The following is a 56,873-nucleotide window of genomic DNA, read 5'->3' on the forward strand; positions in this document are numbered from 1 at the left end:
CCGACAACGGCCTCTGCAACTTGAATCTTGTAGAGCTGTGTCACATAAACAACAGTTTGAGGGCAATCGCGCCCTCCTACAACAACAAAAGGCCTGGTCAGAGGAGGTATCCATCCTTCTAAAGTGAGCTACACTGCACTTCAGTAAGATGCTCTTCCCGTGACCAGGCCTCTGTGATCCTCGAACTTATTGAACCTCGATCAGAGCCATATTCTTCTTACCGCGACGGATCAGCGCGTACTTGTCATGGAGCAGATCTCCGGGATCTACCGTTGCGTCTTCGCCTTGAACCTTCACGTTGTTGACAGCTGCTCCGCCCTCCTTCAAAGTACGGCGGGCAGCTGATTTCGATTCGGACAATCCGGTCTCGGTCAGCACGGTGATCATGTCCAGCTGATCCGCACCGAGAATAGCGTGGGGCAATTCTGCGGTTGCGGCCTTGAGAGTCGCCTCATCGAGATCGGTCAACGTGCCCTTCCCGAAGATGGCCTGCGATGCGGCAATCACCTTCTCGGTGGCGTCCACCCCGTGAACCAAGGCCGTCACCTCGTAGGCCAATTCCTTCTGGGCCAAGCGCTTGAACGGCTCCTCTTCGACAGACTTCTGGAGCTCCTCGATCTCAGCGCGGGTCTTAAAGGTAAAGACCTTCAAACGATCGGCTACGTCTGCGTCTGCGGTGTTCAGCCAGAACTGATAGAAGGCGTACGGAGTGCACATCTCTGGATCCAGCCAAATAGCGTTACCCTCCGACTTGCCGAACTTCGTGCCGTCAGAGTTAGTGATCAGCGGGGTGCCCAGCGCGTGTACTTGTTTGCCCTCCGCCTTGCGCACCAACTCGGTGCCGGAGGTTAGGTTGCCCCATTGATCGGATCCCCCGCACTGCAAGGTCACCCCGTGGCGACGGTACAGCTCGAGGAAGTCATTCCCCTGCAGAATTTGGTAGGAGAACTCGGTGTACGAGATACCCTCTTCGGAGTTCAAGCGTTTAGCGACGATCTCTTTCTTGACCATCGTCCCCACGCGGAAATTCTTACCGATCTCGCGGAGAAAATCGATCGCCGACAGTTGCGCCGTCCAGTCCAGGTTGTTCACCATCGTGGCAGCGTGTTCACCGTCGAAGTCGAGGAAGCGTTCGATCTGGGAACGGAGACGATCCACCCACCCCTCGACCACCTCACGAGAGTTCAACACACGCTCGGAGGTCTGGCGCGGGTCACCGATGAGCCCCGTTGCGCCACCGACGAGACCGAAAGGATTGTGCCCAGCCAACTGCAGGCGACGCATCGTCAACAACTGCACCAGGTGACCCAAGTGAAGCGAGGCAGCCGTCGGGTCGTACCCGATATAGAAATTCACCGTCTCCTCGGCGAGCGCCTTTTCCAGGGCCTGGGCATCCGTGCTCACGTGGACGAGCCCGCGCCAGTTAAGTTCCTGCCAGATGTTCTCGAAAGAATCATCATTATGCTGCTGTGCCAGAGTGCTGACGGACACTATTTCTCCATTCACGTCGTACAAGGGCGGCGTCGGACATGCCGACGACGATGCTTTAAAGGTATCAGGTGGCAGTTCGGTCAAGCCGGAGCACATCCCGGGCCCCAAGCCCGGTTACTGATCGCCTAACCCGGCGGGGAACTCATCGGCACCGATGAGATGCAAGCGCTGAGTGGGTCGCGTCATCGAAACGTAGAGGTCCCCCACCGCGCCTGCGGCGGCGGTGATCAGAGACTTCGGTTCCACGATGATAACCACGTCGAACTCCAGACCCTTGGCCTCCCAGGGAGTCAGCACCAGAATCTGATGCTCCAGAGCACTCTGTGAGGTTCCCGTCTGTCCGCGGTGCGCCGTGCCCACCGCCTTGGCGGTCGCCGCGTAGTGCTCGGGGGTGGCGATGACGCCGATCAAGCCGCCGGCTGAGGCACGTACCTCTTCGCTGACAACCTCGACCACGGTGTCGAGCACTTTCTCTGCGGACACTCGATGTAGCTGCGGTGGCCAGTTGCCCTCCCGCACCGCGCGGGGTGCCGCGACGTCCTGCCCCGCAGCGCGGGCAACCGCGACCGCGGCGTCCGAGATCTGGGCGGGGGTGCGGTAGTTGACGGTGAGCGTATCGATGCTGAAGCGGTCCCCCACGAAGGGTTCCAACGCCTCTGCCCACGAGGTGGACGCCGCCGCCGACGACGCCTGGGCGATGTCACCCACGATGGTGAACGACTTCATGGGGCACCGGCGGAAGAGCAGACGCCACTGCATGGGAGACAGTTCCTGGGCCTCGTCAACCACCACGTGACCATAGGCCCACGTGCGGTCTGACTTCGCGGCCTGCGCTGCGGTCATTCGGATGGCGCCGGTCTGGTTATACTGCGCGATCTGCTCGGCGGTGATCACCCCGTCGACCCCGTGGTCCTCGAGGTCATAGTGCATGTTCTCGAGCGCTTTTCGAGCGTTTTCAACGTTCGCCTGGTACTCGGCCTGGGCGCGGGCTGCCGCGGCGGCACCGGTAATCTTCGAGAAGTCACCGAGCAGTTCGGCGGCCTCGTCCAGTAGCGGAACGTCGGCCTCGGTGAACGGTGCGTCTGCCGGACGCTGCAAGGCGTCTCGCTCGGCCGGAGTGAACTCGCGAAGCGCCGAGTCTAGGTAATGCCGCTTGGAGAACAGCGAACGGACGAGTGTTTCGGCAGATAGCGGCATCCAAGCCAGGTTGATCGCGCGGCGGACGTCGAGCGAATCGCGCACGTCGTCTTCGATATGGGGGCGATCCACCTGACGACCGGCGGCCTCGTCTAATTTCTCATTGAGCTGCTGGCCCAGCTCGCGCACCAGGATCTTAACAAAGGTCTCGCGCGCCTCGTTGTGCGGCTTGCCGGTGCCGCGTGCCTTTTCGCGGGCGTAGCGCACCATCTCTGGGGTGAGCTGAATGTCGGTGGAATCGACCGTGAGCTGCTTGGGTTCCGAGAGCTTCTTCTGACGGTCTTTCACCGCACGCTTGATCGCTTTGACCATGCGCACATCACCCTTGAGACGGGCCACAGTGGGATCGGTTTCGGGTACGGCGTGCAGCCCCGGGTACAGAGTCGCCAGGGAGGCCATGACCACGCCGGTCTCACCCAGGGAGGGAAGCACCCGCTCGATGTACCACATGAACGATGAGCTGGGGCCCACCACCAAAACGCCGGCGTTATTGAGACGTTCCCGGAAGGTGTACAGCAGGTAGGCGGCGCGGTGTAGAGCCACGGCAGTCTTGCCAGTGCCAGGCCCACCCTGGACCACGCGCACCCCGGCCAAATCGGCGCGGATGATCTTGTCTTGCTCAGCCTGAATGGTCGCGACGATGTCTCCCATACGGCCGGTCCGCTTGCGGTTCAGGGCCGCCAAGAGGGCGCCTTCACCGTGCACTACCCCATCGCCTTCCAACATCGAGCCGTCGAGGACGTCGTCTTCGATCCCGGCCACGGTGCGGCCCTCCAGCATGAGGTGACGGCGGCGGCGAACGCCCTGGCGGTCGAAGGCGGTGGCTTGGTAAAAAGTCCCGGCCTCGGGCGCGCGCCAGTCGATGAGCAACCGCTCATGGTTAGCGTCCGCCAGGCCAATGCGGCCCACATAGCGGGTGGTGGAATCGTCGAGATCGAGCCGACCAAAAGCGAGGCGGTGATCCACGTTTTCCAGCTGCGCCAGCCGGTCTTCGTAGTGGGTGGCGTAGGCGTCTCGTTCCGAGCGGTTCTGATGCGATCCGGCGCTCTTGGTCTTACGCACCTTCTTCAGCTTCTCCGCGGTTTCCTCGCGGGCCTCGTCCAATCGGGCGTAGAGTTTGCCGACGTAGGCGCGCTCTTCAACCAAGGCCGCCGCGTAGGCTTCCTCCGCTGCCTGATGTTCTTCGCTGTGGTTCTGATCTAAATGGTTAGCCACGCAGGCCCGCCTTCTTACTCGGAGCGAAAATGCAGATGATCAATTGTACTGTGGTTGTCCCACAGTGAGAAAAGGTCTAGTGGTGCGCCTCGGAGACCACCGCAAGAGACTCCACGCGGTGATCTGCCCCGATGGCCTCTCGGCCGCCGAGACCGTCGAGCTCGAGGAACGCTCCCACGCCGGCGACCGTCAGGGAAGCCTGGTGCATGAGGTTGACCGCCGCGGCCAGCGTCCCGCCGGTGGCCAACAGGTCGTCGACAATTAATACCCGCGTTCCGGCGGGGATATCGTCTTTATGAATCTCGATGGCCGCTGAGCCGTATTCCAGCTCGTAGTCTTTGGTGTAGGTATCGCGGGGCAACTTGCCGGCCTTACGCACGGTCATGACGCCGGTTCCCGCCTTGTAGGCAATCGCCGCAGCGATCAGGAAACCGCGTGCCTCTACCCCGGCGACGATATCGAACTGACCGGCGAAGCGATCTGCCAATTCATCGACGCAGCGCCGGAAGGCCTGCGGGTCGGCGAACAACGTGGTGACGTCGTAGAAGAGGATTCCCGGTTTCGGGAAATCGGGGATCTTTGCACAGGCGGCGGGTACGAGCTCGGCAATGGGCAGATCGGTCACAGCAGACATCGATAACTTTCGAAAAGACACGGTCAGAAACAGACGATAAGTATACGCCCTCAACCGTGGAGGACCCTGAAGACAGGAAAGCGCCAGTCCCCACGCTGAAGTGGGGACTGGCGCTGTGCGGGGGACATCCGGGGTTACCCGGGTCGTCCCCGCGCATGGGCAGGTGTCACATTAGCTGATGACCTGCGGGCGGGAGGCGAACTCTCGTGCCGACTCCAACTCGCTCTGCAATGCCCGCATCTGTTGGGACACAGCCGAGGGGGCGGTGCCGCCCTGAGCCGAGCGGGAGTTCAACGAGCCCTCCACCGAGAGCACCTCGCGGACCTCCGGGGTCAGCGACGGGTGGATCGCGGCGAAGTCTTCGTCGGTGAGATCCCACAGTTCGCAGTCCTTCTCCTCGCACACGCGCACCGCGTCTCCGGCGACTTCGTGAGCCACACGGAACGGCACACCCTGGCGGACGAGCCACTCGGCAACGTCGGTGGCCAAGGCGAATCCCTGCGGGGCCAGTTCTGCCATGCGGTCGGTGTTGAAGGTGAGGGTTGCGATCATGCCCGAGACCGCGGGCAGAAGCACCTCGAGCTGGTCGATGGCGTCGAAGACGGGTTCTTTGTCTTCCTGCAGGTCACGGTTATAGGCCAGCGGAAGGGCCTTCAACGTAGCCAACAGACCGGTGAGGTCGCCGATCAAACGCCCGGCTTTACCGCGCGCCAGTTCGGCAATATCGGGGTTCTTCTTCTGCGGCATGATCGATGAGCCGGTCGAGAAGGAATCGTGCAACTTCACGAAGGAGAACTCCTTCGTGGCCCAGAGGATGACCTCTTCGCTGACCCGCGAGAGATCCACCGCGATCATCGCGGCGATCCACGCAAACTCCGCGTAGACGTCACGAGCCGCGGTGCCATCGATCGAGTTGTGGCAGGCGGAGTGGAACCCGAGATCTGCCGCCACGGCTTCGGGATCCAAGCCTAGGGACGATCCGGCGAGCGCACCCGAACCGTACGGGGAAACGGCGGCGCGGGCGTCCCAATCACGCAGACGTTGCAGGTCACGGCTTAGGGCCCATGCGTGAGCCAACAACTGATGCGACAGGAGCACCGGCTGGGCGTGTTGCAGGTGGGTGCGACCCGGCATCGGCGCGTTCGGATGCGCTTCTGCCTGCTCCACGAGGGCGTCGATGACGGCCAGCACCTCGGTGGCGATGATGCTCGCGTGGTCGCGCAGGTACATGCGTCCTAGGGTGGCGATCTGGTCGTTACGCGAGCGTCCTGCGCGTAGCTTGCCGCCCAGCTCGAGGCCGGCGCGTTCGATCAGGCCACGTTCGAGCGACCCGTGAACGTCTTCATCGCTTTCTGCCGGGGTGTACGCTCCGCTACGGACGTCCGCCTCGAGCTGATCGAGCGAGGCTAGCATGCCGGCGAGCTCTTCGTCCGTCAGGAGGCCCGCCTTCGACAGGACGCGGGCGTGGGCTCGCGATCCGGCGATGTCGTAGGGTGCCAGGCGCCAGTCGAACTGGGTGGACTTAGAGAGGGCCGCCAGTGCCTGTGAGGGGCCGCCTGCGAAGCGGCCGCCCCACAGCGCGCCGGAGTTAGTGCCGTGTTTTTCGTGTGCTGTCATCGCTACCTAACGTGTTGTGGGCGGAGGGTCGCTCTTAGATGTCAGATTTACCCAGGCGCTGGTCGCGGGTCGAGGCAACCTTCGAGGACATGCCGAAGAGTTCGATGAAACCTTTGGCCTGGGACTGGTCGAAGGAGTCACCTTCATCATAGGTCGCCAGGTTGAAGTCGTAGAGCGAGGTGTCGGAGCGGCGTCCGGTCACCACGGCGCGGCCGCCGGTCAGGTCCATGCGAATCTCGCCGTTGACCATCTTCTGGGTGTCGGCGATGAAAGCGTCGAGCGACTTCTTCAGCGGGGAGAACCACTGGCCGTCGTAGACGAGTTCGGTCCAGCGCTGGCCGACGATCTTCTTGAAGCGTGCCTGTTCGCGTTCGATGGTGACGTTCTCAAGTTCCTTGTGGGCGGCGATGAGCGCCATGGCTCCGGGAGCTTCGTAGATTTCGCGGGACTTGATGCCCACCAGTCGGTCTTCAACCAGGTCGATGCGGCCCACGCCCTGGGCGCCGGCGCGCTGGTTCATGATCTGGATGGCCTGCAGCGGGGTGACATCCTGACCATCGATGGCTACCGGGATGCCTTCCTTGAAGGTGATGGTCACGGTGTCCGGTGCCGGAGCGAAGGTCGGGTCGTCGGTGTAGTCGTAGACGTCCTTGGTCGGCCCGTTCCAGATGTCTTCGAGGAAGCCGGTCTCGATCGCGCGACCCCACACGTTCTGGTCGATGGAGAACGGGTTCTTCTTGGTAGTAGCGATCGGCAGATTGTTCTTTTCTGCGTAGTCGATCGCCTTTTCGCGGGTCAGCGCGAGGTCGCGCACCGGTGCGATGCACTTGAGGTCGGGGCCCAGGGTCTGAATGGCAACCTCGAAGCGAACCTGGTCGTTGCCCTTACCGGTGCAACCGTGGGCAACGGTGGTGGCGCCGAATTGCTTGGCGGCCTTGACCAAATGCTTGGAGATCACCGGGCGGGAGACTGCGGAGACCAGCGGGTAGGCGTCCATGTAGAGGGCGTTGGCTTGCAGCGCAGGCATGCAGTATTCGCTGGCGAATTCATCGCGTGCGTCTGCCACATATGCTTCGACGGCGCCGCAGTCCAGTGCTCGTTGGCGGATCGTTTCAAGGTCTTCTCCACCCTGCCCCACGTCTACAGCCATAGCCACGACTTCGGCGCCGGTTGCTTCACCGATCCAGCCGATGGCGACCGACGTGTCGAGCCCGCCAGAATATGCGAGTACTACGCGATCTTTCATGGATTTCCTTTCATCGATCCCACCTGTGAGAAGCGAGATGTTGACTTGTCGATATACATAATTATTTACACCTATTGATATTTATGCAAATCGACCGCGCGTGAGATGAATATGAAAAAATATTAATCCCAGCCTCATACGATTCTCACAGACGCTTGGAAGACTATTCGCATGTTCCAAAAAGCGCTCCTGATTCTGCTCGGTACCACCGTGGTGGCATGTCTTGGCCTACTGGCGTTCTCGTTGAGCCCGGCGAACCAAGCCCCTCAGGTAGACTCCGAACCCGTGACCGTTCGTCCCTCCAGCACGCAACCCAGCGAGCGCACCACCGCGTCCCCCACTACCACCTCATCCCCCAGTCCGAAAACCACGGCATCCCCCACTGCCGGCACCACAACCTCCCAGGCCCCCACTGCAGCCTCCCCCGAGCCCACTCCCCCGGCACCGGCGGCCCCGGCGGCACCGCAGGCCCCTGCGCAACCGGCTCAGCCGCCGCAGCAGGTGGTCATCCAACCCACGCCCGAGGTTCGTTACTACAACAACGCACCACCGGTCGGTGATGACGACCTGGACGACGCCCCCGATGCAGACGACGACATCGACGACGACTAACACCGCACCCCATGCACAACCATTGAGGTAGAAGATGCCGCAATCAACAACACCAACCTCGCGCCAGGGTTCAGCCCGTTGGCGCGTGATCGGGTGGGTCATGCTGACGACCGCCATCGCCGTGGTCTCGATCATCGTCGCCGTACGGCAGGTCTTACTCAAGGAAGTTAATACGGAAGCTAACGCTCAGATTGTCCAGGAGCTGGCGGAGTTTCGCACCTTCGCCGACAATGGGGTGAACCCCAAAACCACTCGTCCTTTCGACTCGGCGGAAGACCTCTTGACCACCTACATCGCCCGCCAATACTCGGGATACTCCGAGCAGTTGATCGGTGTGACCGATAACCGCATCATCTTCTTCAAAGAACAGGCCGACCACGCCACCGGGCAGGGATACCGGCTCTACCAGGACGAACAGTTCATCACCGACATCACTCAGGGGGATAAGGTCTCTGGCGTGGAACATACCCCGGCCGGCACCATCCATTGGGGACGCGTCGATATCAACCCCACGGGCACGGGAAAAGAGTCGGGGTATCTCATTGTGGTCGAATACACCCAACCCGATGTTGACCACGTCAACCACACCGTCAACCTCATGGCGGGAATCGGGGCAGCGGCCCTGGCCTTAGCCTTCGCCATGAGCTGGCTGGTGGCCGGACAGATCACGAAACCGATGCGGGAACTACGCAAAGTAGCCGCCGACATCACCGAAAAAGACATCACCGCCCGAGTACCGGTACGCGGAAACGACGACATCGCCGCCATGAGTAGAACCTTCAACCAGATGCTGGATCGACTCGAAGAATCCTCCGCAACCCAGCGACAATTCCTCGACGATGTCTCCCACGAGCTGCGGACCCCGATCACCATCGTCCGCGGGCACCTGGAACTGATGGAGCGCTCCAGTAGCGAGCAGGAGGCCACGCTCGCTTTAGTCGACGACGAGTTGGAACGCATGGGTCGCATCGTGGCCGACCTGTTGCTGCTGGCGAAGTCGGAACGACCCGACTTCGTGCGCCCCACCCCCACCGATGTTGCCGACCTGATGATTGTGTTGGATTCCAAGGTGCAGGTGTTCACCCGCAACCGGTGGGTGATCAACGAGATCGCCGACGGAACGGTGGCACTCGACGGCCAGCGCGTCACCCAGGCCATGGTGCAGCTCTGCGCCAACGCCAGCCAGTACTCCCCGGCCGGTTCGCTGATCACGTTGGGATCCGCCTACCGGGACATCGACGGTGAACGGCACATCGACTTCTGGGTCAGGGACGCCGGCCCCGGGGTGAAGCCCGAAGACGCCGAGCATCTTTTCGATCGCTTCCATCGCAACAACGCCAAGAACCCCGCGACAGCGCAGGAGCACAGCGTGGGTGTGGGGTTGGGGTTGTCGATCGTGCGCGCTATTGCCGAATCCCACCGCGGGACCGCCTGGGTGCGTCAGCCCGACTCTGGCCCCGGGGCCATCTTTGGGATCTCTATCCCCTCACCGGTTCCCCTACCCGTTCAGAACAATCAGACCCCCGAGAGGACACCATGAGTCACATCTTGCTCGTCGAAGACGATCCACGGATCTCCGCCTTCATCATCAAAGGCCTGAAGTCCTCCGGATACGCCGCAACCCATGAAGAAAACGGCAAGGTTGCCTACGCGGTGGCCAAAGCCGTCGAATTTGACCTGATCATCCTCGACATTGGGTTACCAGGTATCGACGGTTTTACCCTCATGCAAAAGCTTCGCGCGGAGGGTATTACCACCCCGATCATCATGCTGACTGCTCGCGATTCGGTCAGCGACACCGTCCAGGGCCTGGAGAGCGGCGCCAACGATTACATGACCAAGCCATTCCAGTTCGCTGAGCTGTTGGCCCGCATCCGCCTACGCCTGGCCGATCGCTCCCCGGGTTCGGACGCCGCCGCCTACGTCCTGCAGGCCGGCGACCTCTCGCTGGACCTCCGCACGCGCGAGGTGCAGACCGCCGGCGCCCCGGTGGAGCTGACCAGCCGAGAATTCGCGTTACTCGAGACGTTCCTGCGACACCACAACCAGGTGCTATCACGCGAACAATTGCTAGGAATGGTGTGGGGTATGGATTTCGATCCCAACTCCAACATCGTCGATGTCTACATCCGTGCTCTGCGAAAGAAAATCGGCGAGGGCCGCATCGTGACCGTACGCGGGACGGGGTATAAGTTCCAATGACCTCGACAAAAAACCTGGTGGCCGCGACTATCGCCACCGCCCTCATCGTCGCCATCAGCGCGTTCAGTTTGACCGGTTCAGAGCTTCCCCGCGAAGCGGGCCTGACCTTGGTCATCTTCGTGCTCGCGGTCTGGGCCTGGATCTTTACCCCACTGGCCGACGTCTACGTCGCACTGGCGGCAGCCTGCTCCTTGGTAGTCTTCAGCGTGATCGACTCCGAAGATCTCGCCGAATCTCTGGGCAACGAGACCATCTGGTTGCTCTTTGCCGCGGTAGTCATGGCCGAGGGGATCTCCCGCTCAGGGCTCTCCTCGCGTATCGTGGCGACCCTGATCACCCGCGCTCGCACCTTTACCGGTCTGTTCTGGATGATCACCCTCGCCCTGATGTGCACTGCCTTCTTGGTACCCTCCACCTCGGGTCGTGCCGCACTGGCCCTGCCATTGCTCGCTTCCCTCCATGAGGCATTGGGACGCCGGGAGCGGCTCACCCGCGCGCTGTCTCTGCTCATACCCTCGGTGATTCTGATATCGGCGGTCAGCTCGTATATCGGCGCCGGCGCCCACTTGATTACCGATCAGATCCTCGACGCCAATGACCTAGAAACCATCGGTTTCCTCCGGTGGATGATCTTGGGCTCGGGCTTGGGTTTGGTGGCCTCGGCGCTTACCTGTGCGTTGGTCATGGGGATCTTTCTAGACCGCGAGGAACGCAAGGAAAGCTTGCAACTGACGGCAGCCGATATCGACGCCCCCACCGGGGAATTCTCCGCGGCCGAACAACGTGTGTTGACCATCGTGATCGCGGCCGTGGTGGGTTGGTGTACCGAATCCATTCACGGGGTGGAACCGGCGATCATCGCCGTGCTCGGTGCCCTGGCGATAACCGCCCCCGGTGTCGCCGGTCTCACGCTCACTGACGGATTGAAGAAGGCTCCCTGGCCCTTGCTGGTCTTTATGGCCGCAACCCTGGCGCTGGGTAAAGCCCTGGTGGAATCCGGTGCCGCTGAATGGCTGGGTGAGGCGCTCTTCGCGCCCCTGCAGGGCTGGGGTGACATCGCCCAGTGGGGTTTCCTCCTTGTCCTGATCGCAGTCTCCACCTATGCACACCTGATGATCCAATCCCGTAGCGCCCGCTCGGCGGTGCTCATCCCGCTCGTGCTCACGGCGGCGACCTCCCTGGGTGTGAATCCCGTGGCCGCGGCCTTCGCGTCCACGGCTGCGGCCGGTTTCTGTCATACCCTCACCAGCTCAGCCAAACCGGTCGCGCTCTTCAGCCAGGTCGAGGACCTCCCCGGGTATTCCGCAGCCGACCTGCTCAAGCTCTCCCTCTGGCTGGGACCCGCCCACGGCGTCCTCGTGGCAATCTTCACCGTAAGTGTCTGGCCGCTACTGGGAATGCCCTTCTTCGCATCTGCTTAACCCACTAAACACCATCAATCGCTGTAACAGAAAGAGAATCAACATGGCAATGGTAGTACCCCACCGTATTCTGGTCGCCCCCTCAGGCTTCAAGGGAAGCATGGGCGCAGACGAGGTCGCTGAGGCAATCGCCTCCGGCATCCGCCGCGTGATCCCCGGCGTCTCGATCTCCGCCGTGCCCATCCCCGACGGCGGTGAAGGCACCGCTCGCTTGCTGGCCCAGGCCACCGGTGGTTCGATCCGCACCAAGAAGGTTACCGGACCGGTCGGTGAAAAAATCTATTCGCACTACGCCCTATTGGGCGGGGACCAAAAGGGCGTGGCGGTCGTCGAAATGGCGGCGGCCGCCGGGTTGTCGCTGGTCCCCAAAAACCTGCGCAACCCCGCCGCAACCACCACCTACGGAGTGGGCGAGCTCATCAACGCGGCGTTGGAACAGGACGACGTTCATACCATCCTCATCGGATGCGGTGACTCCGGCACCTGCGACGGTGGGGCCGGTGCCCTGGCCGCTCTCGGTGCTAAGGTGCTCGACGCCGACGGTAACGAACTGCCCCTAGGCGGTGAACATCTCGAAAACGTGAACTCTCTGGATCTGAGCGAGGTCAACCCCCGCATCCACGAGGTGCGGCTCGTGATGGCCCTGAACCAGCACAACGTGCTCACCGGCAAGGACGGCGTAGCCCGCGTGTTCGGCCCGCAGAAGGGCGCCACCAAGAAACAGGTCAAGCAGTTGGACGCCGCTCTCACCCGCTGGGCCGACGTCCTCTCCGACGCCGCCGCCGATCACTCCCGCGCGGCCGACGTGGACTTCTTCCAGGGTCCGGGCACCGGAGCATCGGGCGGCCTGGGTGCGGGTCTTGCCGTGCTTGGCGCAGAACTCACCCCGCGCTTCGAGGCTCTCATCGACTCGGGGTTGGCCGGGTTGAACCTCACCCGAGAAATTGAACGGGCCGACCTCGTGGTCACCGCCGAGGGCGCCATCGACTTTCAGACGCCCAAGGGGAAGGTGCCCGCCGAGATCGCCACCCGCGCCCAGCAGGTGGGAGTTCCGGTGTTGGCCCTGGCCGGCACCCTCGGTAAGAACGCCAACATGGTGCACGACTCGGGCATCGGCGCGATCGCCTCGATCATTCCGCTGCCCATGGAACTGAGCAACGCCCTCGAAAACGGTGCCGAATTGCTGACCGACTCCACCGAACGCTGCATCCGTTTGCTGTTGATGGGTTCGGCAATGAACAGCTCCATCATCAAGCGCCATCGCGAGTTGACCGCCGGTAGCGTGCCTCAAAGCGTGGGGTTCTAACCAGTCGCCGGTGAGGTTTAACTGTCTGGTCGTGGGGTGCTTCGGCACTCCGCGGCCAGTTCGCGTTTGAGGATCTTTCCGGTGGGCCCCAGCGGCAGGGACTGCACGATATGGAAGTGCCGAGGGTACTTAAAGGCGGCCAGGTTGGCCCGGCACAATGCGTCGAGTTCTGCGACCAACGACGCGGGGTCGTCCTGCAGTGTGCGGGGCACCACGAAGGCGTGCACCTCTTCACCGACGCGATCATCCGGGCTGCCCAGCACCGCGCACTGACGCACCTGCTCGTGGGTGTAGAGCACGTCTTCGATCTCTCGGGGGTACACGGAATACCCGTTGCGTAGCACCATGTCTTTGAGCCGGTCAATGATGAAGATGTTGCCGTCGTCGTCCAAGCGGGCAACGTCGCCAGTGGCAAACCACGGGCCGTCGAAGACCTCGGCGGTAGCCTCGGGCAGGTTCCAGTACCCGGCCATGACGGACGGCCCCGCCACCCACAGTTGGCCGGGCTCACCTGCGGCCACCGGCTGGCCCGCCTCGTTGCGGACTTCCACGCTCACGCCATCGATGGCGCGTCCGACCGAACCCATCACGGGGGTGAAGCGCGGTTGGTTGAAGGAGACGACCGGCGCGGTCTCTGAGAGTCCATAGCCTTCGAGGATGGGGCACTCAAGCAGACGATCAAAATCGGCGTGGGTGGAGGCCGGCAACGGCGCTCCCCCGGAGATCCCATAGCGCAGGCGTCCCTTGAGGTCGTCATACTGGCCGGATTCCAGCTCGGCGGCCAGGGCCACATACATGGAAGGGACTGCGGCGATGACGGTCACTGCCGCCGCTCGGATCAGCTCCAGGGCAGATTGCGGCGCGAAGCGGGGCAACAACGCCACCGAGGCCCCGGCCGCGAAGACCGCGTTCATCGACACCGTCTGCCCGAAGGAGTGGAAGAGGGGCAGGCCGCCGAAGAACACATCGTTCAAGGTGTATTCGAAGACGCGCGCTACGGTGGTGGCGTTGGCGGTGAGGTTCCCGTGCGTGAGAGTGGCGCCCTTGGGGGTGCCGGTCGTGCCGGAGGTGTAGAGGATAACCGCCGCATCGTGCGGGCTGACCGGGCTGATCGTCGGTGCGGGGCCTTGTCGATCCCAGGCGGTCGCCGGGTCGAGAAAGACCAGCTTGGCCTCGGTTTCGATCTCATCGGCTTCCGACTCTGCGCGGGTTCCAGGCCAGGCCACCATGAGCGCGGCTTCGGAGTCGCGCAGGTGAAAGGTAATTTCGCGGGCGCTGAGCAACGGGTTGAGCGGTACCACGATGGCGCCGAGGGACAGCACCGCGTAATACAGCACCGGCATGTGCACCACGTTCGGTAGTGACAACGCCACGCGGGTCGACTCTGTGACCCCGCGTGCCTCAAGCCACCGCGCCGCTGCCGCGACCATGGAACTCAGTTGCGCGTAGGTGACGGGATCACCGTCAAGTACCAGCGCCGCGGCGTCCGGGTCTCCGCGCTTGATCAGTGCCGCCACGTTGTTCTCTGAGACGAGTGGGGGCAGTTGCGTTACTTCGCTCAAGGCACACCTTCGTAGCTCGTGATGAGTGTTGCGCATTTTTCCGTGCGCTAAACCGAGCCTACAACAGCGGCGACGGGAACTACCATAAGAACCGTACGACCCCGGTTTAGCAGGAGGAGACCCATGACCGAAGAACTCACTGCCGAAGAGATAGAATTCCTCAACTCGATATTCGACCTCGCACGGGATAACAAACCGCAGGCCTTAAGCTCTCTGATCGAACAGGGCATTCCCGTGAATCTCACGAACTCCAAGGGCGATACGTTGCTGATCTTGGCCGCGTACCACCAAAACGCCGAGGTGGTGGCCACCCTCATCGCTGCCGGTGCAGATCTCGACCGCGTCAACGACCGCGGCCAGTCGGCCCTGGCCTGCGCTGTTTTTCGAGGCAACCAGCAGATTGCCTCGCAGTTGCTGGACGCCGGCGCCGACGTAAATGCCGGGCACCAGACTCCGCTAGAGATCGCCCAGTTTTTCGGTATCGATCACCTGGTTCCTCTCTTGAAAGAACACGGCGCGGCAACACAGGGATAGTATTCGTTGCCCTAGGCCGCCCATTCGAGGAACTGCGCCGTCAACCCGGGGCCTCCCTCCATATCGCGGGCGATGACCAGGACGGTGTCGTCTCCTGCAATCGTGCCCAAAATAGGGTCGAAACCGGATTGGTCTATGGCCGAAGCAAGGAACTGGGCGGCACCCGGCGGGGTGCGAAGGATCACTAAATTCCCCGAGCATTCCGCGGTAATCAGGAGTTCCTTGAAGAGCGACACCATCCGTGCGTCGGCTCCGTCTACAGAAGCGCGGCGCACCGGATGATTAGGCACTGCGTAGATCAGACCCGACTGCTCATCGCGAATGCGCTCGGCTCCGATTTCTACCAGGTCACGGGAAAGGGTGGCCTGGGTGACTTTCACGCCATCGTCCGACAATAATTGTGCAAGCTCCGACTGCGAACGCACCCGATGCAACGAGAGCAACTCGACGATGCGTGCCTGCCGTGCAGTCTTCGTGGAGGGAATAGCCATTGTTGTGAACTTTCTGGAGTGGGTACTCCCGCGCTGTGGGGAGATTCCTTCGGATTTATACGCCGCTGTATGCACTCGTTGGGCGGAATAGTGCGAAGCCACTTCATATTATATGTAAAATCGGTCGGTTTTATGCACCGATGGAGGGGCTATTCAGAGCAGTCGTCACGATCTTTGGGAGGGCTGCGACGAAGGTTTCAAGCTCCTCTTCGCCGATGGTCAGCGCCGGTGCTAAACGCAGCGTCTGCGCGTCGGGTGCATTGATGATGAACCCGGCGTCCCGAGCGGCGGTGACGACTGCCGGGGCTAGGGGTGCCCCCTGGTTGGTCTGATCGGCGTGGAGCACGATGCCGATCAGCAGGCCGGCGCCGCGGGTTTCACGTACGCACTCGACTTCCTCAAGGGCCGCGCGCAACTTTTCCCCTAGGCCCGCCGCGCGGTCAAGGAGATGTTCCGCCTCAATCGTTGTGAGGGTGGCCAGGGCCGCCCTGGCGGCTAAGGGGTTTCCGCCAAAGGTCGTTCCGTGCATCCCGGCTTCGAGTAGGCCGATGTTTTCTTGACCGTTGACAATGGTCGCTCCCACGGGAAAACCACCACCCAGCCCTTTGGCGAGCGTGACCACGTCGGGGGCGTCCGGCCCCTGCAACTCGCGGGTGTGGGCGAACCAGGCCCCGGTGCGTCCGACACCGGTTTGCACCTCGTCGACGATCAGCAGGGCCCCCGCTTCGCGGGTCAGTTGGCGTGCGGCGGAAAGGTACCCTTCCGGAAGCGGCACAACGCCGGCCTCGCCCTGGATGGGTTCGACGATGATCGCCGCGACGTCTTCATTCATGTTCTCCTCAAGCTCCTGCAACGTGGCGGGGATGTGCCGGACGCCGGTGGGCATCGGTTCAAAGGGCGTCTTATAGGCCGGCTTGTGGGTGAGCGCCAGGGCACCCAAGCTACGGCCGTGGAATCCGTGCTCGAGCGCCAGGATGGAGGATTTAGCATGCAGATTTCCGTAGCGGCGAGCCAGTTTATAGGCAGCCTCGTTGGCCTCGGTGCCCGAGTTGGAGAAAAAGACGCGGCTGGGACCGGCGGCGCCTTGCAGTCGGATGAGTTGAGCGGCCAAGTTGACCTGCGGAACGGTGGTAAAGAAATTGGAGACGTGGGCCAATGTGGCCGCCTGATCGGCCACAGCCTTCACCCACGCAGGGTGCGCATAGCCGAGGGAATTGACGGCGATACCGGCCAGCAGGTCCAGATAGGTCTTCCCGTCTGCGTCGGTGACCTGAGAACCGCGGCCCTGAACGAGAACGAGCGAGGGGTCGCCGAAGACCGGTAACAGGTTTTTGGAGTAGTCAGTGAGCAGTTCATGCTGAGAGGCGTTCATGGTTTTCCTTACCAATACGTATCAAAACTGAGTGGGGTGCACCAGAAAGTCAGGTTGCGGTGGGTAAGCATCCGCCGCATCGTCGGGGGTGACCTGGGTGCCGATACCGGAGTCCGTGAAGATCTCCAGAAGCGGTGAGTGTTCCAGGCGGCCGTCCACGATCGACGCCCGGTTGACCCCCTGTTCGACGGCCTGCAGACAAGCCTTCATCTTGGGGATCATCCCGGAGACCAGCTCCGGCATGAGGGCCCGCAGCTCCGATACCGTCAACGACGAGATGAGCGAGGACGCGTCGGGCCAGTTGCGGTAGAGGCCTTCGACGTCGGTGAGGACCACCAGTTTCTCGGCGCGCAGGGCCGCGGCGACGGCCGCCGCCGCGGTATCGGCGTTGACGTTCAACACCGCGCCGGTCAACCCGCCGCGTCCGGCAGAGGGCCCCGCGGTGAAAGCCGGATCCTGCACTTCAGGGGCGACCGAGGAGATCACCGGGATCTTACCGGCGTTGATCATGGACATGATCGCGGTGGTGTTCACTCCCACCACCTCGCCAACCAGACCCAGGTCTGTCTCACGGCCGTCGATCTCGGTGGTCATGCGGCGAGCGCGCAGCAATCCGCCGTCTTCCCCGCTCATTGCCACCGCGTAGGGGCCGTGCGCGTTGATGAGTGAGACCAGCTCGCGGGCCACCTGCCCGGTGAGGACCATACGCACCACGTCCATGGCCTCGGGGGTGGTGTAGCGGAACCCGCCCCTGAACTCGCTGGGGATATTCAGACGGTCCAGCATGGCGGAGATCTGTGGACCTCCACCGTGGACCACGATCGGCGAGATCCCCACAGTTCGCAGGAACACCATGTCCGCCGCGAAGGCAGCGCGCAATTCTTCCGACACCATGGCGTTGCCACCGTATTTGAAGACCATGATTTTGCCCGTGAAACGCTGGATCCAGGGTAAGGCCTCCATGAGTGTCGAGGCTTTCGACTGGGCGTGGGCGAAGCGATCTGCAGCCGCGTGCTGATCGACCATGTTTGTTCCCTTCTGTGCGTGAATACCGAGAAGACCCGGCGGTCTAGCTGGAATAGGCGGAGTTTTCTTCGACGTAGTCGTGGGTTAGATCGTTGGTGACGATCGTGGCCTCCGCATCACCAGCCGACAGATCGATATCCACCTGTACCCGGCGGGACGCCGCCAGATCGACCAGATTGCGGTCTTCTCCGATCCCACCTGCGGTGCAGATTTGCACGCCATTGATGCTGACGTTGACCTGATCGGGTTCAAACTGCGCGGAGGTGGTACCCACCTCGGAGAGGATGCGGCCCCAGTTCGGGTCGTTGCCGAAGATGGCGCACTTAAATAGGTTCGACCGTGCCACCGCGCGTGAGACCTCCTCGGCGTCGTTCTCGCTGGCGGCGTTGAAGGTGCGAACGAAAATATCGTGGGATGCCCCCTCGGCGTCCCCGATGAGTTGATGCGCAAGATCCTGGCATACGGCCGTGAGCGCCTCGGTGAGTTCCTCGGCGGTGGGCTCCACCTGGCTTGCACCGGAGGACAGCAACAGCACCGTGTCATTGGTCGACATGCACCCGTCGGAGTCGGCGCGGTTGAAGCTCACTCGCACGGCTTCAGTCAGTGCCCGTTGAAGCTCCACGGGGGAAGCGACCACGGCGTCGGTGGTCAGCACCACGAGCATGGTAGCCAGGCCGGGGGCGAGCATGCCGGCGCCTTTGGCCATGCCGCCGAGATGAAACTCACCGGCCTCGGTGGTCGCCGCAATACCCGCTTCCTTAGCGACGGTATCGGTAGTCATGATGGCCTCGGCCGCCCGGGTTGCGGCGGCCTCCGAAACAGCCAGGGACGGCGCCGCGTCCGCGAGACCGGCCAGCAGTCGATCCATCGACAGGCGCTCGCCGATGAGGCCGGTGGAGCAGACCGCGACGTCCCCGGCGGCGACGTTCAGCAACTCCCCCGCTCTCTCGGCGGTGGCGTGGGTATCGCGGAATCCTGCCGGACCCGTGCACGCGTTGGCGCCACCGGAGTTGAGCACTACGGCGTCCACGCGCCCGTCGCTGAGTACCTGTTGCGACCAGAGGACAGGTGCCGCGGCGAATCGGTTGGTGGTAAACGCTCCGGCGGCATGGAAGTCGGGCCCGTGGTTGACGACCATCGCCAGGTCTCGCTTTCCCGGAACCGCGCTGATACCTGCCGCGACTCCGGTGGCGCTGAAACCGCGCGCGAAGGTCACGCCGCGGGTCTGAACTCCGGGGATCGTAGGTGAGGTGCTCATCAGGGTGCTAGTCCTTCCTGGGCCAGGCCCAAATCTTCGGGTAAACCGAGTGCGATGTTCATGGATTGGATGGCCCCGCCGGCGGTTCCCTTGGCGAGGTTGTCGATGGCCGCGGTAATGATCGCCCGGCGCGAGCGCTGGTCGAGGGCCAGCTGTAGGTGCGCGTGGTTACTGCCGAGCACCGATTGGGTGGTCGGCCACTGCCCCTCGGGGAGCATACGCACGTAGCGCTCCTGCCCGTAGGCACCTTCGTAGGCCTCCCGGAGTTCTTCGATACCCACACCCGGTGCCACGTGGGCGGTGCAGGTGGCCAAAATCCCGCGTGGCATGGGGGCCAGCGTGGGAGTAAAGCTGACCTGGGCCTCGCGCTCCGTAGCCCAGCGAATGCCCTGTTCGATCTCCGGGGTGTGCCGGTGCACCCCGCCCACCCCGTAAGGGCTCATCGAGCCCATCGCTTCGGAGGCCAGCAAGTGCGGTTTGAGCGCCTTGCCTGCCCCGGAGGTCCCGGAGGCGGCGACGATGACGACGTCCTCGGGGTCTAAGAGTCCGGCCTGCATGCCCGGCGCCAGCGCCAGGATCGACGCGGTGGGGTAACACCCGGGCACCGCGATGCGGCGGGTGTTGCGGAGGCGCTCGCGTTGCTTGGTGCCGTCTGCCAGTATCAGCTCGGGCAGGCCATAGGGCCAGTGGCCGGCGTATTCGGTGTCGTAGAAACGGCTCCAGTCGCGGCTTTGGTCGAGTCGGTGATCAGCCCCGGCATCGATCACCAGCGTGGATTCGGGCAGTTGGGCGGCAACCTCAGCGGACGCCCCATGCGGCAACGCAAGAAACACGACGTCGGCCCGGGAGAGGTTTTCAACGGTGGTCTCTTCAACCGTCAGCTCTGCGACGCTCGCCAGGTGAGGGGCCAGTTGCCCCATGCGCATGCCGGCCGAGGAATGCGCGGTTACGGTGTCGACGCGCACTTCGGGGTGGATGGCCAGCAGGCGTAGCACTTCCCCACCTGCGTAACCGGTGGCTCCTGATACTGCTATTGAAAGGGTCATGCCCAGATCATAGCGGAGATTTATGCATGAGTGCGATTATTTATTCACTATATGAGCGAAACCGAGCCAATCCCCTATTCATTTCATGCGAAATTGTTGTAGGTATGGGAAAAACCTCGCGCCGCGAAACCTGCAAAGCTAGGCTGAAACCATGAATAGAGCAGACTTACCCGCACAGCACACCGCCGTGACCGTCACCGAAACCGGCGACCCCGGCGTCCTGACCATCGATCAGGCCGAGCTACCGCAGCCGGGCCCCACCGAAGTACTTGTCAAAACCGCCGCAGCCGGGGTGAACTTCATCGACACGTATCAGCGCTCCGGGGTCTACCCCATGCAGCTGCCCTACGTTCCCGGCACCGAGGCCTCGGGCACCGTGGTAGCCGTCGGTGATCAGGTGAACACGGTGTCTGTGGGCGACCGTGTGGCCACCTGCATGGGCAACGCGTGCTACGCACAGTACTTTACGGTCGACGAAAAGTACGCCGCGCCCATACCCGACGGGGTCAGCGACGACATCGCCGCCGCCCTCCCCCTGCAGGGTGCCACGGCCCACTACCTTCTGCGCTCCACCTTCAAGGTCAAGCCCGAGCACACGGTGCTCTTTCATGCCGGCGCCGGTGGCGTCGGCGGGTTGGCCCTGCAACTACTCAAGCGCATCGGGGCCACTGTCATCACCACGGTCTCGACCGACGAAAAAGAACAGATCGCCCGCGCCCACGGCGCCGACCACGTGATCCGCTACGAAAATTTCGGTCAGCGCGTACGCGAGCTGACCGACGGGGCCGGAGTGGACGTTGTCTACGACTCGGTCGGTCGCGACACGTTCGAAGAATCACTGGGCACGCTCAAACCGCGCGGCATGGCGGTTCTCTTCGGCGGCGCTTCGGGGCAGGTGCCCCCGTTTGACCTGCAACAACTCAACCGGCTCGGTTCGCTCTACGTCACGCGCCCCTCGCTGGGTCACTACGTAGCGAGCCGCGAGGAATTTACCTGGCGCATGAGCGAGCTCTTCGACGCGGTGGCTACCGGGGAGCTGAAGGTCACCGTCGACCAGCGCTTCCCACTGAGCGAGGCCGCCGCCGCCCACGAATACCTCGAGGCACGCAAAACCCGCGGTAAGGTTCTCCTGATTCCCTAAACCCATATATCAAAGACCGAGGCCCTCACCTAGTGGGTGAGGGCCTCGGTCTTGTGGTCGAGGGCGCCGGCTACAGCTCGTTCCGAGCGCGTCGGCTCATGCGTAACGCACCGGCCACACCACCGGCAAAGATGAGCACCGCGCAGACCAGGCTGGCCCAACCGGCCATCTGCTCACCGCGCACGGACGACTCGGTGACGGGCTTCAGGGAACCCACCTTATCGGTGCGCACCACTTCGATCTGGTGGTCGCCAGTTTTCGCCAACAAAGCGTCGACCTCTTCGGGGAAATCGTCCTTCGTAGTGCCGGTCTGGCTACCGCGGAACTCCACCGACTGCCCACCGTTCACCTGACGGGCATCCGACAGTTCAGACTTGAAGGTCACACCGTTGAGGCCCTGATCGTTCGGCAGAGTACCGCTGTACTTGGCCACGTTCGACTCGGTCTGCAGGTCGGGCGTCAGATCGACGATCTTGCCCTGCATCACCCAGGTCTTCCCCTCCAGGCCCTCGTTTTGCTTCGCTTCATTGAGCTGGCGCACCCCAAAGAGGGCCAAAGCCAAGGTCAGCAACACGGCGGCCAACACCAGGCCCACCGCCTTGAGGCGCTGTGCAAGCCGAGAGCGCTCACCCTGAGTATCTTCCTCATCGACCAACTCAAAGAACCCATCCGAGCGGCCTGCCTCACCGTCTTCGATATGCACCTCATGGTCTAGGTCACAGTATTCGCGGCTGCTCACGCAGCATCACCTCCGCGTAACACGGCGCCGAAGCGCTCCTCGGCGACCTTTACAGCCTGGGCACGGGAAGCCGAGGCTTCGTCGGCGGTCAAGGTGCGGTCATCTGCGCGGAAACGCAGGGCGAAGGCCACGGACTTCTTCCCCGGTTCGATCCCGGTACCCCGGTAATCATCGAACACGCGGATATCTTCCATCAGGTCACCGGCACCCTCGGTCAGCGCCTCGACCAGAGCCGAAGCCGGAACATCGGCATCGACGATCAGCGCGACGTCCTGATTCGTGGCCGGGTATCCGAAGATGCCGCGAGCCTCCACCGGGCCACCCTTGTTCTCGAGCAGGGTCGAGAAGTTCATCTCAAAGGCACAGGTTCGTTCGGGCAGGTCCAGATCTTTGAGCAGTTTTGGGTGCAACTCGCCAGCGTAACCGATCACAGTATCTCCGGCGGAGAGCTCGGCGGTGCGTCCGGGATGGAAGGCCTGATGCTTACCCTGAGCGATCGTCAGCTCGACACCTGCGGCATCGGCGATCAACCGGGTGGCGTCCAGTGCGTCTCGCCAGTCGTAGGTGCGCGCGGAGGCGCCGGGCATATCCTCGTGTTCGGCCCCGATGAAAAGGCCTCCGACATGACGGGGCTGATCGGGGATGCCGGCGTTCAGATCGGCCAGTACAGCGTCGTCCGGACGCTTGCCGAGACCGGGGATCTCGCGCGAGCCCAGTTGCTCCCCCGGGATAAAGACGTGGCCGGATTCGAAAATGGCCAGGTTCTTGAAACCGCGGGACATATTGCGGCGAGCGACCTCCACCAGTCCGGGCAACAGGCTGCGGCGCAACCATCCCTGGGCCTCCGAGATCGGGTTGGCCAGCTTAATCGACGGCAGTTTGTCGCCGTCGTTCGGGGTGGCCCAGAGGTTGTTATCGGCTTCGGCCACGAAGGGGTAGGCGAAGACCTCGGTCATTCCGGCGGCAGCCAAAGCGTTGAGCACCGTGCGGCGGGCTTTCTGCTCCGTCGTGTATCCGCGCCCCGGAGGTGCCACGGGCAGGGTCGAGGGGATCTTGTCGTATCCGTGCAACCGGGCGATTTCCTCGGTGAGGTCTTCCTTGTGACGCAGGTCGGTGCGCCACGACGGTACGGTGACCGTGAAGTTCTCCGAGTCCGCGCTGACCTCAGCGCCGATCTCGGTCAGCGCCGAGAGAATATCGGCCTCGGAGTAGTCGACGCCGATGCGAGCGGAAGTGTACTGCTGGGGCAACTCGATGACGGCCGGCTCTGGGGTGGCCCCGGCGTCCGTCACGCCGTCTTCGACGGTAGCGCCACCGAGCTCCACCAGGAGGTCCACCGCACGTTGGGCGGCGGCAGCCTGCAACTGCGGGTCGACACCGCGCTCAAAACGCTTCGAAGCGTCCGAGGAGAGCTTGTGGCGACGTGAGGTGCGCGCGATCGAGACCTCGTCGAATCGGGCGGATTCGATAAGGATGTCGGTGGTTTCGGCGGAGGTCTCGGTCGAGGCTCCCCCCATCACGCCGGCCAGGCCGATCGGACCGGTCTCATCGCAGATCAGCAAGTCTTCGGGGTGAAGCTCCCGCTGCTTATCGTCGAGCGTGGTGAGCTTCTCGCCGGCGTTCGCGCGACGCACCGAGATGCCACCGGTCAGCTTCGCGGCGTCATAGAAGTGCAGCGGCTGGCCGGTTTCGAGCATCACGTAGTTCGAGATGTCCACAGGCAACGACACCGAACGGACGCCGGCCAAACGCAGGCGCGCCGACAGCCACGCGGGCACGGGGGCGGCGGAATTGACGCCGGTGACCTTGCGGGTGACCAGTCGGGTGCATCCCGCCTTGCCGTGAATGGGCGCGGTGTCGGCGAGCTCTACCCTATGACCGGAGGCGTTTGTGGCCGGTGCACGCTCGGCAAGCGCGGTGACGAAATCTTCGAAGGGCTCCCCTACCGCGTGGCAGTATTCACGTGCGATGCCGCGGATGGAGAAGGCGTAACCGCGGTCGGGGGTGACGTTGACCTCGGCGGCCTCGTCGTAAAGACCGAGAACTTCAAGGGCGTCGCTACCGATCTCCGGATCCAAGCCCAGGCTAGAGAGCACCAGAATGCCACCGTGATCGTCGCCGATGCCCAATTCGCGCACCGAGGCAATCATGCCGGCAGACTTATGGCCGTAGGTCTTGCGTGCGGTAATGGCGAAGCCCCCGGGGAGCACGGCTCCTGGCAGGGTGACGACGACTTTGTCACCCACCGAGAAATTATGGGCGCCACAGATAATGCCCTGCACGCCGGATTCTTCGATGCCCTTACCCGTCAGCGTCTGGGTCTGACCTTCCGGCACCACGCGCACCTGGCACCAGTTGACGGTCTTACCGTTCGAATGCGTCTCGGGTTCCATCGACAGCACCTGACCGACGACGATCGGGCCGGTCAGTTCATCGGTGGGGCGGTGTACGTCTTCTTCTTCCAGACCAACCCGGACCAGGGTAGCCATGACGTCTTCTGCCGTCGCGTCGGCAGGAACCGGTGCGTATTCACGCAACCAAGAAAGAGGGATACGCATGTTTTAGATCTCCATTCCGAACTGCTGGCTGAAGCGAATATCGCCTTCGATCATGTCGTGCATATCGAGCACGCCGTTGCGGAACATCAGGGTACGTTCCAGGCCCATACCGAAGGCGAATCCGGAGTAGACCTCGGGGTCGATACCGGCGGCACGCAACACGTTTGGGTTGACCATGCCGCAACCGCCCCACTCGATCCACTGCGGGCCGCCCTTGGCACCGGGGTGCCACAGATCGAGCTCGGCCGACGGTTCGGTGAACGGGAAGTAGTTGGGGCGCAGACGGATTTTCGCTTCGGGGCCGAACATCTCGCGGGCCATATGCTCTAAGGTTCCCTTGAGGTCAGCCATCGTCAGGCCCTTGTCGACGGCCAAGCCTTCGATCTGGTGGAAGACCGGGGTGTGGGTGGCGTCCAGCTCGTCGGTGCGGTACACCTGCCCCGGGCAGACGATGTACACCGGCAACTCGCGGCTCAGCAACGAACGCATCTGCACCGGTGAGGTATGGGTCCGCAACAACAGGTGAGCGCTGGCCGGCTCAATAAAGAAAGTATCTTGCAGTTCTCGTGCCGGGTGATCCGGTTCGAAGTTCAGCGAGTCGAAGTTGAACCATTCCGATTCGATTTCCGGCCCGTCCGCGACCTCCCAGCCCATGCCCACGAAGATATCGGTCAGGGCGTCCTGCAGAATGTTCAGCGGGTGGCGACCGCCCAACGGACGGCGCGCGCTGGCGGCGGTGACGTCCACGGCTTCTTCGACCAAAATCCGCGCGTCACGCTCTTCCTCAAGCTGGGCGTTGCGGGCATCCAGGGCCTTGGTCAGGCGACCGCGGGCCTGACCCATCAGCTTACCGACCTCGGCCTTGTGTTCCTTACGCAGGTTCCGCATCTGCTTGTTGGCCAGGGTAAACGCGCCGCGGTCACCCAGATACGCCAAACGAGTAGCCTTGAGCTGGTCAAAGTCGGCGGTGGAGTTCTCAATCTCGTGCTGGGCGCGAGCGAACTCGTCGGCAAACGCCTTCTTGACGGTCTCTAAACCGTTCTGTGGATCTGCTTCAAGGACGTCCGTCAGGTTGGCCAGGATCCGGTAGGATTCTGGCTCCTGGGCTTCGGTCGGCAAAGATTCAGTCATCAATAACTCATCTCGTAGCGGGTTCTCGGAAAGTCGCCATCGGGTACAAAAAAGCCCGGGCCGGTTCATACCTCAGTCTAGTAGGTCTGCCCGCCCCGGGTCGATTTTGCGTTCGTTGAACCGGCCCTGAACCGGTGATGTTAGGTTTTACATGCGCAACGAGCGGTAGAGTTTCGACTGATTGGCTTGCACCAGCCACACGATATTCAGGACCACCACCACGAGGTAGCAGACACCAGCAATGATGCTCAGCGCGCCCGATGCGGTGACGAAACAAATCACCGCAGAGATCAGGCCCATGATCACACCGAACAGCGCGAAGGCAACGCCCAGCATGCGTCCGTTGTTGAGGCGGCGATGCATCAGGTAACCGACGGTGCCGTAGAGCATCAAGGCCACCAGGATGGAGCAGATTCCTGCGGAAATTGCCGATCCTGAATCGAAGTGTCCCACCCGCTGTGCGGTCTCTACGTTGGTCGCGAAGCCCAGGCCAATGGCCAAGACGAAGAAGAGAGCGCTCCCGGCAAGGACGAGCTGGGAGGCACGTAGCGCGGGATTCTGCCGGACGGGTGCGGGGCTATAGGCGTAACCGGCGTTGGTTGCGAAGGGGTTAGCCTTGCCCGCAGTATGACTGTCGTAACTATCGGTTCCGTAGGTGTTGTAGTTTCCGTAACCGGTACTCGTGCCGTGGCCGCTTTCTTCGAGCAACTCTTGTTTGGTGGGTGACATGCTGGGCTCTGACCTTTCGTGAAGTTTTTCTCGCTCTTAGACTAGATTATGGCGAACTTCAGGTTTGAATGCAGTAACCAGCCACATGATGTTGACGACCAACAACGCTGCCGAGAAGATGGCCAGGAACCAGTACTCCGAGAAGATATTCAGCAGACCAAGGGCCGCACCGATAGTGCCCAAGATGCAGAAGACGATGCCGGTGATGCGGCCAGCGTTCTTGCCCTTCGCCAGCAGTTTGTACACCAGGGCGTAGAGGGCGGCCACAATGAGCATGCCCACGATATTGCCGATGACGGCAGAAGTCTTGATGGTTTCGCTATCGGTCTTGGCCCATGCAGACAACGCCACGTTGTCGGTGAAGAAGGCTTGCACCAGCATCATAAGCAGATAGATGGTAGCCGAAATCAGGGTGAGCTTAAGAAGCTTTTTGAGCACGGGGTGCTGACCGGGCGCAAAGGTACCGCCGTGGTCTCGGTTGTAACCACCCATGTTGATGGCCTGGGTGTCGTTGGGGGCGTTGTAGCGGGCGTCGTTATGTTCATAGGGTGGGGGCGTAGCCACGGTGTGCTCCTCATGTGTGATGGTATGTTTCTTACCATCATACGCGCCGGAGCGCCACCGCGGTGATCCGCAACACAATGTTACGAACCGGCGAATTTACGCTGTGAAGAGGCCCGATGCCAGGTAATCATTCTCGTCTTTCACTCCCGGTGGCACCGCAAACAGGGCGCTACCGGTATGGCGCAAATATTCGCTCATCGCGTCCGACTTCATCATCTTCTGCAGAATCGGGAAGAAGTGGGTGCGCGGATCGCAGACGAACGCGATGAAGAACAGACCGGCGTCCAAGTGTCCCAGACCGTCGGTGCCATCGGTGTAGTTGAACCCGCGACGCAACATCTGCTTGCCCTCATTCTGAGCGGGATGCATCAGCGCCACGTGCGAGTCGGCAGGGATGATGGGGCCGCCGCGTCCTTGCATATGAAAGTCCGGCGCATCGAACTCCCCGCCGCCAGACAGCGGAGCGCCCTCCTTCTTCGTGCGACCTACCACCTGCTCCTGCTCTTTCAGCGGGGCGCGATCCCAGGTTTCAATCAACATCCGAATACGGCGGGTAGCGCAATATGACCCACCGTCCATCCATGTCGGATTACCCTGGCTATTCTTCTCAGAGGCCCAGACGTGTTCGTTGACCAAGTCACCGTCTTCGACCTTGAGGTTGGCGGTGCCGTCCTTAAACCCGAACAGATTGCGAGGGGTTTGCTGCGACTTGCTCGTGGACGAGGTGCGGCCGAAGCCGAGCTGGCTCCATGCCACCACGGCGCGTCCGGCGGCGATGCGCACCAGATTACGGACGGCGTGGACAGCGACCTGCGGATCGTCGGCGCATGCCTGAATGCACAGGTCTCCCCCGCTACGGTTCTCCTCCAGCATGTCCCCTCGCATCTTGGGAACCTCGGTCAGCGCCGGAGGGAGCTTGTCTTTCAACCCAAAGCGGTCATGACCGCTCTCGTCGACAAACAGGCTACGCCCCAACCCAAAGGTGAGCGTGAGGTTTGCCGCCGAAAGACCCATTGCCTCACCGGTATCATCGGGCGGCATGTTGTACGACTCGCTGTCTTGCCCAACGCTCTCGCCCCGCATTAGCTGGCGAGCCGCCTTCGTCCAATCTTGGAACAGCTCTTGCAATTCCTCGCGAGTGGTCGCCTTGACCGTCAGCGCGACGAAGTGCATACGATCCGGAACCGCTGTGGTGATGCCCGGTTGATGTTCCCCGTGGAATTCTTGAATGTCGCTGGGGCCGGTCGACTCTTGGTGACCATCGGCGCAGGCTGAGACGGTGGCTGCGGTGGCCAGGCCCACGCCACCCAACAGCGCCGTGCGCCGATTCAGACGGAATTCTTTCATGACGATCCCTCCGTATGCTTTAACCCAGTACCGCACCGGTCAACTGGGACAGCGGTTCTGAGAGGGCATCGATAGCATCGGATAGCTCACGGACCTCGTCCTTGGAAAGCTTCTCGTAACTGACGAAAGTCTCCCCCTGCTTGTGCTGGTTCAATAGCTCCTGCACGTGGGCGAATTTCTTATCGAGACTATTGACCAGCTCAGGGTCCTTCGCCTGCACGATGGGCTTGACCACCTCATATGCTTTACGGGCCCCGTCGATGTTGCCCTGGAAATCTGAGAGGTCGGTGTGAGACCAGATCTCTTCTTCACCGGTGACCTTCGAAGCGGCGACTTCATCCAGCAGTCCCTTGGAGCCGTTAGTAATTTGGTCGACCGTCAGCTTCGTGTCACCGATCTTCTGCACCAGCGCTTCCGTGTCACCGATCAGTTTCTCGGCTACCTGTTGACGCTCTCCCTGCGTCAACGGAGTGTACTTTTTGCCGTCGTTCTGCTCGGCAGTCGGTTGCCAGAGATCCTTTTCGATCTTGTGCCAACCGGTCCACTCCTGCCCCTGTTCAAGGTCAGCCTCGCGGGCGTCCAACATCGGGTCGAGGTCTCCAAAGGACTCGGCCACCGGTTCGATACGCTCGAAGTGAATGCGAGCCGGGGCGTAGAGTTCCTTGGCGCGCTCGTCGTCACCGGCGGCATAGGCCGCGGTAAACTCCTCGGTCGCCGACTTCAACTCGCCGGCTTCCTTATTCACGTAGGAGCTGTAGACCGCCACGGCTTGATCACGTTGTTGCTGCTCGTTCTCCGAAACCTTCCCGGCCTCGGCATTGGCCTTGACCGTGAAGTCACCGACGATGCCGTCACCAACCATTCCCGGCTTACAAGAGGTCTTGTACTTACCCTCGGCCAGATTGACCGTCAAATCTCGGGAAATACCGGGGCCGATGTTTTCAGCCTCGGAGACCACGCGCTTGCCGTCTTCACCCAACACGTAGAATTCGGTCACCTGGGTGCCATCGTTCTTGATGGTGAAGGTCGTGGGGCCGGCTTTGGTTTCGGTGGCCGACACCTTGCATTCGTTCTCGGTGGAGGAAACGGAGATCCTGCCGTCCTCGGCATTCGTCGGGTTGTTGGGGGTGCACCCGGTGATGGCCAGCGCGGTAAGGGTCAGAGCCGCCGACGCGGCAAACATCTTTGAATTCATGATGATCTTTCCAAAAGAGGGACTCGACGACGGTGTCGAAGTGCGATTTTATGCGGCTACCTGAGCACGCGGGGCGCGGGCACGAACCCGGTAAGAACGAACGAAGAAGAACAGGACGGTCCCCACATACAGAACCCAAGCGATCGCTTCAAGCCAGGTGGTCGCCGGGGAGAAGTTGAAGACACCCTTCAGCAGGGTTGCGGTGACAGAGGAGGGCTCGATGATATGCGATACATCGAAAGCCAGGTTGTGCAGGCCAGGAAGGATGCCTGCCTCCTGCAGATCGTGGATGCCGTAAGAGAGCACACCGGCGGCGACGAAAATCAAGAAAACACCGCTGTAGGTAAAGAACTTGGAAAGATTGAGTTTGAGCACCCCGCGCATCAGCATCCACGCCAAACCAATGGCAATGATGATGCCCAGCAGTGCCCCAACCAGGGCAAGGGAACCGGCACCGGTCGCCTGAGTCGCGGCCCAGATGAAGAGCGCCGTTTCGAGCCCCTCGCGTCCCACCGAGAGGGCCGCAAGCAGCACCACTCCCCACGCGCTGTGCTGCACCACGTCGAGTTTGCCCCCGAGTTCTTTGGAGAGGTGCCGGGAGTTGCCGGCCATCCAGAAGATCATCCAGGTAACAAACACCACGGCGAGGATTGAAAGGAACCCTCCGATGGCCTCCTGCGCCTCGAAGGTGAGACCGTTGGGTCCGAAGGTGAGGAATGCACCAAATCCGAGAGATACAAACACAGCCGCGGCCACCCCTGCCCAGATTTTCGGCAATAGATGCGCGCGACCCGTCTTACGGACGTAGGCGATCAAGATACCCACGACGAGGGCAGCTTCGAGGCCTTCTCGCAGGCCGATCAGGAAATTCTGGAACACAGTACGACTTCCGTAGGTGACTTTACTTAGGCTCACCTATCTTATGTCTTCGCACTGCCTTAAGTCACAAATTTATGCCCTAATCGTCAAAAATTTGTAGATTCTCGATGTTCACCCAGTTATCGGCCGAGTTTCTCCAGCAAAGCCTCGACGATTTTCAGGTCAGCCGGGATCCAATCGAGCTCCAACAGGGAACGGTCAAGATCCACCCAGCGCAACTCGCTGTGGTCCTGCAGTGCCTCCGGGGTATGACCGTCGATGATCTGAGCACAGAAAACGCGCATCGCGGCGTCCTCATTGAGCTCCCAACCCTGCTCATGCGGGCCCACGATCTCGGTGCCGGTGCGCACCATGACGCCCAGTTCTTCGTGAATCTCCCGGACCAACGCCTGCTGCTCGGTTTCGCCGTATTCGACCTTTCCACCGGGGAATTCCCACAACCCAGCAGCCCATTCAGGAGCACTACGCTGGGCAACCAAGAGAACCTGCGGGTCGGTTAAGGAATCGAAGATCGCGGCCCCCACTACCTGGGTGCTGTACTGCTGCTGGCCGGTGGGCTGTTCGGTCATTTTTCTCCTCGGAAGATAGCGCGTGCTGATGCATAGAGACACACCGCGGCTGCCACCGATACGTTCAGCGATTCTGCAGAACCGTGGACGGGCACCGCAACCTTGGTATTGGCTACGGCCTTTTCAGCGCGGGTGAGACCCTGGGCTTCGTTGCCGAACAACCACAGGGTGGGTCTGGAAAGATCATACTTCGGTTTTTTCTCAAGCTCTATACCGTAGTATGCGGCGACCGCCGCGTCGGAAAGGTCATCGAGATTGACGGCACCGTAACCGTCGGCCGCCAGCACACCAATGCCCTGGGCCTTGGCGTCCTCGGCGAATTCTTCGAGCTCAACACCCTGGATGATCGGTACGTGAAAAATGGAGCCGGCGGTAGAACGAACGGTCTTGGGGTTATAAAGATCCACCGTCCCCTTCGTGGCGATCACGAGGTCGGCACCCGCGGCATCCGCAGCCCTCAGAATCGTTCCCGCATTGCCGGGATCCTGCACGCGGGTCAGCGTAGCCATCAACCGAGGATTAATCGCCTCGGCCCCGAAGATCTCGTCTGCGGTGATGTCCAAGGTAAACGCCACGGCCACAATCCCCTGCGGGGTGACGGCGTCTGCCATAGCGGCCAACACCTCGTCGGTCACCATCCGCATGAAGACCTTCCGACCCGGTTCGGGGGTGGGGGTGCCATACGCCTCCTCGAGCAGGTCGGCGATGTCGTCATGTCGTTCTAAAGCCGACTCGGTAACGTAGACCGCGTCCAACACCGGAGCCTGATCCAGGTGATACTTCAGGGCTTCTCGAACGCACTGCGGTCCTTCAACGAGAAACTGATTCTTCTTGGTTCTAGCTCGACGGGTTGCTAACGCGGCTACATCCTTGACGCGATCTGCATTCGGATTTTCCATCACGACAGGGGTTCGAAGGCGTTCTATAAATTCCACGGGTCTCATCTTACCCGAGCCGCCTTATCGCGATGGACGCCCATACAGGGGCCGGCGGTGCCCTTAAACACAAGCGCCGCCAACCCTTCGGGGCGGCGGCGCTTGAGTGCACTCTCGACGAGAAGCTTATGCGTTCTTCGGAGCGGAAGTGTCAGCAGGCAGGTTGTTCTTAGCGATCTCAACCAGTGCCTTGAAAGCAGCCGGCTCGTTGACGGCCAGCTCAGCCAGCATACGGCGGTCAACCTCAACCTCAGCAGCCTTCAGGCCCTGGATGAAGCGGTTGTAGGTCAGACCCTCAGCGCGTGCAGCTGCGTTGATGCGCTGGATCCACAGACGACGGAAGTCGCCCTTCTTCTTGCGACGGTGGTCGTAGCTGTAAACGAGCGAGTGGATGACCTGCTCTTTAGCCTTGCGGTACAGGCGCGAACGCTGACCGCGGTAACCGGATGCTCGGTCGAGGATGACTCGACGCTTCTTGTGCGCGTTGACCGCGCGCTTCACACGTGCCACGTGTGTCTCCTTCGTCTTATGTCCTTACCGGCCATTTTTTGTTCCGGCAAGGAGCGAGTTCTAAAAAGTTTTCAGCCCTGGTAAGGGGCACAAGGTGTAGTGAAGAAGTCGATGAACTTACTTGTTCAGCATCTTCTTGATGACCTTCGCCTGACCGCCGGTAACGATCTGGTCGGATGCCAGACGACGGGTCAGTCGCGAGGACTTGTGCTCCAGGTAGTGGCGGCGGTTAGCCTGCTGGCGCTTTACCTTGCCGGTACCGGTGAGCTTGAAACGCTTCTTAGCACCAGAGTGGGTCTTCTGCTTCGGCATAGCTGCCGTTCTCCTTACGTTCTGCTTTCGGCGAGTGCCGAAAGAACTCTTGAGCGAATTAGCTTCGCATGATCGAGGTGGATTCATACCCGTTGGAAACGAGGGGTATGCAACCAGAACCAAGTAATCAACTCTATGGCAGGGCGATTACCGGTGTCTATCTCCGCCTATCGTGCGTTCCGTCTCAGAGAATTACTCCGAGTCAGCCTGCTTTGCCTGCGCCTTCAAGGCCTCGGGCATTGCCCCGGCGACCGAGTTAGACACGGGCGTAGCATTCTTGGTGTCGATACGTTCACGACCCTTGCGACCACCGGAGCGGGACTGCTGAGATTCCTTGCGAGCTTCTGCCTTTCCGCGAAGCGGTGCAAGAACCATCACCATGTTGCGGCCGTCAACGCGGGGATTCGACTCGATCGAGCCAACCTCCGACAGATCGGCGGCCATGCGCTCCAGCAGACGCACACCCATCTCGGGGCGCTGCTGTTCACGACCACGGAACTGAATCATTGCCTTGACTTTGTCACCACCGGTGAGGAAGCGACGTGCGTGCCCCACCTTGGTTTCATAGTCATGGGTATCGATCTTCAGGCGGAAACGAATTTCCTTCAAAGAAGCATTAACCTGCTTCTTGCGGGATTCACGTGCTTTAACCGCGGCTTCGTACTTGTACTTGCCGAAGTCCATGAGCTTGCATACCGGCGGCTTCGCAGAGGGTGCAACCTCAACGAGGTCAAGATCGGATTCCTGCGCCAGACGCAATGCGTCTTCGACGCGGACGATGCCGACCTGTTCGCCACCGGGGCCGACGAGGCGGACTTCCGGAACGCGAATACGTTCATTGATGCGTGGATCGCTAATGAGTAGCTCCTGTTAGCTCAGTGGGTTTCCCCGTGAAAATGATATGAGCCCAACCAAGACATAAAAAATGCCTCCGTTGCGCACGCAAACGAAGGCTCTCCAGGGTAGAAACCCTATGAGGAGGTCCGAAGACCTTCTCAGCGACCCGTCGACCTGATCATATGGATGAATGCGGTCGATGCGGGTGGGAGTATGACTCCGCTTGCAGACTTTAACCTATTTTAGCGGATGTATTACCGGGCTTCAAGAGTTCTTATAGTTCAGTGATGTGTTTGACGATCCACAGCGAGGGCTAGAATCAAAGATATGACTGAACAGAACACCTTTCGTTTCAACGAAGAGACCGAGGGCTCCGCAACGGCGTCCTCTGACCAGCCCACCATCTCCACCGAGGATATCGGCGCGGTCAACCAGCAGATTCGTGACATCGCCGATGTTCCTGCGGTAGAGGTGATCACTACAGCCGCTGTACACCTGATGTCTGCCGCCGCCGTCAAGTGCGGACTCGCCGCTGAAGAAAACGCCGAGGAGCTGAAGGATCTGGATGAGGCTCGCAAACTCATCACCGCGCTGGCCGGCTTTGTCACCGCGGCAGCCCCCGAGATCGGTTCACAGCACGCGGCTCCACTGCGCGATGGTTTGCGCACTCTGCAACTGGCTTTCCGCGAAGCCTCGGTATACCCCGATCAGCCGGGTCAGGGACCCGGTGAAAAATTCACCGGCCCCGTGTACTAAAGCCTTCCCCGCATCTTATTGTCTACCGTCTACTAGAGAGACGATCTAAGCGGATTCCAAGGCTAGCTGGATGGAATCCACCAACTCTGAAAAGACGGTAGACGAAGCGAGGAACTGCTGAACTGCGCCCAGCACGCGGTTGAGCTGGTCTTGGGTGAGATCGGGAACCAGGGTGAGTACGATCTTCAGCTCAGGCCCGGGGCCGCCTCCTTGCAAGCGGCGTCCGTCGGCGGTTGAAGAAGCCACACCTTGACCCGACTCTCCCCTCACTGCCACCACTCCGTCCACCTCGGCGACGATACGGTGCAACTCGGCCTGCACCCGCTCGTTGCCGTAGGAGGGAATCCACTCGTCGGCGCGGGCTATCGCCCACACCGCTGGGCGACGAATGACGAACGTGAGATCCGCCCCGGGGTTGAGGACCATCAGCTGGTTCTCATCTTCCACCGCAGCCAAGGCCGCTTTACGCATATTCGCAGCCACCGGGCGTGCCTTGGGGTGCCACTGGGTGAGGTGCTCCACCGAAGTAAACACGGGAAGTGCCTTACGACCGTCCGGGGCCTGAATGCTGACCACAGCCATATCGGCCTCTTTATCGGAGACCAACCCCTCATCGGTGATCGTCGCGTTCGATACCTCTGCTACTACCGGCGTAAAAATGCGGGCGTCGCGCAAGGCGTCCACCAGCTCGGCCTCGCTCAGCGCGCCCTGCGCAAAATGCTCCAACGCCTGACTGACCGGCGGTTCGGTGGCACCATCATCTGCGGGGAACTGATGGGTATGGCTGGTTCCCTCCCCCAGGTTCCTCCCCGCCCACGGCTGGCCCGCGGTATCTGTGGCCCGCCCGGCACTGGCCAGCTGCGCTTGGATGTGTGCTGGAAGTTCGCGATGTTGCGAAGGCTTCGACGCTTCGTGCGCGTTATGAGGGTGTTTCGGGCTCATCAATACCTTCTCGTGCCAGGGATGTACTTAGCGGACGGGACGACCGGCGACTTCGAGCGCTTCTTCGAGAGTGAATTTACCCGCGTATAGCGCCTTGCCCATGATAGCCCCCTCGACCCCGTCGGGGACGAGCTGGGCGAGCGCCTTGATGTCGTCGAGGCTCGAGATGCCACCCGATGCAACGACGGGCTTGTCAGTGCGCCGCGCCACCTCTTTCAGAAGTTCCACGTTGGGGCCGGTCAGGGTGCCGTCTTTCGTGACGTCGGTGACCACATAGCGGGCGCAACCGTGCGACTCCAACCGCTCAAGAACCTCCCAGAGGTCCCCTCCCTCGCGCGTCCAACCGCGTGCGGCCAGGGTCGTGCCTCGCACGTCCAGACCGACCGCGATCTTCTCGCCGTACTGGCGGATTACGGATTCCGTCCACTCCGGGTTTTCGAGGGCGGCGGTGCCCAGGTTGACCCGCACCGGGTTGAGAGAGAGCGCGCGCTCCAACGATTCGTCGTCGCGAATGCCGCCGGAGAGCTCCACCTTGAGGCTGACTGCCTCCGTCACACGACGCATGACCTCGGTATTCTCCCCGCGGCCGAAGGCGGCGTCGAGATCCACCAGGTGCAACCACTCGGCCCCCGCGTTTTGCCAAGCCAGGGCGGCTTCGACCGGGTCACCGTAACCCGTCTCTGACCCTGCTTCGCCCTGCACCAGCCGAACGGCCTGACCGTTGGCGATGTCTACTGCCGGGAGCAGCTCGAGGTGATGTGTCATGGTCTTACTCCTTGAATCAATCAAAAGAAAACTGGGTTAGTACGCGAAGACCACGTAGAATCCGTAGCCAAAGAAGGCGATGGCTACCAGAGCCATCAGAGCCTGAACGAGTACCGGTAGTTTCTGTTGGCGAAAAGAGATCGCTCCGCCGAAGAGAAAGGCTCCGACGATCATGAGCAGCACGCCTGAGGTGGTGGGATCCATAGTTATCGGTTTCCTTCGAAATTGAGTCTTCCGGTTCTCGGCAACGTGGCCAACCAGTTGCGGAGCAACGCGATGCCGGCCCCACCCGATTTTTCGGGGTGAAACTGAGTGGCGCTCAGCGGCCCGTTTTCTACCGCGGCAATGAAACGCTGGCCGTGGTGGGCCCAGGTTACCTGCGGCGGGAACATCGCGTCGTTGTTCTGCTCGAATTCCCACTCTTGCACGGCGTAGGAATGCACGAAATAGAACCGCTCGTTTTCGATGCCCTCAAAGAGTAGAGACCCCTCCGGGGGTTCCACGCTGTTCCAGCCCATGTGCGGCACCACGTCGGCGCGCAACTTTTCGACGGTGCCCGGCCACTCTCCTATGCCGGCGGTGCGCACCCCGTGTTCGACGCCGTGTTCGAAGAAGATCTGGTGCCCGACACAGATACCGAGAACCGGGCGTCCGCCGGCGATGCGGCGGCCGATCATGCGCACGGCCTGTGCCGAGTTCAGTGCGTTCATCACCGCAGCGAAGGCTCCCACCCCCGGCACGACCAAACCGTCGGCGTCCATCACATCTTTTTCGGCGCGCGAGAGCAGGACGTTCGCCCCGGCATGTTCGAGGGCGCGCACCACCGACCGCACGTTGCCGCTACCGTAATCGAGAACCACCACCGCGGGCGGTTGAGTGTTCTGAAGTGGAGAGTGCGAATTCACCTACAGGGCGCCTTTCGTCGAGGGGATGTCATGATGGCGGGGGTCGGGCTCCACCGCTTCGCGCAAGGCTCGGGCCAGGGCCTTGAACTGAGCCTCGGCGATATGGTGGGGATCCCTACCGCTGGTGACCTCCATGTGCAGACAGATACCGGCGTGATAGGCAATGGCCTCGAGCACGTGGCGAACCATCGAACCGGTGAAGTGCCCACCGATGAGGTGGAATTCGAAACCTTCCGGCTCCCCCGTGTGCACGAGGTATGGACGGCCGGAAATATCGACTACACAGTGAGCCAGGGCCTCGTCGAGGGGGACGGTTGCCTGCCCAAAACGGCGAATCCCGGCCTTATCACCCAACGCCTGGCGGAGCGCCTCGCCGATCACGATCGCCGTGTCTTCCACGGTGTGATGAACGTCGATATGGGTGTCGCCGCTACAACGGATCGTCATATCGATCAGGGAGTGTTTAGACAGTGCGGTGAGCATGTGGTCGTAGAACGGCACGGATGTGTCGATGGTGGATTGCCCGGTGCCGTCCAGATTCAGTGCAACGCTCACCGAAGACTCGCTCGTGACTCGCTCTAGTGCGGCCTCTCGTGGCCCGATCCCAGTGCTTGAAGATGACATATTTCCTCACCGTGGAGTTACTGACCGAAAGTATGGGTTCTAGCCTAATGCAGAACTCAGAAGGGCAGAAACGTATCTCACGATGCAGAGGTCTGCAGATAGCGCTTCAGACTGGTCAAGAAGGCGGTGGTTTCTTCTTCAGTTCCGGCGGTGACCCGCAGGTGTCCCTGAATACCGTTGTCTCGAACCAACACACCGTCGTCGAGCAGGTGTTTCCACGCCGCCTGCTGGTCGGCCAACCCGCCGAAGAAGACAAAATTCGAATCGGAAACTGCCGGGGTGAGCCCCATCGCCTTCAGTTCGCGCACTATGCGATCGCGTTGGCGGCGAATGTCGTCGACATTGGCCAGCAGTTGTTGGCGATGCCGGAGTGCAGCGACGGCGGTTGCCTGGGTCACCGCCGAGAGGTGATACGGCAGCCGCACCAGACGGACGGCATCGGTGATGGCTGGCGCCGCCGCGAAGTACCCGAGCCGGGCACCCGCTAAAGCGAAAGCCTTACTCATCGTTCGGGTGATCACGAGATGGGGTCGTTGAGGCAAGAGCCTTAGGGCGGTCTTCTTGTGGTCCTGTGCGAACTCCGCGTACGCTTCGTCGACGATTGTAATGCCTCGATGCCGCATCATACCCTCATAGATTGCCTCGATCGTCTCGAGTTCCAGCCCCGTTCCCGTCGGGTTATTCGGGGAGCAGAGCACTACGATCTCCGGGCGATGATCTTCGATCTGTTGCACCGCTGACTCGGCGCTCAGCGTGAAATCCTCATCGCGAACACCTGCAATAAATTCGGTATTGGTTCCGCTAGCCAAGAGCGGGTACATCGAATATGTAGGCACGAAGCTCATCACGCTCCGTCCGGGACCGCCAAAGACTTGAAAGAGTTGTTGCAAGATCTCGTTGGAACCATTGGCTGCCCAGATATTTTCGGGGGTGAGCCCATGCCCCAGGTAGCGAGCCAATTCCTCGCGCAACACCTGGAATTCCCGATCAGGATAACGGTTGAGGGTGGTAGCCACCGAAGCTACCTCGCGGGTGATTGCCTGCACCACCTCGTCGGGCATCGGGTGAGTGTTCTCGTTGACATTGATGGTCACGGGCACGTCAATCATGGGCGCGCCGTACGGTGACCGACCTCGCAGGTCGTCTCGAAGGGGTAGATCCTCGAGGTTTATATCGTGCAGTCTTCTCGTTGTATCAGCCACACAGGCATTCTATCGAGCCACCGGCGTGAACGCTCTAGTGCTGGGCATAAACCGGCACTTGGAGCTCCTGCCCGCTATGAATAGCAACGGAATCAAGGTCATTGAGAACCATGATTTCGTTGACCACATTGCGGACATCCTCACCGGAACGGTGCTCTGAGGCAATATCCCACAGGCTCTGACCCGCTCGCACCTTGACTATTTGCGTAGCAGCAGCGGAAGAACCATCGTTGCCCGCCTTTGCCGTGGGCGGGTTGATCACCATGAGCGCGCCCAGCACCAACAGGGCGGCCAGGGTGAGTACAGGAAGACCACGGAAGACGAAGCGGCCCCGTCGTGTGAGTTTCATAGAAAACATGTGTATCCCCTAACCAGTGGTGAAGTTTCGAATGTCGAACACATTCTTCGAACCTGTGTTCGAACATCGTAGTTAATTTCTACCAGAACTTTCGAACATCGTCGATATGAATTAGAACAAATGTTTGGATTTTCCCCGGATATCCCTTAATCTGGTAACCAGACAACGGTTAACACGCAGATGTTTTCGAACACGTGATTAGTCTGCACGCCGGGTATGACAAAATAAGCCAATTTTTGAGGGGAACACCGTGAGCGCTCACACAAAGACAGGTGATTCAGGCGGCACTGGCCGCTCTCGCCGTCCACTCACGGCGCGTCAGCAGAAAATCCTGACGGCTATCGCCGAGGCCATCGAGAACCGCGGATACCCGCCTTCTATGCGTGAGATCGGTGACATCGTAGGATTAGCATCGCTTTCCTCAGTGACCCATCAGCTCTCTCGGCTCGAAGAGATGGGGTACATTCGTCGCGATCCCAAACGCCCCCGGGCCATCGAGGTGCTCGACGAACCGACCGCTCCGGCGGATGAACCTGAGTCTCAGGCCGCCGTCTTAAAACTGCCTCAGGTAGACCAATCCAGCGATGACTTCGCGGTTGTTCCGCTCGTAGGCCGCATCGCCGCCGGTGGCCCCATTACCGCTGAGCAATCGGTCGAAGACGTCATGACATTGCCGCGTCAGATCGTAGGCAACGGAGAGCTCTTCATGTTGCGCGTCAAGGGTGACTCCATGGTAGATGCCGCCATCTGCGATGGTGACTGGGTAGTTGTCCGCTCGCAAAACACCGCTAACAACGGCGATATTGTTGCGGCCCTGCTCGACGACGAAGCCACGGTCAAAACCTTCCGGCAACGCGACGGTCACACGTGGCTGCTACCGCAAAACACCCAGTACGAACCCATTCTCGGCGACCACGCAACGATTATGGGCAAGGTCGTTTCGGTGTTGCGTTCGCTCTAGGAGCCACGCAATCATCGCGTACCCCAGCGCAGTGCATCAGAGCCGCCGGTCATATTGACCGGCGGCTCTAGTTATATAAGGCTTCAGTGCACTACTCATCCTCGAGCGTGGCCGACAAACGCTGAAGGGCCCCCAGCACCACGTCAGTGCGTTGCGTGGTCCAAAAAGGCGGCATCGCCTTGACGATAAAGCTCCCGTACCGCTGGGTGGCAATGCGGGAATCCAACACCGCAACCACTCCACGATCTCCCACAGAGCGAATCAGACGCCCAGCTCCCTGCGCCATACGAATAGCCGCGTGATAGGCAGAAACCGCCATAAACCCGTTTCCGCCATTCTGGGCCACGGCCCGGGTGCGCGCCGCGGAGAGCGGGTCGTCAGGCCGTGGGAAAGGGATGCGATCCATCATCACGAGTCTGCAGGAATCTCCCGGAACGTCTACCCCCTGCCACAGACTCATGGTCCCGAACAGGCACGCGTCGCGATCTTCGGAAAACTCCTTGACCAGGGCCCGCAAAGACGATTCGCCCTGGACCAACACGTTGAAAGCAGTTTCTTCGCGCACATACTCAGCGGCCAATTCCGCCGCCCGCCGTGAAGAAAATAGTCCTAGGGCTCCCCCGTGGGAAGCGTTCACGAGCTCCACCACGCGTTCCAACTGTTCGCGTGAGATCCCCCGCCCCGGTTTGGGCAGGTCCGCTGCCAGATACAACACACCCTGCTTGGGATAGTCGAAGGGAGAACCGACGTCGATGCCTTCCCAAGGCGGGGCTCCTGAGCCCTGCAGACCCAACGCCCCGGCCGCGGCGTCGAAGGATTCCCCCACGGTCAACGTGGCGGAAGTCAAGATGACGGTACGGTCTTCGAAGAGGCCCTCGCGCAACCGCCCGGCCACCGAGAGCGGTGCCACGTGCAGGGTTGCCGGGTCGGAGTCGTCCGCGGCGACGTACCCTTTGCCGGGTTCCCACGATCCCTGGCGAGATACCCAAACCACCTCGTGCTTCTCGTCGGTGCCCAGAATCCGCTCCGCCAAATCCAATATTTCAGTCAATTTGGCGCGCGCCAGCTGACGGCCCGCGTCTGCGTCCTTGGCATCGGATTTGGTATCCGAGAGTGCCACGCGGGTGGCGTCTCGCACGGCCTCCATCGCCGAACGCACCTTCGGCGGCAGACCCTGAGGGAGCAACTCCGCCGGCACCCCATCGAGGCTGTTATCGAGCGCCCTGGCCGCCTGTTCTAACGGCTCGTGATTCGCGTTGGTGTTCTTGCGCACCGACCGCGCCGCCGTAGACACCATCAGCGGCGACAGCAACCCCGTGACGGCACCGGTCACTCGATCGGCCAGCTCGTGGGCCTCATCGATGATCGCAATCTCGTGTTCGGGCAACACGCCGATCCCCTCGAACGCGTTGATCGCAAGAAGCGCGTGGTTGGTGATCACGATGTCTGACTCGGCGGCTCGCTCGCGCGCCAGCTCGCTAAAGCATTCTTCGACCAGCGGACAACGTCGACCCAGGCATTCCGACGAGGTCACCGACACCTGGCGCCAGGCTTTATCGGAAACACCGGGCATCAATTCATCGCGGTCGCCCGAGTCGGTCGTCTCAGCCCACTTGCGCAACCGGACGATCTCCTCCCCGAGGCGCCCGGTCTGACCACCCGGTGCGATATCGAACAGGGCATCCTGGTCGTCTTCGGGATAGCCACCCTCGAGCTTGTGGAGGCACACATAGTTGTTGCGGCCTTTGAGGATCGCGACCTCGGTCTCCGCGACGGGTTCCCCCTCCAGAGACTCGAGCAATCGCGGGATATCACGATTGACGATCTGCGATTGCAGCGCCAGGGTAGCCGTCGCGACCACGATCGGTTTATCGCTGTGCTGGGCGTGTTCCAGCGCCGGCACCAGATACCCCAATGACTTACCCGTGCCCGTGCCCGCTTGAACGAGTAGATGCCTGTTCAGCTCGAGGGCCTGGGCCACGTGGGCAGCCATGGCGCGCTGTCCTGGACGGTTCTGCCCGCCGCTGGCGCTGACCGCGGCGTCCAAAAGGTGCAAGACGCTCTGTGCACCGGGCAGGGTTTCTAGTTCCCGCCCGGTGGGCGCCGTGAGTTCTTCCTCGGGGATGTTGCCGGCGTGGGTCTCACTCATGCGCGAGAGTTCTCCACAGCTCCAGAAGCGACCGCCGCGTCGATCTCCGGTTGCAGTACCTCGAGGAGATCGTCGTCCAGCTGGTATTGTGCCAGCTCCGCGGCGGCTTCCTCGCGAACCAGTGCGTGCACGTACGTGCCGTCGGAAACAAACGCGGTCTGCAGGATCTCGGCGTCCCACTCGTGCAGACGGGAGACCACCTCGCCGCGTTCATAGGGCACCAGCAACTGCACATCGACCGAGGGACGCGGGATCAGATCGGCGATGAGTTGTTTGAGCTCTTCGATGCCTTCCCCCGTGCGGGCCGACACGACCGCTGTCAGGCGTTCACGCTGGCGCACGCGTTCGATCACGAAGGGATCGGCGGCGTCTGCCTTGTTGAGCACGATCAACTCGGGCAGGTGCTGGGCTCCCACCTCGGTAAACACCTCGCGCACCGCCTTGATCTGCCCTTCCGGATCCGGGTGCGAGCCGTCCACGACGTGCACGATCAGATCGGCGTCGGCAACCTCCTCCAAGGTCGAGCGGAAAGCCTCGACCAATTGGGTCGGCAGCGAACGCACGAACCCCACGGTATCGGAGAGGGTGTACCCTACACCGTCAGGGGTCTGCGCCTTGCGCACCGTCGGGTCCAGCGTGGCGAAGAGGGCGTTTTCGACGAGGACGCCCGCATCGGTCAGGCGGTTCAGCAGCGAGGATTTGCCGGCGTTGGTATAACCGGCGATGGCTACCGAGGGCACGCGGTTACGGCGGCGGTTGAGACGCTTGGTTTCGCGTGCGGGGGCCATGGCGGCAATCTCGCGGCGAAGCTTGGCCATACGGGCACGCAGGCGGCGGCGGTCCATCTCGATCTTGGTTTCACCGGGACCGCGCGAACCGATACCTTCACCGGCGGCGGCGCGGCCACCGGCCTGACGGGAGAGCGACTCGCCCCAACCGCGCAGGCGCGGAAGCATGTATTCCAGTTGCGCCAGTTCGACCTGGGCCTTACCCTCACGAGATTTCGCGTGTTGAGCGAAGATATCGAGGATGAGTGCGGTGCGGTCGATGACCTTGACTTTCACGATGTCTTCCAAGGCGCGGCGTTGAGAAGGAGCCAGCTCGGAGTCGACGATGACGGTATCGGCGCCGGTGGAGGTGACGATGTCTTTGAGTTCGAGGGCCTTACCGGATCCGAGGAACGTTCCGGGGTCTGGCTTCATGCGACGCTGCACGATACCGTCGAGCACTTCCGATCCGGCGGTTTCTGCGAGCGCGGCCAATTCACGTAGCGAGTTCTCAGCCTCTTCGACGGTGCCTTCGGTCCAGAGTCCGGCCAGCACTACCCGTTCCAGACGGAGCTGACGGTACTCAACCTCGGTAACGTCTTCGAGCTCGGTCGAGAGCCCCGCGACACGGCGTAGGGCGCGACGATCGGCGAGATCCTCTTGGTCTCCGTCGTAGCTGGAGTGCTCTTCGATGTTGTCGGAGAGTTCGCGGGCACGTTCGTCGAGAACACCGTGGGATTGCTGTCCCACCCGCCCGAGAACACGGTCAACCGTTTCCCGCAGGAGTTCATCGCTGGGTGCGTTGCCGTTGGCGGCGGTTTCGTCGTGGGTGCTCATAGTTCCTTTCGAGAGGTTTCCCCTCATTTTATGCGTTCTGTCGCGAGAGCGTGAAGATGTTTTCTTACAGCAATCACTACCTGGTTCCCTCGGTGTTTTCGTGGCCACTCGGGGGATTCCCGTAAAGTTGTACCCATGGCCAACGAGCATTATTTTTCCGAGACCCCCGCAGGCGAGTTCACCCCGCGGCAGGTGAAGGTACGTATCGCCGGTGAGGACGTCACAGTGACCACCGGCCCGGGGATTTTCAGCCCGGCGGGCATCGATAAGGGCACGGCGATCCTCCTGGCTGAGGCCCCCGCTCCCGAGGGCGCCACGGTATTAGATATCGGTACCGGGTGGGGCCCGCTCACCCTGACGTTGGCCAAAGAACTACCGCAAGCGCGCGTCATCGGCGTCGAGGTCAATGAGCGATCGGCCCAGCTGACCCGCGACAACGCTACTGCCCTCGGGTTGGGCAACGTCGAGGTCTACTCCCCCGAGTCGGTTCCGGCCGATCTGAGCTTCGACACCATCTGGTCTAATCCTCCCATCCGTGTGGGTAAGGACGTTCTACACGGGATCCTGCGCACCTGGATGCCGCGTTTGGCTCCCGGTGGACGCGCCTACCTGGTGGTGCAGAAGAACCTCGGCTCCGATTCGTTGCAGAAGTGGCTGGCTCACGAACTCGAGTCGGCACATCCGGGCGAGTTCGAGGTGTCCCGGTACGCCACCAGCAAGAGCTTCCGCATCCTCGAAGTCGCCCGCGCCTAGATTCTCCGATCGGTGGCACGTTTCGTGCCAGCGTCGCGGCCCCGGTTCAGCTAACATCCCTCAACGCCAGACCCGAGCCAGTTAGCTGTACAGGGGCCGCTTCGCTGGGACTTGCCGGCCGCACCCGACTCACCGACGACGCGGCACGCCTCACGTCAGCTGGCACGGGTCTGGCGTTTAAGGGATGCTGACGCGAGGCGTGCCGCAGAGTCGGAATGAAGAAGGCCGCGGTACTGGTGCGAGGCCTGCCGCAAAGTCAGATGGGAATGAGTCGGCGGCGGTGCTAGTTGAGCACGACCTTACCCACCATGGTTGCCGGCCCCGCCAACACCACGTGTTCGAGTTCGTCGGGCCCCAGGACGAACGTCACGGCCAAGGTGCCGCCGGGCACGTGGACGAGCCACTCGTCCGGGGATTCTTCGCCGCCCCAAAAACGGGTCGCCGCGGCGGCGGCGCAGGCGCCGGTACCGCAGGAAAGGGTTTCGCCCACGCCCCGTTCGTGAACGCGGATGCGGATGGCCCCCACCGAATTCGTGCCGGTTTCTTCCATCGTGTCTTCGATCTCTTCGGGCACTACGAATTCCACGTTGGTTCCGTTCGGCGGAATGGGAGTGACGCTGGGCGCCACCTCCAGACCGAGGCCGTCGAGCTTGCCCTCGTTGCCCAGCATGACCACGGTGTGCGGGTTGCCCATGGAGATCGAGAGTGCGGGACGCTGAGTCTGAAGACCGCGTGCGGCCACCATCGAGTCGGAACCGTCTTCGCGGGCGGCGTCGCCGTGGATGAAGGACCACGGGCCCATGTCAATGGCGTACCCGTTCTCGGTGCGTCCGACGGTTTTGACTCCCGCCCGGGTACCGATCTGTACCCGTGCCCCTTCGGGAAGTTCGATGAGGCCCTCGGTCGTGAGGTATTCGACGAACGCGCGCACGCCGTTTCCGCACATCTCGGAGACCGAGCCGTCTGCATTTCGGTAGTCCATGAACCACTGCTCCGCCGGGGCGTCGGTACCGGGTTGAATCGCGGTCGACTTCGCGGCGCGGATGAACCCGTCTGCGCCGATGCCGAAATGGCGGTCGCAGACCGCGGCCACCAACTCGGGGTTGAGCTCCAGGCTGGCCTCGGGGTCGGTCACAAAAACGAAGTCGTTGCCGGTGCCGTGGCCCTTGGTCAGGGTCAGGCCGGCCAATTCGCCCCAAGCGGTTTCGGTGGTGCTCATGAATCCTCCCGAGCTATTTATTCCAGAAATCTACAGTTATTCTACGCGTCTGTGACCGCGCGGAGAGCGTGCGATAACGAGGCGGGGTCGGTGAAGTCGATCCAGCGTACCCGCTCATCGGCACTGAACCAGGTGATCTGACGCCGGGCGAACTGACGGGTGGCCACCACGGTGTCGGTGATCGCGTCGGCCACCGAGTACTCTTCCTGCAGTACACCGCGCTGGCTATCGAGCACCTTGAGAAACTCGCGGTAGCCGATGGCTCGTGAGGCGGTTTTCCCCTGGCGCAACCCTCGTGTCTCCAGCTCCGCCACCTCGTTGAGCAACCCGACTTCGGCCATCTTCACCACCCGCTGGTGAAGGCGCTCATGTAGCAGCTCGCGGGGCCCGTTGAGCCCGATCTGGATCGCCGGTTGCACGTACTGACGCACAGGCATGAACGAGGAGAAGGGGCGGCCCGTCACCTCTATGACTTCCAAGGCGCGCACCAGGCGTCGATCGTCGTTGACTCGTTGAGCGGACGCCGGGTCCAGCTCGGCGAGCCGGGCATGGAGCACGCCGCGTCCTCGTTCTTGCAACTCGGCCTCTAACCGCGCGCGCACGGCGGGATCGGTATCGGGAAATTCGAGGTGGTCCAGCGCCGCCCGGACATACAACCCAGATCCGCCCACGAGAATCGGATAGTTTCCGCGAGCGCGCACCTCGTCGAAGAGCTCTCGCGCCTGGCGTTGAAAGACCGCTACCGAGGCTTCGTCGGTGACGTCGAGAATATCGAGCAGGTGGTGCGGTACCCCGCCCATCTCGTCCTCGGCAAGCTTGGCGGTGCCGATGTCCATGCCGCGGTAGAACTGCATCGAATCAGCGTTAATACACTCCCCACCGAGGCGCTGGGCCAGTGCAATGGCCAGGTCCGACTTACCGGTACCCGTGGGGCCGACGACCGCGATGACCGGTTTCTGCCGTGCATCGGGTGCCACGGGCAAACTCGCTGTCATCACTGCCGCCTACTTTCGCAGGGTGGGGAAACCCAGGTTAACTGCGCCACCGGAGACCTGGGTGGTTCCAGTACCGCAGGAATCCGCTTGCGAGCGGTCCCAGGCGTCGCCGGCACGGGAACGGCGGACCGAGTACTGCTCAGGCGAGGGATCGGAGAGCAGGTGGAACGATCCAGCCTCGGTGATGGGCAGGGTCACCAGGTCACCGGGACGCGGGGTCTCGGCTCCTGCAGGCACCGAGAAGTGGACGAGCCGCATGTCTTGGGTGCGGCCGGCCAGTCGGTGGGTTTCCTCCGCTTTGCGACCAGACTCGGCGACGACCATCAGCTCCACGGTCTTGCCCAGCTGCTTGCGGTTCTCCTCGCCGGCGATCCGGTCTTGCAGGGCGATGAGGCGTTCGTAGCGCTCCTGCACGACCTCCTTGGGCACCTGGTTGTCCATGGTGGCCGCCGGGGTACCGGGGCGAATCGAGTACTGGAAGGTGAAGGCCGAGGAGAAGCGGGCCTCTTCTACCACGCGCAGGGTTTCTTGGAAGTCCTCTTCGGTCTCACCCGGGAAGCCGACGATGATGTCGGTGGTGATCGCGGCGTCCGGCATCTTGGCGCGCACCTTCTCGAGGATGCCGAGGAACTTCTTCGAGCGGTAGGAGCGCTTCATGTCTTTGAGCACCTTGTCGGAGCCCGACTGCAAGGGCATGTGTAGCACGGGCATCACGTTGGGGGTCTCTGCCATGGCGTCGATGACGTCGTCGGTGAACATCGCCGGGTGCGGCGAGGTGAAGCGGACGCGCTCTAACCCCTCGATCTCACCGCAGGCACGCAAAAGCTTCGAGAACGCCTGGCGATCGCCGAACTCCACGCCATAGGAGTTTACGTTCTGACCCAGGAGGGTCACCTCGATGGCACCGTCGTCCACCAAAGCCTGCACTTCCGCCAGGATGTCACCGGGGCGGCGATCCTTCTCTTTACCGCGCAGGGAGGGCACAATGCAGAAGGTGCACGTATTGTTGCAACCCACCGAGATCGAGACCCAACCCGAGTACACGTGGTCACGCTTGGTGGGCAGAGTGGAGGGGAAGACCTCCAACGACTCGAGCAGCTCAGCCTGGGCCTCATGATTGTGGCGGGCGCGCTCTAGCAGGGTCGGCAGGGAGCCGATGTTGTGGGTTCCGAAAACCACATCAACCCAGGGTGCCTTCTTCAGAATCGCGTCTTGGTCTTTCTGGGCCAGGCATCCACCCACGGCGATCTGCATGTTTGGCTCCTGACGCTTGCGCGGGGCCAGCATGCCGAGGTTGCCGTAGAGCTTGTTATCGGCGTTCTCCCGCACCGCGCAGGTGTTGAACACGATGAGGTCGGCCTCTTCCCCCTCGGGGACGGGCGCATAACCGTGGGATTCCAGCAGGCCAGACATGCGCTCGGAGTCGTGCACGTTCATCTGGCACCCGAAAGTGCGCACCTCGTAGGTACGAGGGGCGTTCTGCTCCCCCGCAGTGGTTTGTTGGCTATCGCGTTCATTCATGTTCAAAGTCACCGTTCAAGGGTACTAGATCGGTGATAATGACTCTATGAAGGGTTCAGAACATCACATTCGGTCGCTACTCACCGATGCGGTCTCCGCCTTCATACCCGCCCCGGCCGATGCACCGGTCGCCACGGACGCCTTCGGCCGGCTCTTTCGGAACATCCTCCAGGCCTACGACCCACACGCCGAGAATGCGGGAGCGCCCCGCCTCGAAGAGATCCGCTCGGTGCGCATTCTCTCGGCCGGGATGCGGTCGGTGGTGTTGCGTGCCCACGGCCCTAGCAGCTCAGTGATCCTCAAATACTTTCGTCGCCGCGATTCGGCACACAACTCCGGTGGCTTCGGGTACCTGCGCGAAAAACACGGGTTGCCGGCACTGAATGGGTTACTGCCCGGTTCATATTGCGCGCTCCTCTTCGCCGACGACGACGCCCGCCTGCTATGCCTGGAAGATATCGACGGTGTCCCGCTCATCGGGCTCTCCCCGCGGGATGATCCTCGGTGGACAGAAGGGGCTCTGGCAGACTGGTGTGATTTTTGGGTCGAGATTCTCAACGCCCACCCGACGTCTGACCTTGACGCAGTACGGCACTTCACACAGAGCATCGCCCGCGCCGATCCGCAGGCCAGACGCCCCGGAGCGCTGCCCTCCCCACGCCTGGCGGAACGGGGCCTGCGGCGGTGGGCTGCGGCGTCCGGCATGGCAGAATACTCCCCCGCATTTTCGCTCTTGCTTGACCAGCTGGATCAGGTCACGACCCCGCCACCAGAACTGGCCGTCTTCAGCGCCGGAGACTTCTCCCCACACAATCTACTGCTCTGCCCGCAGGGAGGGATTCGCGGTATCGACGCCGAAGGCGCCTGTGTACATCACCGCCTGCTACCGGTGGCAGAATTGTTCTTAGGTTTTCCCTCAGCGCCCGGTTACCCCACATACACTCTCGGTTTCTCGGCGACCACCTGGCTGGAACATACACAGAATTTTTACGAACGCGTCACCCCGGCTCCCCTGGCCGATCTCCGCGAAGACGCCCGTGTTCGTGCTGCCGTGCTCTATACCCGCGCGGTCTTAGCCGAACAACGCCCGGAGACCATCGACACCTCACTAGCATCATCACTCGCAGTCATCACAAAGGAGTGAACTCATATGATTATGGGAAAGTTTCAGAGCCTCTCGCGGGCTCTGATGGGCGCAGTGGCGGTCATGCCCGTCGCCGCGTTGCTGATGGGCATCGGTTACTGGATCGACCCCACCGGTTGGGGCACCAACTCGATCATCGCCGCCGTGCTCATCACCTCCGGCAAAGCCGTGCTGGACAACCTCGGTCTGATCTTCGCGATCGCCATCGCTTTCGGCCTGTCAAAAGACAAGAACGGCGCCGCAGCGCTCTCTGGCCTGGTGGGCTTCATGACACTCACCTCGGTGCTGGCACCCACCTCGATCGCGGCATATCGCGGCATCGAAGACCCGAAAGAGCTCACCGGCGACACCGCGCTGAGCTGGGCGTCCCAGGGCTGGGACCAGATCGGCAACAGCAACGTGCTGTTCGGCATTCTGGTGGGCCTGTTGGCGGCCTGGGCCTACAACACCTTCCACAGCGTGAAATTGCCGGACGCGCTCGCGTTCTTCTCGGGTCGACGGCTGGTACCGATCGTCACGGCGTTGCTGTGTATCGCGCTCTCCGGCGTCATGTACTTCCTGTGGCCAATGCTCTACGGGGTGATGTTCCATTTTGGTCAGACCGTTCAGGGTATGGGCCCGCTCGGGGCGGGCATTTACGGAACCGCCAACCGCTTGCTGATCCCCACGGGTCTGCACCACGCGCTGAACTCGATCTTCTGGTTCGACGTGGTGAACATCAATGACATCGGGAAGTTCCTCGCCGGCGGCGCCACCATCGAGGCGGCCAAGTCTGCCACCGACGCCGCCTCCTGCCCCGGCATCTGGGAAAACGGTCAGTGCACCGTGGAGGGTGTTGTCGGCCGCTATCAGGCGGGATTCTTCCCGGTCATGATGTTCGGTATGCCGGGCGCCGCCCTCGCCATGTATCTGCGGGCCGACACCCGCCGCAAGAAGGTCACCGGCTCTCTCATGCTCGCCGGTGCCATCGCGTCTTTCGCGACCGGCGTGACCGAACCGCTGGAGTTCGCCTTCATGTTCGCCGCACCTCCGCTGTACCTGGTGCATGCGTTGCTGACCGGTCTCTCGGTGTTCTTGGCGGCACAGTTCGGGTGGACGGCCGGCTTCGGATTCTCCGCCGGAGGCATCGACCTGTTGTTGGCCTCGCGTAATCCGCTGGCTCACGACTGGTGGATGCTTCTCGTGCTGGGCCTGGTCTACTTCTTCCTCTACCTGGGTCTGTTTTATGTGCTCATCGGCGCGTTCAACCTGCGCACCCCTGGCCGCGGCGCAGACGACCCTGTAGCGGAAGGCGCGGTGGCAGGTTCCGTCGCGGCCGGTACGAACGATGCAGATCAGACCGAGGACGCCGGCGGCGACCGCCCCCAGGACGGTACCGCGACCATCATCTCCGGCCTGGGAGGCGCGGAGAACATCACCTCGCTTGAGCACTGCGCCACCCGTTTGCGGGTGAAGGTCGCCGACGACTCAGAGGTCTCCGAGGAGACCCTGAAACGGGCACCTATCGCGGGCGTGATGCGCCCGACCGCTCGCTCTGTGCAAGTGGTCATCGGGCCGCAGGTGCAATTCGTCTACGACGATGTTGCGCGCGCCCTTGATGCGGAGCGGTCGAACATCGGCCGTTAGCTGCGGGTTCTGCCCATTACCTCGCCGCCGGTCACGGTGAAATCCCACGAGATACCGTTCTTGGTCAGCACCTCGTGGCGGATCTCATCGGCCATGGTGAAGGACTTGTCGGAGTAACCCAGCAGGTACTCGTCAAACGCGGGCAGGTGCAGGGTGCGCTCCAGGGCGGCTTCTAGCTCGTTCTCGGTGACGTCACGTTGCCAGGCGGGGATCACGTATTCGGCATCACCGATCGTGATTCTCGCCGTTTTTTCTGCCGTTTCCAACGCTCGCTTCGCATCGCGCTGAGTCAGGTAGGACCACCACGCGATGTCCGCGGCAGTCACCGGCCCATGCCCATTGACGTAGCGCGTGCCGAGCTCGGCCAGGGCCGCATCGGCGGGCACCTCGCGCTGGGCAATGCTGAGGCGGTCGACGTGGTGGAACGTCTCGGCGTTATTCTCTAACCCGCTCTGCACGACGTCGCCCATCCCGCCCAGGGCCCGGAGCAGGTGGGGGCCTCTCCCCTGGGAGGGGTCTATCCCCGCTTGAGCGAACACCTCGTAGGCGGCGGTGCGAGAGATGGTTTCACCCTGGTTTACGTCCAGCAGGGAGTGATGGAGGGCGTCTCGGGCTGTCTCGAAATCGCCGTCGCTGAACCCCAGACCGGGCCGGCGACGGGCGGCGGCGGATTCCACCCGCGGACCGCACAGACGCATGATCCACCGCGCCTCCCGACCGCTGAGAAAATGGAGCGTTCCCCGCATCGGCCAGGCTCGGACAATACGGTGTGCAGCGATTGCGCGATGGACGGCGGCCACCGCTTTTTCGGGGTCGGCCGCGTAGTCTTGACCGTCTCGGATGCGCGTGGCGATGGCTTGCACCCCGGCTCGATAGTTTTGGCCCTGGAGGGCGAGCAGGTGCTCGATTACGTGCTCGGGGGTGTTCAGTTGCGGCCGTGCCTGCGAAGCAGCCAGCCCCTGGGCGATGAGCCTACGAGCCTGTAGCTCCTGCCGAGGGCTGAGCCGACCGGTGGACTGTACGCTCATCAGAATCCTCCCCACGGATCGTCTGCACTCTCCGTCGAGTCGATGCCGTTGGTCTCGATGTAGTGTTCGATTTCTTCTTTGACGACGGAGAACACCATGGAGGGTGGGTACCCCTTGCGGGCTAGCATTCCCACCAACCGCCGCATGATTTTGTCTTTTTCCTTGCGGTCGGAGAAGTTCATGGAGGGCCGGATTTTCTTGCGTACCAGTTCGTGGGCATCGGATCGTTCGTCTTCTTCGGTGCGCTGGGTCAGGGCGGTCTCGGCCAGCTCCCCGGTCACGCCCTTCTCTTTGAGCTCGCGTCGGATGGCGTTTTTCGACAGCTTTTTGACGCTGGCGCGCGTGCGCACATACATCTGTGCGAACTCTTCATCGTTGACGAGGTTCACCGCTTCGAAGCGGTCGAGAACGTCCTGGGCCGTTTCGGCACTGATCTCTTTCTCGGCCAGTTTCTTCTCGAGCTGTTGCCGAGATTTCGCGGACGCCGCCAGCTGGTTCAACACGATGTTCTTGGCCTGGGTGAATTCCGACTCGGGTTCTTGAGGGGCCCGACGGCCCCGACCCGAGCGCTCATTCTCGGGGCGAGATCCCAGGCCCTGCACCAACATGGCCTCCAGCTCGTCGGCAGGTTCCGTCTGAGCCAGCCGGCTGTCTTCGCGGAACATCACCCGGTTCTTCGACGAGGATTTCTTGGTGGCGGCGGGTTCTTCCACAGGTGCCGCCCCCATAGCCGGGGCAAAAGGACTCTTCGGATGAGGCTTCGGCTTACGGAAGCCCTTCTTGTAGTCGTCGGATCGACGGCGACCGCGGGAAGAAGACCGACCGGCCGACCGCTGGGGGCGAGATCTTTCTCGGGGCTCTGCCTCCTCCGCATGTGTCCCGAAGGATTGCTGCGTGGAGGCTTTCCCCGTGTAAGGGGTACCTGTACGCCCCGAGGACGCCCCCGGAACAGAAGTTCCGGGGGCGTCCTCGGTTTCGCCCAGGGCGGCAGGGTGCCACGAAGGAAACTCGTCGCGTGCGTCGTCCTTTCGCATCGTTACTCCCTGCGCCTCGTGGTGTTTTCGGGTGGGCGGGTGCTGAACCGCGACCCGTTACTCGGTCACGGCATCCAACGGATCGATCTCGGCAGAGAACTCATCGGTGATGAGGTCATCGGCCTCTTCTTCAGACTCGATGATGCCCAGCTTCACCAGAGTCTTGTACTTGATCTCTTCAGCGAGCTCGGGGTTGTCTTTCAAGAAACGGCGCGCGTTCTCTTTACCCTGACCGAGCTGATCACCCTCATAGGTGAACCAGGCACCGGACTTCTTGACGATACCGTTCTCCACACCCATGTCGATGATGCCGCCCTCGACGGAGATACCCTCACCGTAGAGAATGTCGAACTCGGCCTGCTTGAAGGGCGGAGCCATCTTGTTCTTGACGATCTTCGCCTTGGTGCGGTTACCAATGGGGTTAGAACCGTCTTTCAGCGTCTCGATGCGTCGAATGTCAATACGAACCGAGGCGTAGAACTTCAGCGCCTTACCACCGGTGGTGGTCTCCGGGGAACCGAAGAAGACACCGATCTTTTCGCGCAACTGGTTGATGAAGATCGCGGTGGTGCCGGTCTGCGCCAGACGACCGGTGATCTTACGCAGAGCCTGCGACATCAAGCGAGCCTGCAGACCAACGTGGGAGTCGCCCATTTCACCCTCGATCTCGGCGCGGGGCACCAAAGCTGCCACGGAGTCGACCACGATGATGTCCACGGAGCCGGAGCCCACGAGCATGTCCATGATCTCCAGGGCCTGCTCACCGGTGTCGGGCTGAGAGACCAGCAGCGCATCGGTGTCTACGCCCAGCTTGGCCGCATACACCGGATCCAAGGCGTGCTCGGCGTCGATGAAGGCGGCAATGCCACCGGCCTTCTGTGCATTGGCCACGGCGTGGAGGGCGACGGTGGTCTTACCGGAAGATTCGGGACCGTAGATTTCGATGACGCGGCCGCGCGGCAAACCGCCGATGCCCAGGGCGGCGTCCAGCGAGAGAGCGCCGGTGGAGACGGTTTCGACCTTGACGGCTTCTTTATCACCCAGGCGCATGACTGCGCCCTTACCGTAGTTCTTATCGATCTGGGCGAGGACAGCCTCGAGGGCCTTCTCGCGACCGTCTTCGGCCACACGACCTACTTGTTGGTTATTGCGGGCTTTAGCTGCCATGTGTTTCTACCTCATTCCGATTCCCCGGCTGACGGGGGTGAGTTTGCTTTTCACTGACCACAGTAGGGGTGCCGACTGACAAAATAAGAAGTTTTTCGGATTCTGTGGAAAAAATCCTGAGATTTTTTCGTTTTTCGTTGCCTGTGTACAGAGCCTACCCGTTTTCGAACATATTTTCTAGTGATATCCACAGTTACCTGCTCGCCATCGAACACATCTTCACCTGCGCACTATCGTGGCGAGATGTCGGGGCCGAAGCGGCGCTGCGGCGGCACGTCCTGCATCTCACAAATGGCCAGCCACACCGCGCGGACGTCCGCGCCGGCTTCCAGCGCCTGGGCTGCCGTGCGGTCACCGAATTCAGAGAGCACCAAATCCCGCGCCAGCACCCGGGAATAGTTCGCGCCGAACTCGTGGTCCATACACGTCCAAAACTCGCTGAGCTTCACGACTTCCTCCGATTTCTCCACTCAAAGACGAGGGGCTGTACTCGCACTATTTAGTGCGGGCACAACCCCTCTATCACGCTGGGCACTCCCCCATGAGCACCCTGCACAGTATTATCGAGTTGCGGTCAGCGAGTCGTCATCGGCGGGGATGTCCTTCGAAGACGTTGCGGCGATACCGTACTCACGCTTGAATTGCTCAGAGAATTCGGTGGGCACGGTGTCGGGCACAGTGAAGCCTTCCTCGACGGCCATGCGATCGGAGACCTCGCGCAGCATCTGCGAAAGGGGAACCTCCAGAGCCTGACAAATAGATGCCAGCAACTCAGAAGAAGCTTCCTTCTGACCGCGTTCTACCTCGCTGAGGTAACCCAGCGAGACGCGAGCGCTGTGGGAAACCTCGCGGAGGGTTCGAGACTGGCGCTGACGAACGTCACGGAGCACCTCGCCGATCGCGTGACGAAGCAAGATTTCCTTCGACTCGCGCGATGCGGGTGCAGTGTTAGCGGACTGACCCACATCCTTCCAACGGACGACTCCGTTCACGGATACGGGTTGCTTTGTCATGGTGATTTTTAATCTCCTGATTAGAAGTGTTCCGAAAAGCTCCGGAACCGTATTGTTTAGCCTAACTGATCTGATCTGGTAAGCAAGCATCTGGTAAACGCTCGGTGGTCGAAAACCATCTCACGGCTTGCACACTATATAACCGTATTCCGTGACCGTTTCATTCCCGCTGGACTAAAAATCTTCCTGAGCGTTTCCTGCAAGTTGCTCAGGTGTTATCTGATCAGGGGTCTGAGCGCGGAATCAGCCCTGCAACTCTTCCGTCATCAGTTTCAACGCATCCCACGTAGCCTGGGCTCGGATGGCGGCGCGATCTCCGGTGTAGTGGCGTTCGATCTGACGCACGCCTCGAGGCGAAAAAATGCCAAGATAGACGCACCCCACCGGCTTGCCGTCGTGCGGCTGCGGGCCGGCGACGCCGGTGGTCGAAACCGCGACCTGTGCACCACACGCTCGCGCCGCACCGGCCGCCATCTGCTCGGCCACCTGCGGGTCTACCGAACCGCGTTCGGCGAGCAATTTACCGTCTACCCCGAGTACCTGCGCTTTCACCGAGGAGGCATAGGAAATGACCCCGCCCTGAAACACGGCAGAGGCTCCGGGAACAGCACACAGCGTTTGCCCCACCATGCCACCGGTGAGCGACTCCGCCGTGGCGAGCGTCCACCGGCTGGCGGTGGCAGTGGCGATAACCTCTGCCGCGGCCCGTTCAAGATCGGCGAGGGTGACGCGTTCGGCCTGATTCATCGCTGCCCGGCTAAGTAATCGCGGCGCAACTTGAGCGCCTTATTCACATAGTCCAGTCCGGTAACCACCGTGATCACGACGACTGCCGCCATCACGATGTACCCGGGGATCAGGGCCCAGCTTCCCAGCTGTCCCAGCGGAGCGATGAGCAAGACCAGCGCCACGGTTTGCAACACCGTCTTCAGTTTGCCGCCCTTGCCAGCCGCCATGACACCGTACTTGATGACGAAGAAACGCATGATCGTGATACCCCATTCGCGGATGAGGATCACCAGAGTCACCCACCACCACAGCTCGCCCAGCACCGAGAGCATCACGAACGCGGCACCCGTCAGCAGCTTGTCTGCAATAGGATCGGCAATTTTGCCGAAGCTGGTAATGAGGTTTCGCGAGCGAGCGATCGAACCATCCAGCCAGTCGGTGATCATCGCCAGGATGAACAACGCCAGAGCCACCCAGCGAGCGGTTAGGGAATCGTTACCCCAGGGCCCGCCTGCGATCATGGCCCATACGAAGAAGGGCACCATGATGATGCGGATCGTGGTGAGCATATTGGGCAGGTTCAGGTTCGAGGCCTTCTCGCTCATGGTTATCTCTTTTCGTCTCGAGCCTGGCGGCCCGGTGTAGTGGTGGTGCGGACTGCTAGTAGCCTAACGCCCCGTGAGGTTCCACGCATCCTCCGAG

The 56,873-nt window shown here is 61.7% G+C and carries 56 protein-coding genes (1 of these 56 running past the window's edge); 12 read left to right on the forward strand and 44 right to left on the reverse strand.

What is annotated here, in order from left to right; translation table 11 throughout:
- Positions 1–186 precede the first annotated feature (186 nt).
- The 5 genes from tyrS to VVR12_RS08680 form a co-directional block, all read right to left on the reverse strand.
- The gene (gene tyrS, locus VVR12_RS08660) at positions 187–1,491 is read right to left on the reverse strand and encodes a tyrosine--tRNA ligase (RefSeq protein ID WP_409349894.1); all 1,305 of its coding nucleotides are present in this window, start codon (positions 1,489–1,491) and stop codon (positions 187–189) included.
- Positions 1,492–1,605: 114 nt separating this feature from the next.
- The gene (locus VVR12_RS08665) at positions 1,606–3,903 is read right to left on the reverse strand and encodes an AAA family ATPase (protein WP_368550814.1); all 2,298 of its coding nucleotides are present in this window, start codon (positions 3,901–3,903) and stop codon (positions 1,606–1,608) included.
- Positions 3,904–3,979: 76 nt separating this feature from the next.
- Positions 3,980–4,537 carry an adenine phosphoribosyltransferase gene (locus VVR12_RS08670; protein ID WP_368550815.1) on the reverse strand — a complete coding sequence of 186 codons (558 nt, stop codon included), beginning with the start codon at positions 4,535–4,537 and terminating at the stop codon, positions 3,980–3,982.
- A gap of 171 nt (positions 4,538–4,708) precedes the next feature.
- Entirely contained in the window at positions 4,709–6,154 is a 1,446-nt protein-coding gene (gene argH, locus VVR12_RS08675; protein WP_368550816.1) for an argininosuccinate lyase, read from the reverse strand.
- Positions 6,155–6,188: 34 nt separating this feature from the next.
- Positions 6,189–7,400, reverse strand: coding sequence for an argininosuccinate synthase (locus VVR12_RS08680; protein ID WP_368550818.1), 1,212 nt, complete (start codon positions 7,398–7,400; stop codon positions 6,189–6,191).
- A gap of 171 nt (positions 7,401–7,571) precedes the next feature.
- Here VVR12_RS08680 and VVR12_RS08685 point away from each other — a divergent pair, with 171 nt between their 5' ends.
- From VVR12_RS08685 to VVR12_RS08705, 5 genes are read left to right on the forward strand one after another with little or no spacing between them, the layout of a single operon-like run.
- Entirely contained in the window at positions 7,572–8,012 is a 441-nt protein-coding gene (locus VVR12_RS08685; protein ID WP_368550819.1) for a hypothetical protein, read from the forward strand.
- Positions 8,013–8,046: 34 nt separating this feature from the next.
- Complete coding sequence (locus VVR12_RS08690; protein WP_368550820.1) at positions 8,047–9,552, forward strand: histidine kinase dimerization/phospho-acceptor domain-containing protein; 1,506 nt, start codon at positions 8,047–8,049, stop codon at positions 9,550–9,552.
- Positions 9,549–10,214 carry a response regulator transcription factor gene (locus VVR12_RS08695; RefSeq protein ID WP_368550821.1) on the forward strand — a complete coding sequence of 222 codons (666 nt, stop codon included), beginning with the start codon at positions 9,549–9,551 and terminating at the stop codon, positions 10,212–10,214. Before VVR12_RS08690 ends, VVR12_RS08695 begins: the two co-directional genes overlap by 4 nt.
- Entirely contained in the window at positions 10,211–11,635 is a 1,425-nt protein-coding gene (locus VVR12_RS08700) for an SLC13 family permease (RefSeq protein ID WP_368550822.1), read from the forward strand. The genes VVR12_RS08695 and VVR12_RS08700 overlap by 4 nt, the downstream gene beginning before the upstream one ends.
- A 43-nt stretch (positions 11,636–11,678) precedes the next feature.
- On the forward strand, positions 11,679–12,941 hold the full coding sequence (locus VVR12_RS08705; RefSeq protein WP_368550823.1) for a glycerate kinase: 1,263 nt from the start codon (positions 11,679–11,681) through the stop codon (positions 12,939–12,941).
- A 17-nt stretch (positions 12,942–12,958) separates the two neighbouring features.
- Here the strand turns inward: VVR12_RS08705 and VVR12_RS08710 are convergent, their stop codons facing one another.
- A complete protein-coding gene (locus VVR12_RS08710; protein WP_368550825.1) occupies positions 12,959–14,503 on the reverse strand; it encodes an AMP-binding protein in 1,545 nt (514 codons plus the stop codon).
- A 123-nt stretch (positions 14,504–14,626) separates the two neighbouring features.
- Here VVR12_RS08710 and VVR12_RS08715 point away from each other — a divergent pair, with 123 nt between their 5' ends.
- Positions 14,627–15,037 (forward strand): ankyrin repeat domain-containing protein, encoded by a 411-nt coding sequence (locus VVR12_RS08715; protein ID WP_368550826.1) that lies wholly within the window; start codon positions 14,627–14,629, stop codon positions 15,035–15,037.
- 11 nt (positions 15,038–15,048) lie between these two features.
- On the opposite strand, the gene VVR12_RS08720 is transcribed toward VVR12_RS08715, so the two are convergent.
- The 5 genes from VVR12_RS08720 to argC form a co-directional block, all read right to left on the reverse strand.
- Positions 15,049–15,528, reverse strand: a complete 480-nt coding sequence (locus VVR12_RS08720; RefSeq protein WP_368550827.1) for an arginine repressor — start codon at positions 15,526–15,528, stop codon at positions 15,049–15,051.
- A 130-nt stretch (positions 15,529–15,658) separates the two neighbouring features.
- Positions 15,659–16,900 carry an acetylornithine transaminase gene (locus VVR12_RS08725; protein ID WP_368550828.1) on the reverse strand — a complete coding sequence of 414 codons (1,242 nt, stop codon included), beginning with the start codon at positions 16,898–16,900 and terminating at the stop codon, positions 15,659–15,661.
- A 21-nt stretch (positions 16,901–16,921) separates the two neighbouring features.
- Complete coding sequence (gene argB, locus VVR12_RS08730) at positions 16,922–17,926, reverse strand: acetylglutamate kinase (RefSeq protein ID WP_368550829.1); 1,005 nt, start codon at positions 17,924–17,926, stop codon at positions 16,922–16,924.
- A gap of 43 nt (positions 17,927–17,969) precedes the next feature.
- Positions 17,970–19,184: a bifunctional glutamate N-acetyltransferase/amino-acid acetyltransferase ArgJ gene (gene argJ / locus VVR12_RS08735; protein WP_368550830.1), complete on the reverse strand. Its 1,215-nt coding sequence runs from the start codon at positions 19,182–19,184 to the stop codon at positions 17,970–17,972.
- Entirely contained in the window at positions 19,184–20,230 is a 1,047-nt protein-coding gene (gene argC / locus VVR12_RS08740; protein WP_368550831.1) for an N-acetyl-gamma-glutamyl-phosphate reductase, read from the reverse strand. The genes argJ and argC overlap by 1 nt, the downstream gene beginning before the upstream one ends.
- 151 nt (positions 20,231–20,381) lie before the next feature.
- Between argC and VVR12_RS08745 the strand changes: the two genes are divergently transcribed.
- A complete protein-coding gene (locus VVR12_RS08745; RefSeq protein WP_368550832.1) occupies positions 20,382–21,371 on the forward strand; it encodes a quinone oxidoreductase in 990 nt (329 codons plus the stop codon).
- 70 nt (positions 21,372–21,441) lie between these two features.
- On the opposite strand, the gene VVR12_RS08750 is transcribed toward VVR12_RS08745, so the two are convergent.
- The 13 genes from VVR12_RS08750 to infC all read right to left on the reverse strand — a co-directional run bounded on the left by VVR12_RS08750 (position 21,442) and on the right by infC (position 33,697).
- Positions 21,442–22,110 carry a hypothetical protein gene (locus tag VVR12_RS08750; protein ID WP_368550833.1) on the reverse strand — a complete coding sequence of 223 codons (669 nt, stop codon included), beginning with the start codon at positions 22,108–22,110 and terminating at the stop codon, positions 21,442–21,444.
- Positions 22,107–24,668, reverse strand: a complete 2,562-nt coding sequence (gene pheT, locus VVR12_RS08755) for a phenylalanine--tRNA ligase subunit beta (protein ID WP_368550834.1) — start codon at positions 24,666–24,668, stop codon at positions 22,107–22,109. Before pheT ends, VVR12_RS08750 begins: the two co-directional genes overlap by 4 nt.
- Before the next feature lie 3 nt (positions 24,669–24,671).
- Positions 24,672–25,799, reverse strand: coding sequence for a phenylalanine--tRNA ligase subunit alpha (gene pheS, locus VVR12_RS08760; protein ID WP_368550835.1), 1,128 nt, complete (start codon positions 25,797–25,799; stop codon positions 24,672–24,674).
- Positions 25,800–25,946: 147 nt separating this feature from the next.
- Complete coding sequence (locus VVR12_RS08765) at positions 25,947–26,528, reverse strand: hypothetical protein (RefSeq protein WP_368550837.1); 582 nt, start codon at positions 26,526–26,528, stop codon at positions 25,947–25,949.
- A gap of 36 nt (positions 26,529–26,564) precedes the next feature.
- Positions 26,565–27,092: a hypothetical protein gene (locus VVR12_RS08770; RefSeq protein ID WP_368550838.1), complete on the reverse strand. Its 528-nt coding sequence runs from the start codon at positions 27,090–27,092 to the stop codon at positions 26,565–26,567.
- A 96-nt stretch (positions 27,093–27,188) separates the two neighbouring features.
- Positions 27,189–28,439: an iron uptake transporter deferrochelatase/peroxidase subunit gene (gene efeB / locus VVR12_RS08775; RefSeq protein WP_368550839.1), complete on the reverse strand. Its 1,251-nt coding sequence runs from the start codon at positions 28,437–28,439 to the stop codon at positions 27,189–27,191.
- Between the two features lie 19 nt (positions 28,440–28,458).
- Positions 28,459–29,634, reverse strand: a complete 1,176-nt coding sequence (gene efeO / locus VVR12_RS08780) for an iron uptake system protein EfeO (protein WP_368550840.1) — start codon at positions 29,632–29,634, stop codon at positions 28,459–28,461.
- A gap of 48 nt (positions 29,635–29,682) precedes the next feature.
- Positions 29,683–30,513: an iron uptake transporter permease EfeU gene (gene efeU, locus VVR12_RS08785; protein ID WP_368550841.1), complete on the reverse strand. Its 831-nt coding sequence runs from the start codon at positions 30,511–30,513 to the stop codon at positions 29,683–29,685.
- Between the two features lie 119 nt (positions 30,514–30,632).
- Positions 30,633–31,082, reverse strand: a complete 450-nt coding sequence (locus VVR12_RS08790) for a (deoxy)nucleoside triphosphate pyrophosphohydrolase (RefSeq protein WP_368550842.1) — start codon at positions 31,080–31,082, stop codon at positions 30,633–30,635.
- Entirely contained in the window at positions 31,079–31,981 is a 903-nt protein-coding gene (locus tag VVR12_RS08795; RefSeq protein WP_368551144.1) for a TrmH family RNA methyltransferase, read from the reverse strand. Before VVR12_RS08795 ends, VVR12_RS08790 begins: the two co-directional genes overlap by 4 nt.
- A gap of 162 nt (positions 31,982–32,143) precedes the next feature.
- Positions 32,144–32,527 carry a 50S ribosomal protein L20 gene (rplT, locus tag VVR12_RS08800; RefSeq protein ID WP_368550843.1) on the reverse strand — a complete coding sequence of 128 codons (384 nt, stop codon included), beginning with the start codon at positions 32,525–32,527 and terminating at the stop codon, positions 32,144–32,146.
- Between the two features lie 117 nt (positions 32,528–32,644).
- On the reverse strand, positions 32,645–32,839 hold the full coding sequence (gene rpmI, locus VVR12_RS08805) for a 50S ribosomal protein L35 (protein ID WP_168615440.1): 195 nt from the start codon (positions 32,837–32,839) through the stop codon (positions 32,645–32,647).
- A 192-nt stretch (positions 32,840–33,031) separates the two neighbouring features.
- Positions 33,032–33,697 carry a translation initiation factor IF-3 gene (gene infC / locus VVR12_RS08810; protein ID WP_368551146.1) on the reverse strand — a complete coding sequence of 222 codons (666 nt, stop codon included), beginning with the start codon at positions 33,695–33,697 and terminating at the stop codon, positions 33,032–33,034.
- A 306-nt stretch (positions 33,698–34,003) separates the two neighbouring features.
- Between infC and VVR12_RS08815 the strand changes: the two genes are divergently transcribed.
- A complete protein-coding gene (locus tag VVR12_RS08815) occupies positions 34,004–34,432 on the forward strand; it encodes a DUF1844 domain-containing protein (RefSeq protein WP_368550844.1) in 429 nt (142 codons plus the stop codon).
- A gap of 45 nt (positions 34,433–34,477) precedes the next feature.
- Here VVR12_RS08815 and VVR12_RS08820 read toward each other — a convergent pair whose 3' ends face one another.
- The 7 genes from VVR12_RS08820 to VVR12_RS08850 form a co-directional block, all read right to left on the reverse strand.
- Complete coding sequence (locus VVR12_RS08820; protein ID WP_368550845.1) at positions 34,478–35,374, reverse strand: SseB family protein; 897 nt, start codon at positions 35,372–35,374, stop codon at positions 34,478–34,480.
- A 27-nt stretch (positions 35,375–35,401) separates the two neighbouring features.
- Positions 35,402–36,139, reverse strand: a complete 738-nt coding sequence (gene priA / locus VVR12_RS08825; protein ID WP_368550846.1) for a bifunctional 1-(5-phosphoribosyl)-5-((5-phosphoribosylamino)methylideneamino)imidazole-4-carboxamide isomerase/phosphoribosylanthranilate isomerase PriA — start codon at positions 36,137–36,139, stop codon at positions 35,402–35,404.
- A 36-nt stretch (positions 36,140–36,175) separates the two neighbouring features.
- Positions 36,176–36,343, reverse strand: coding sequence for a hypothetical protein (locus VVR12_RS08830; protein ID WP_368550847.1), 168 nt, complete (start codon positions 36,341–36,343; stop codon positions 36,176–36,178).
- 2 nt (positions 36,344–36,345) lie between these two features.
- On the reverse strand, positions 36,346–37,044 hold the full coding sequence (gene hisH / locus VVR12_RS08835; RefSeq protein ID WP_368550848.1) for an imidazole glycerol phosphate synthase subunit HisH: 699 nt from the start codon (positions 37,042–37,044) through the stop codon (positions 36,346–36,348).
- Entirely contained in the window at positions 37,045–37,668 is a 624-nt protein-coding gene (gene hisB, locus VVR12_RS08840; protein WP_368550849.1) for an imidazoleglycerol-phosphate dehydratase HisB, read from the reverse strand.
- A 77-nt stretch (positions 37,669–37,745) separates the two neighbouring features.
- A complete protein-coding gene (locus tag VVR12_RS08845; RefSeq protein WP_368551147.1) occupies positions 37,746–38,849 on the reverse strand; it encodes a histidinol-phosphate transaminase in 1,104 nt (367 codons plus the stop codon).
- Positions 38,850–38,904: 55 nt separating this feature from the next.
- On the reverse strand, positions 38,905–39,228 hold the full coding sequence (locus tag VVR12_RS08850) for a LysM peptidoglycan-binding domain-containing protein (protein WP_368550850.1): 324 nt from the start codon (positions 39,226–39,228) through the stop codon (positions 38,905–38,907).
- A 250-nt stretch (positions 39,229–39,478) separates the two neighbouring features.
- On the opposite strand from VVR12_RS08850, the gene lexA reads away from it, so the two are divergent.
- Complete coding sequence (lexA, locus tag VVR12_RS08855; RefSeq protein ID WP_368550851.1) at positions 39,479–40,189, forward strand: transcriptional repressor LexA; 711 nt, start codon at positions 39,479–39,481, stop codon at positions 40,187–40,189.
- Between the two features lie 91 nt (positions 40,190–40,280).
- Here lexA and VVR12_RS08860 read toward each other — a convergent pair whose 3' ends face one another.
- Both VVR12_RS08860 and hflX read right to left on the reverse strand, forming a co-directional pair.
- Positions 40,281–42,338: an ATP-dependent DNA helicase gene (locus VVR12_RS08860; protein ID WP_368550852.1), complete on the reverse strand. Its 2,058-nt coding sequence runs from the start codon at positions 42,336–42,338 to the stop codon at positions 40,281–40,283.
- On the reverse strand, positions 42,335–43,942 hold the full coding sequence (gene hflX / locus VVR12_RS08865) for a GTPase HflX (RefSeq protein WP_368550853.1): 1,608 nt from the start codon (positions 43,940–43,942) through the stop codon (positions 42,335–42,337). Before hflX ends, VVR12_RS08860 begins: the two co-directional genes overlap by 4 nt.
- Positions 43,943–44,077: 135 nt before the next feature.
- On the opposite strand from hflX, the gene VVR12_RS08870 reads away from it, so the two are divergent.
- Positions 44,078–44,695, forward strand: a complete 618-nt coding sequence (locus tag VVR12_RS08870) for a class I SAM-dependent methyltransferase (protein WP_368550854.1) — start codon at positions 44,078–44,080, stop codon at positions 44,693–44,695.
- A 283-nt stretch (positions 44,696–44,978) separates the two neighbouring features.
- Here the strand turns inward: VVR12_RS08870 and dapF are convergent, their stop codons facing one another.
- Genes dapF through miaB form a run of 3 tightly spaced genes read right to left on the reverse strand, consistent with a single transcriptional unit; the run spans position 44,979 to position 48,430 of the window.
- On the reverse strand, positions 44,979–45,914 hold the full coding sequence (gene dapF, locus VVR12_RS08875; RefSeq protein ID WP_368550855.1) for a diaminopimelate epimerase: 936 nt from the start codon (positions 45,912–45,914) through the stop codon (positions 44,979–44,981).
- A gap of 41 nt (positions 45,915–45,955) precedes the next feature.
- Positions 45,956–46,909 carry a tRNA (adenosine(37)-N6)-dimethylallyltransferase MiaA gene (gene miaA, locus VVR12_RS08880; protein ID WP_368550856.1) on the reverse strand — a complete coding sequence of 318 codons (954 nt, stop codon included), beginning with the start codon at positions 46,907–46,909 and terminating at the stop codon, positions 45,956–45,958.
- A 9-nt stretch (positions 46,910–46,918) separates the two neighbouring features.
- Positions 46,919–48,430: a tRNA (N6-isopentenyl adenosine(37)-C2)-methylthiotransferase MiaB gene (gene miaB, locus VVR12_RS08885; RefSeq protein WP_368550857.1), complete on the reverse strand. Its 1,512-nt coding sequence runs from the start codon at positions 48,428–48,430 to the stop codon at positions 46,919–46,921.
- 46 nt (positions 48,431–48,476) lie between these two features.
- On the opposite strand from miaB, the gene VVR12_RS08890 reads away from it, so the two are divergent.
- Together VVR12_RS08890 and nagE are read left to right on the forward strand one after the other, a co-directional pair.
- Complete coding sequence (locus VVR12_RS08890; protein ID WP_368550858.1) at positions 48,477–49,574, forward strand: hypothetical protein; 1,098 nt, start codon at positions 48,477–48,479, stop codon at positions 49,572–49,574.
- A 6-nt stretch (positions 49,575–49,580) separates the two neighbouring features.
- Positions 49,581–51,200 (forward strand): N-acetylglucosamine-specific PTS transporter subunit IIBC, encoded by a 1,620-nt coding sequence (nagE, locus tag VVR12_RS08895; protein WP_368550859.1) that lies wholly within the window; start codon positions 49,581–49,583, stop codon positions 51,198–51,200.
- Here nagE and VVR12_RS08900 read toward each other — a convergent pair.
- From VVR12_RS08900 to VVR12_RS08935, 8 genes are all read right to left on the reverse strand, one after another.
- Positions 51,197–52,228: a winged helix DNA-binding domain-containing protein gene (locus VVR12_RS08900; protein WP_368550860.1), complete on the reverse strand. Its 1,032-nt coding sequence runs from the start codon at positions 52,226–52,228 to the stop codon at positions 51,197–51,199. The genes nagE and VVR12_RS08900 overlap by 4 nt on opposite strands.
- A complete protein-coding gene (locus VVR12_RS08905; RefSeq protein ID WP_368550861.1) occupies positions 52,228–53,262 on the reverse strand; it encodes a regulatory protein RecX in 1,035 nt (344 codons plus the stop codon). The genes VVR12_RS08900 and VVR12_RS08905 overlap by 1 nt, the downstream gene beginning before the upstream one ends.
- A gap of 57 nt (positions 53,263–53,319) precedes the next feature.
- Positions 53,320–54,429 carry a recombinase RecA gene (gene recA / locus VVR12_RS08910; protein WP_368550862.1) on the reverse strand — a complete coding sequence of 370 codons (1,110 nt, stop codon included), beginning with the start codon at positions 54,427–54,429 and terminating at the stop codon, positions 53,320–53,322.
- A gap of 230 nt (positions 54,430–54,659) precedes the next feature.
- Positions 54,660–54,878, reverse strand: coding sequence for a DUF3046 domain-containing protein (locus tag VVR12_RS08915; protein ID WP_368550863.1), 219 nt, complete (start codon positions 54,876–54,878; stop codon positions 54,660–54,662).
- A 111-nt stretch (positions 54,879–54,989) separates the two neighbouring features.
- A complete protein-coding gene (locus VVR12_RS08920) occupies positions 54,990–55,442 on the reverse strand; it encodes a helix-turn-helix domain-containing protein (protein ID WP_368550864.1) in 453 nt (150 codons plus the stop codon).
- A gap of 243 nt (positions 55,443–55,685) precedes the next feature.
- Positions 55,686–56,189, reverse strand: coding sequence for a CinA family protein (locus tag VVR12_RS08925; RefSeq protein WP_368550865.1), 504 nt, complete (start codon positions 56,187–56,189; stop codon positions 55,686–55,688).
- Positions 56,186–56,776 (reverse strand): CDP-diacylglycerol--glycerol-3-phosphate 3-phosphatidyltransferase, encoded by a 591-nt coding sequence (gene pgsA, locus VVR12_RS08930; RefSeq protein ID WP_368550866.1) that lies wholly within the window; start codon positions 56,774–56,776, stop codon positions 56,186–56,188. The genes VVR12_RS08925 and pgsA overlap by 4 nt, the downstream gene beginning before the upstream one ends.
- 63 nt (positions 56,777–56,839) lie before the next feature.
- Positions 56,840–56,873, reverse strand: the end of a protein-coding gene (locus VVR12_RS08935) for a DNA translocase FtsK 4TM domain-containing protein (RefSeq protein ID WP_368550867.1). The gene runs 3,107 nt beyond the window's last position; the window shows 34 of its 3,141 coding nt (coding positions 3,108–3,141); the start codon falls outside the window, past its right edge; its stop codon occupies positions 56,840–56,842.

It is taken from the genome of Rothia sp. LK2588 (genome assembly GCF_040946465.1).
Taxonomy (GTDB): Bacteria; Actinomycetota; Actinomycetes; order Actinomycetales; family Micrococcaceae; genus Rothia.

Bases quoted from the DNA above. Each gene is read 5' to 3' on its own strand.
- hisB (WP_368550849.1), bottom strand. From the start codon at position 37,668: ATGTCATCTTCAAGCACTGGGATCGGGCCACGAGAGGCCGCACTAGAG.
- VVR12_RS08715 (WP_368550826.1), top strand. From the start codon at position 14,627: ATGACCGAAGAACTCACTGCCGAAGAGATAGAATTCCTCAACTCGATA.
- VVR12_RS08690 (WP_368550820.1), top strand. From the start codon at position 8,047: ATGCCGCAATCAACAACACCAACCTCGCGCCAGGGTTCAGCCCGTTGG.
- dapF (WP_368550855.1), bottom strand. From the start codon at position 45,914: ATGAGCACCACCGAAACCGCTTGGGGCGAATTGGCCGGCCTGACCCTG.
- nagE (WP_368550859.1), top strand. From the start codon at position 49,581: ATGATTATGGGAAAGTTTCAGAGCCTCTCGCGGGCTCTGATGGGCGCA.
- pheT (WP_368550834.1), bottom strand. From the start codon at position 24,668: ATGCGTATCCCTCTTTCTTGGTTGCGTGAATACGCACCGGTTCCTGCC.
- VVR12_RS08900 (WP_368550860.1), bottom strand. From the start codon at position 52,228: ATGAGCGTACAGTCCACCGGTCGGCTCAGCCCTCGGCAGGAGCTACAG.
- VVR12_RS08700 (WP_368550822.1), top strand. From the start codon at position 10,211: ATGACCTCGACAAAAAACCTGGTGGCCGCGACTATCGCCACCGCCCTC.
- rpmI (WP_168615440.1), bottom strand. From the start codon at position 32,839: ATGCCGAAGCAGAAGACCCACTCTGGTGCTAAGAAGCGTTTCAAGCTC.
- pheS (WP_368550835.1), bottom strand. From the start codon at position 25,799: ATGACTGAATCTTTGCCGACCGAAGCCCAGGAGCCAGAATCCTACCGG.
- VVR12_RS08695 (WP_368550821.1), top strand. From the start codon at position 9,549: ATGAGTCACATCTTGCTCGTCGAAGACGATCCACGGATCTCCGCCTTC.
- VVR12_RS08765 (WP_368550837.1), bottom strand. From the start codon at position 26,528: ATGTCACCCACCAAACAAGAGTTGCTCGAAGAAAGCGGCCACGGCACG.
- VVR12_RS08685 (WP_368550819.1), top strand. From the start codon at position 7,572: ATGTTCCAAAAAGCGCTCCTGATTCTGCTCGGTACCACCGTGGTGGCA.
- VVR12_RS08815 (WP_368550844.1), top strand. From the start codon at position 34,004: ATGACTGAACAGAACACCTTTCGTTTCAACGAAGAGACCGAGGGCTCC.
- efeO (WP_368550840.1), bottom strand. From the start codon at position 29,634: ATGAATTCAAAGATGTTTGCCGCGTCGGCGGCTCTGACCCTTACCGCG.
- VVR12_RS08720 (WP_368550827.1), bottom strand. From the start codon at position 15,528: ATGGCTATTCCCTCCACGAAGACTGCACGGCAGGCACGCATCGTCGAG.
- VVR12_RS08925 (WP_368550865.1), bottom strand. From the start codon at position 56,189: ATGAATCAGGCCGAACGCGTCACCCTCGCCGATCTTGAACGGGCCGCG.
- argB (WP_368550829.1), bottom strand. From the start codon at position 17,926: ATGGTCGATCAGCACGCGGCTGCAGATCGCTTCGCCCACGCCCAGTCG.
- VVR12_RS08905 (WP_368550861.1), bottom strand. From the start codon at position 53,262: ATGCGAAAGGACGACGCACGCGACGAGTTTCCTTCGTGGCACCCTGCC.
- VVR12_RS08920 (WP_368550864.1), bottom strand. From the start codon at position 55,442: ATGACAAAGCAACCCGTATCCGTGAACGGAGTCGTCCGTTGGAAGGAT.
- VVR12_RS08870 (WP_368550854.1), top strand. From the start codon at position 44,078: ATGGCCAACGAGCATTATTTTTCCGAGACCCCCGCAGGCGAGTTCACC.
- VVR12_RS08860 (WP_368550852.1), bottom strand. From the start codon at position 42,338: ATGAGTGAGACCCACGCCGGCAACATCCCCGAGGAAGAACTCACGGCG.
- VVR12_RS08680 (WP_368550818.1), bottom strand. From the start codon at position 7,400: ATGAAAGATCGCGTAGTACTCGCATATTCTGGCGGGCTCGACACGTCG.
- miaA (WP_368550856.1), bottom strand. From the start codon at position 46,909: ATGACAGCGAGTTTGCCCGTGGCACCCGATGCACGGCAGAAACCGGTC.
- VVR12_RS08670 (WP_368550815.1), bottom strand. From the start codon at position 4,537: ATGTCTGCTGTGACCGATCTGCCCATTGCCGAGCTCGTACCCGCCGCC.
- VVR12_RS08705 (WP_368550823.1), top strand. From the start codon at position 11,679: ATGGCAATGGTAGTACCCCACCGTATTCTGGTCGCCCCCTCAGGCTTC.
- VVR12_RS08890 (WP_368550858.1), top strand. From the start codon at position 48,477: ATGAAGGGTTCAGAACATCACATTCGGTCGCTACTCACCGATGCGGTC.
- efeB (WP_368550839.1), bottom strand. From the start codon at position 28,439: ATGAAAGAATTCCGTCTGAATCGGCGCACGGCGCTGTTGGGTGGCGTG.
- VVR12_RS08820 (WP_368550845.1), bottom strand. From the start codon at position 35,374: ATGAGCCCGAAACACCCTCATAACGCGCACGAAGCGTCGAAGCCTTCG.
- VVR12_RS08725 (WP_368550828.1), bottom strand. From the start codon at position 16,900: ATGAACGCCTCTCAGCATGAACTGCTCACTGACTACTCCAAAAACCTG.
- VVR12_RS08850 (WP_368550850.1), bottom strand. From the start codon at position 39,228: ATGTTTTCTATGAAACTCACACGACGGGGCCGCTTCGTCTTCCGTGGT.
- recA (WP_368550862.1), bottom strand. From the start codon at position 54,429: ATGGCAGCTAAAGCCCGCAATAACCAACAAGTAGGTCGTGTGGCCGAA.
- argJ (WP_368550830.1), bottom strand. From the start codon at position 19,184: ATGAGCACCTCACCTACGATCCCCGGAGTTCAGACCCGCGGCGTGACC.
- miaB (WP_368550857.1), bottom strand. From the start codon at position 48,430: ATGAATGAACGCGATAGCCAACAAACCACTGCGGGGGAGCAGAACGCC.
- argC (WP_368550831.1), bottom strand. From the start codon at position 20,230: ATGACCCTTTCAATAGCAGTATCAGGAGCCACCGGTTACGCAGGTGGG.
- pgsA (WP_368550866.1), bottom strand. From the start codon at position 56,776: ATGAGCGAGAAGGCCTCGAACCTGAACCTGCCCAATATGCTCACCACG.
- VVR12_RS08830 (WP_368550847.1), bottom strand. From the start codon at position 36,343: ATGGATCCCACCACCTCAGGCGTGCTGCTCATGATCGTCGGAGCCTTT.
- VVR12_RS08745 (WP_368550832.1), top strand. From the start codon at position 20,382: ATGAATAGAGCAGACTTACCCGCACAGCACACCGCCGTGACCGTCACC.
- VVR12_RS08790 (WP_368550842.1), bottom strand. From the start codon at position 31,082: ATGACCGAACAGCCCACCGGCCAGCAGCAGTACAGCACCCAGGTAGTG.
- priA (WP_368550846.1), bottom strand. From the start codon at position 36,139: ATGACACATCACCTCGAGCTGCTCCCGGCAGTAGACATCGCCAACGGT.
- hflX (WP_368550853.1), bottom strand. From the start codon at position 43,942: ATGAGCACCCACGACGAAACCGCCGCCAACGGCAACGCACCCAGCGAT.
- VVR12_RS08795 (WP_368551144.1), bottom strand. From the start codon at position 31,981: ATGGAAAATCCGAATGCAGATCGCGTCAAGGATGTAGCCGCGTTAGCA.
- argH (WP_368550816.1), bottom strand. From the start codon at position 6,154: ATGACAGCACACGAAAAACACGGCACTAACTCCGGCGCGCTGTGGGGC.